This is a genomic window from Microcoleus sp. N3A4, from assembly GCF_036701805.1.
GTDB lineage: Bacteria > Cyanobacteriota > Cyanobacteriia > Cyanobacteriales > Microcoleaceae > Microcoleus.
In genome coordinates, this window is the sequence record NZ_JAUBRJ010000025.1 from 57,672 (window position 1) to 99,869 (window position 42,198).

Below are 42,198 nucleotides of genomic sequence, written 5' to 3' on the forward strand. Positions count from 1 at the left end.
AGGGTAGTGGGTGTGAATCCATTAGGAGAGTAGGCTCTCCTTACTAAACGACCAGTTCAGGTCGCGCCGGTCTGTCCTACCCGATTCAAGGGGATTCCGACTCTCGTCTGTCCTACTTAGGTTTTGACATTCCCTTGACCCTTGAACCGTTTTTCTTCGTTCCCTCGGTTAGATTGTTCGTTTCGTTAGGTGTAGCCAATTCGACCATTGGAATCCCTAGACTCTTGCCGCTATATGCAGGATATGCGGCGGGATTGTCTCCAATTAAGTCGGGTTTTTGCATTGTGTCCCGCTTCCTGGTAGGTCGCTTTTCTAGGCTCTGTTTCACCGTAGAAACCCCCCATTAGCGCCAGTGTCACCCCACAACGGATGTCTGATTGCGCCCTGTTCCCAGCTTCGCTCTCTAGAAATCGAGTCTAGTCGGCGTGGGCAGATAGGGAGTCATACCTGAGTCTGGTAGGCGAGACTTTCACCCGCATCAGACCGAGAGTTCAACCAAATCTATTTCTAGATTTGGTTGGCAGCGTTATGTACGGGTTGAGTACCGTGATTCACGCTACAACGAATCGCACCCTGCATCCATGTGAGCAATTTCTGCGACAGCCGCCTAGCTACACCGCCATCAGCATTTGATTCCCAGCCAGAAAAACCCTTGTCAAAATCGTCAAAAAACAGCACGCAGCCGCCCAAATTATCGGCTGTATCCAGCATTTTGTTGAGAGCGCGATCGGGATTAGAAGAACCTAGAATATTGCCCCAACTTGCTGCTAAAAGTGCATAACCTAGCTTCTTAGCAGCTAGCTTTGCACTCAAACTTTTGCCCGTCCCCGGCGGCCCCCACAGCAGCATTCCTTTGGGAGGTCTGAGGTGATATTTCTTGGCATCAGCTTCTGACAGCTTTACGACTTCGCTCAAATAAGCGTCTAATAAATCTAAACCGCCAGCATGAGGCACGTCTGGAGAAGCAATGAACTCCAACCCCTGGTCTCGAAGTTGCGATATTTTATGCTCTAATACCAACTGTGCGATATGGACAACTGAAGCGGTCACAGAGAGCGATCGATCTAACACTAATTCAATTTCAGCCTGTGGCAGCCCTAGACTAGAAACAGCCAGCCGTTTTTTAGCAGCTACCGCATCTGAACCAAAATCAAGGGAACAATTGCGATCGCAAAAATTATCCACAAGAACTTCGACTTCAAAGCGATCGGGTAACGGACATTTGAGTAGAGGAATTAATGGACTTAGCTTTGATGGCAGTTGGATGTACTCGCCCAAAAGTATCCAATATTGGTTGGCCCAACGCCCTTTCAGCTCGGCCCAACGCCCTTTCAGCTCAAAAAATGCGTTAGCTAATTGAGAATAACGGCGGACAAGAGGCTGTTCGCTACTGCCTGACTCCAAAATATCCTCTAACAAAAAGATACCGGGATAGTCATTTTCCAGCAGAAATTGCAGGACATCGCTTTCGACAGATAGCTCAGTTTTGCAGAGGACGCATTCACTATTATACATCTCTGAAAAAGCATCTGAAACGCTTGTCATGTTTGAGTGAAAACCTAAATTTGGGAGATGTTTATCGAAACACTGTACCTGTTGAAGAGTTGACTGCACCTGTTGAAGAGTTGACTGCACCTGTTGAAGAGTTGCATAGCCGGGATTCCAATAATAAACAGGTAAACAACACTCATTAGCGTACTGATGAAATGATGACAAGATTGTTTGGCGATCGGCACTGTAATATTCGAGGGCAATAATGGGAGTTTGAATAACTCTTAAGTTAGACCAGTTATTGAAAATGTTCATGCGTTATACACCACTACTTACAGGAGATTTAACATAAAATTTAACTAATGTAATTAAAATTTAACTTCCTGCTAATGAGCGAAATTCTCCCCCTCAACTGGAGGGGGTAATTGTGCCTAACGGCACTCATAAATTGATGTTATGTAAGTTAAATTGTCAATCATGGCCACAACTAAAAAACAAACAGCAGCCACTCCAAATCGCTCTCAGTCACCAGTGCCTGCTAAATCAAAACCGCCCGAAAAACAGAACAGTCAAACAGTCGGCAGTAACAATGGAGCCAAATCAAAACCTCAACCTAACCTCAGCTCCGAGCAACTTGCTGTCGAGCTAGTCAAACAGATTCGCAATACAATTCATAAGAAGTACGGTGTGACAATTCAGCGTCGCGATAGCCGTATTTCGACAAAGGTTGGCCACGCAATTCGCGAAAAACTGGGATTGGATATTCAAGCTCAGTTGAACAAGCGCAACGGCAATGGCAATGGTAAAAAGTTCGACTGGCAAGAGTGGAACAATACTGTGTTTCCCAAGCTAGTTGGCCGGCCCGATGAACTCAAGTATGATGTCGAAGTTGTTGCTTTAGCGATGAGCCAACTTTACGATACAATTGCTGACAATCCACAAGCTGCCATTGCCGATTTAATGGAGTTCAATGCTCAAAGCTTAAAGCGTCGCAACGAGTTAGCTAAATCCTCTGAAGAAGATACTGAAGAACTCGATGAGGATGACGATGATGACGATGAAGATGATGACATACTCGATGAAATTGATGAAGACGAGGAAGACGATGAAGATGAGGAAAGCGATGAGGATGACGATGAGGAGGATGATTTTAGTCTAGACGAAGACGAGGAATTTGAGGAAGACGACGAATAATCGCTAAAGTTTGATTAGAATGCTCTGCTGAAAAAGCAGAGCATTTTTTTGCCTCTATCGAGGCCTTTTCCACGAATTGCGATTCTGGGTAATGATTGTCGCCACCGTCCGAATTAGGGCGCTCTGGGAGGCATACCCAAAAAATTCACAATCAATGAAATCTTGGCATTGGTTGTGAATTTAATTTTACCCACCCACCAACCCCAGGAATTTTTTGAATTAATTCTAATTAGCGAACTGTCGTCGCTTTAGTTGTGAAAAAAAACACGATTGAGGGTTAATCATGGCTAATCGCAAATCCGCTCCAACTCCGATGCAAAAGCAATTTGCAGAAACTCTTGAAGAACAGCGCTTCGAGATGTTTTTGCACGTTGCCCGCGAGTTAACGGGACGTGCCAAACAGCGACAGTTGCAGAAAGGTAAAGCTCTTGACTGGGAAGCGTTCAATACTTGGTTTAACAAGCAATATGAAGGCTGCTCGGCTGACGAGATGCTTGAAGAAATCTTGAGCAACGTTTACTGGCTTTCATCTGAGCAAGCAGTGATTGACTTGCACTTCCGTTATATCGAATCGGCAGTCAAAGCTTCTCATAAGAAAAAGGCAACTGACGATAATGAAGAGATTGATGATTTTGTCAAGTAATCAATGACGACCCCCGATAAAGGGGATAAAATCCTGCTTGGAGCAGGATTTTATTTGCCCGCCCACCCACCGCACCAGTTCCCTTTGCGATATTTGCGATCGCATTCTCAGAAGACTTTAGTAAGGTTTTGATATTAAACGCGAGCGCGTTTTATAGATGTTCCACTTGCAATTTATAATCATGTATCAACCTATTCAGCATTCTCTCACCCTCGCAATTGAAACTGTGGTAATTTTTGGTTACGGTGGTTTAATTGTTCACTATATCGCTACGCTGTTAGCATCGAAGCGGATGAATGATTCTGAACAAATCACAGCAAAAATTGCCCAAAATTTGGTGCCTCTTCTCAATGAAATTGCTTCCTTTCCTGCTGTTGCTGAATGTGCAGCAACTCAAAAACCAACAGAAGAACAGCGCCTCACCTCTTCGCTACAATTTCAAGCAGAATTTGCGTCTAATATTCAACTCGATACCGACACATCAAATCTGCCCTTCATTCAAGTCGATAACCTCAGCCTTCGACAATGCCGCACCGTTATTCGAGCGCTCAATTCTACTCTGCCACGAAGTGAGAATATTCGCCTTAAAATCAACAAAAAAGATGTGCCAGTAGATTCGTTAAAATTTCAAATTAAGAAGCACTTTGAGCATCGACCGCAGCAATTTGTCTCCCTAATTAAGCAAATTTTGATAGCTAGTTAGAATGCTCGGAGAATCAACGACTAAATTAGTGTTCTTTTTCAAAAAAACTTCTGGTAACGAGTTGATAGAAAGTTTTCTTGATCTAACCCTCACTTTTCGTCCCAGAAACCCGGATACTTGTTCGTGCGGCCCTGTTGGTTCCATTTCGGTTAATTCACCATCAATGAGTTCGTAACAATCGCTGTCGCCGTAGTTGGTAATAAATTCATCAACAGTTATAAGTTTTGGAGGTGATTGAACCATTGTGTTTGTTCCTCATCCGACGGCAATGTACATTTTTATTCAAAGCCCCGCCATACCTGAAAGGTTGGCTATGGATTGTTTGCTGCTCTGTTCCTCGGCGTCAGTCAAAGTAATCTTTCGCCTACCAATCTGTTCGATCAACTCGCTCAAGCTCAATCCCCGCTCTCTGGCAATAGCGCGAAAACCTTCCCACCCCGCAGATGTTACCTGAATGTTCCTTTGCTTTTTTGGCTCCTCATATCGAGGTTCGCCTCCGCCTAACTTCAAATTAGCCAGAGAGTTGGGGTGGAGCTGCGTTCCTTTTCTTGGGGGCATTGGGCAACATTATCCTTTCTCTATTTTCTTTATTATCCCACATTGTTGGTTTATTTCCATATTAGTATATATAATATGGAATAAACCTATACCAGCAATTCTCTTCAAGCTGGTGTTTGGCTTTGTTGCTGGCAAGTTAAAGACTGACTTATTTAAGGAGGCACAAGGAAATGCACCCAACTCAGGAGACATCGGACAACGAGCAGCGTCAACCGTTCGTAGTTTTGCGAGGCTCAACTGGAAAGCGCCGCCACACTGTTGCGGATTCGCTGCGGATTGACCCAGAATTCAAAGCGCTTATCCCTCCTTTGAGTCCAAGCGAGTTCGCTAGCTTAGAAGCCAGTATTCTTGAGGAAGGATGTCGAGACGCTTTGGTGGTTTGGACTGAGGAAAAAATTCTAATCGACGGCTACAACCGATATGCTATTTGTGTGGCACACGGCATCCCCTACCAAATTGTAGAAATGTCTTTCAACAGCCGGAATGCAGTCAAAGTTTGGATGCTCCTCAATCAACTAGGTCGTCGCAATCTCACGCCTGAGTCAGTCAGCTATTTGCGCGGCACTTGGTACGAGCTCACCAAACACTCTCGCGGCGGAGACAGAAAATCAAGTGGTCATTTTGACCACTTGAAAACAGAGGAAAAGTTGGGGACACAGTTCAATGCTTCCCCAAAAACAATTCGCAGAGACGCTCAGTTTGCTAAAGCAGTAGACACTCTGAGTTCCATTGGAGGAGAGGATATGAAGTGGAGAATATTGAGTCGCTCTGCGGGGATGACCAAGAAGCAGGTCATCGCTTTGGCAAACGACACTCGCAGCAATCCGGCTCAGGTTGCCAAAACTTTACAGGGGCGCGACAAAAAAGTAAAGCCTGAAGGTGAACTTACCATCGCTCATCACCTGACGCTCAAAATTGGTTCCTTAGTAGAAGTATACGCGCCCGATCGCCAAGACGTTAACGGGCGGTTGGGGCGCATTCAGTCAGTGGGCGAGAAAACGGCTACCGTGTGGATGCGGCACATCCCTACTCTTGCCATGAATTTGCATACCTTCAAACACTCAGCTCTCACCGCCCGGCCGCTCGAAAATCAACCGGGACTTCAAGAAATTTGCGATCGCACTGGCCGACTTCACCAATTAGGAAATCTAGATCCCTTTGAAGTCGAAATTCTGAACTTGTTAGAAAGAGCAACGGTTCTTACTCCCACCGAATTGCAGTATTTAGAACAGATTGAGGATAGACACAAACTTGATTGAGTGCCTCATGGTGTTGCTGAATCAAATATTCCGGGAGATTTGCAGGCGGGGCTTCGTCGTAATAGTAGATAAATAGACAACCGATGATGCTGTCGCTGTGTTCTAATAACCAGCAGAAAGAAAGGGGTTTTTTGATTTAATTGATGACGTATTTTTCAAAGTCAAAGTTAGGTTTGACTAGCATTGAGGGGTCGATAGCTTCGCGTTCAGCAGCGAATGCTTGCCAGAGGAGGGCGAGATCCTTTGCGTCGGTTGCGGTGGCTAGACGGTGGCTGTAAGGGGCGATCGGGCGATCGGCATAGTTGTGGCTGTCATAGTTTTTGGGGAGTGAATTTGCTCCGAAGGTGAAAGCCTTCTATTGTGTATGGGGATTTTGCAGGGTATTTTTACGCAAAATCGGAGTTTTTGTAATAAAAGTTAATATATAGGACTCAAAGAGGAGGGCCCAGAAACCGGGGTTTTTACGAAAATACTGAATTACAGTGTTGAATCTGCTGAAAAACCCGGTTTCTTTAGTTGGCGAGTGCAGGAGTAGAAAGCAGGCTATCTCCTCAATCAAGGAGAGGATGGAGGAATAGAATCAATATTTGCCAAAGCAAAGTTGAGCATTTCTTCTGCCCGATCTATTGTTTGCACTGCGTCTGTTTGTGAGATTTGTATATCAGCGTTATAGTCAGCTTCTAATCGAGTTTTTTGGGCATCTATTAGGTAACGATGGAACTGCACCGGAACGCGGCCCGAACGAGCAAATTTTTGACCGAAACCGGCGATGACAGCGGAGTGGCGAGAATAAGATAATTTCTCTGACTCTAAAAATGCAGTGACTATGTAAAACATCACATAATAAGCGCGGGAAGCGGCAGAATCAAAAAAGCCTTGCTCACATAAAACCCGTGCAGCCTGCAAAGTTCTATCAGCTTTATCAAGTAACCTTTCTTGCTCTGGGTTCATATTGGGACTCCTTCGCGACGGATATTGCGAAAGAAACCGCTTTCATACTCTTGGTACTTCTGAAGTGTGGCAAACATACAGCTAATCACGACAGTATGCTCTAAGCATATATCGGCAATCAAAACAGAAATACGCTCGCTTTCTTGGGAGTTATTGAAGGGTTCTTTGAGAAGGATTAATATATCAATATCGGAGTCCGGTCTAGCATCGCCTCTGGCTTGGGAACCATAGAGAATGATTCGGATTAACTGTTCGCCATAAAGATTTTCTAATCCCTGGCGGGTTTGGGCAATAATTTCTTTGAGTTGAACATCGATCGTTGAAGTTGACATAGTTGTTTATAAGCCAATCGATGATTTTTTTAGCTAAGATGTTGGTAATATACCAATTATAGCTTGTAAAAGGTTAGAGTCGATAGGGGCATTTCTAGCCCTACCTCTCCTTCAGACCAGTAGTAGTCAAACTTACTGTCCAATCTTTTTCCCTAAAAGAAAAGATACGGGTATCGTAAGTGACGCTAGTAGGAGCAAAGCGGATGACTAGCTTCCCATCTTTTTTAGCTGTTTTTCTGTTGCCAGAAACCCGTCTAATAGCATGGATTGCCAACTGCGCCGAAAGTCCAAACATATCTCTGACATTGTGATATACCAAAGATTGCATCGCCAATTCATTCATCAGAGTTGGCGGTACAGTTTGGTTCACATATTCGCAAGCCTTAGCAAACGCCTGAAGAGTTGCATCAATTTTGATGGACTGTTCGGGCGATACTTCGAGCTTGCAAGATACTGTCAGGACTTGTTTCATGGGATAATTATATCATGTATTGAAGCGCGATACAGAACGAAGGGGAAGGGAGAGGGGGAAGGGGAAGGGAAGATAGATTTTTGCTTTTCTTTCTTTAATAAAAGCTAACAATAACCTGCGTTTTTCCTTCCCTTCCCCTTCATTAGGGAGCAAAAACTCGCTCTTTGGGATTTCTCGTCCACAAAGTACAGAAGCCATCTGTCGCCGCTTTACCTTCTACAGTTAGCGTCACTCCCAATCGATTCACCTCACTTTCACACAACATTTTTCCATTTTTTTCACTCAACAAAGCTTGATTCCAACTCATAAATTGTTGAGCATATTTTCCCTCACTACTCATAGCCCACTTTATAGCTTCTGCATTTTTCATTGCAAATTGTCCTTCAGCACTCAACCCCCAATTCATTGCCACAGCTTCTTTGAGAGTTAACTGGCGAGGCCCTTTTGGATCGAGGGGTGTTGCTGGAGTAAACTTGGGAATTGCCAACCCGATAAACACGCCGATGGCTATTGCCCCTAATACGGCTGTACTTCCAAAAATTACTGACCAAATATCGTGAGCAACTTTCTCTAAAGCAGCTTGCTGAACTAACGTTTTAACTGAACTAGCAATCTTTCGGTGCTGTACGTTGACTGCTGCTTTACCCTGTCGTTCTAAAAACTCCCGGCTATCCTGTTCCCAGTTATCAATTAGCTGCCGTACTTGCTCTAATTCTTGAGAGATAACAGCTTCAGAGTCTTTTAATTCCGCTTGCCATTTTGACTCCCAATTCCTGAAAAATGAATCAATTTCTTGAGGCTTTTTTTCGAGGAGCAATTCAAGCTGACCCGTTGCTAGAAGCACAATAAACAAAGGGTCATTTTTATCCAAACCGTAGCGGTAAGCATTGTTAATAACTTCGGAACGAAATTCAGCACTTTTGCCCTTGAGTGCCTGACTGATAAGAGACTCACGCTCATGCTCAAAAGCAGGCGGTGCAGCTAATTTGAATAAGTTATCTCCCACAGAAGTTTTAGCAGTAGTTAACTCCTGGTCTATTTGCTGCCACAAATATGAGTCACTATTTTCATCTTCCTCACCCTCCAAATTCTCATCATTTACTAAATGCTCTACAGTCTCCTCAGAAAAATCATGATCAAGCTCAACTTCTGACAAATTTTCAATCTTTCTATCGCTAACTCCGGTTGCATCATCTGACATAAGTTCCTCTCATAATCCCTGAAATTACAGTGACACTCCCACCCCTCTCGACTCCTGAAGGGGCGATGCGCTTACGGCGCGGTCAAACTCTGTCAATAGTTTCTCAGTTCAAGTGGTAGAATCTGGTACGGCTCCTGCCGACTGATGTTCCTCGGTATCTAACACAGCTTCATCTGATGGCTGTTTCTTAATATCTTGTACCACTACTGACCGTGAACGATTCTCACTTTTTAGATTAGGTCGATAGGGAGCTTGATTGAAAATTCTTGTTGCCTCAATTGCATCACAAGTATTTTCTAGAAAAGTGTACATTCGCTGTTGGTTGAGTAAATGAAAGCTGGGATGTGATAGCGCACCTGTTAGAGACAGGCTTTTATTAGTGTCGAGCAACCTTCGTTCTAAAGCACTGAGTTTAGGCAAGTCAACAACTAAAATGCTGTGTTCTTCAAGCAGCTTATTTAGGTTTTTATGGCTGCTGAGGTGAGACCAATCTTTGCACACCCCAAAATTGCGGACTAAAATGTGTTTCAGTCGGCCTTGAAAGCGGTTAACTGATTCCAAAAACATCTCGATACTATCAGCACGCCCACTGCACAAAAACCATTTGCAAACATCTATGCCTGACTTTTCTTTAAAAGAAGCAGTTAACAAACCCGCCGTCTCAATCCAGCCATCTATGATAGAAGAAACACGAGCCGGTAAATTGACAATGACAGGAGCCTGCAAAGCTGTCTCGAAAATGATGTCTGCCTCAAAGTTTTCTTCATCTTCCGCCAAAGTAATAATCTTAGCGGACTCTGGATAGCGCTGCTGCACGTTGGGATTGCCAGCATCACCATCGATTAGGGTATAAAGAAAGTCGTACTTGTTGTTGTACTCTACGAGAAGGCAACTCCACATAGACTTACCAACACCACCAATTTCTCCATCAACTAAATGAATCGTATTAGTCATAAAAAATCTCCACAATGTTGCTCGTAAATAGCAATCTTGGACAAGGTATAGCAACTGCCAAGGCCGTTAGGACTTTCTGATTTTCTGAAACCGTTCGGACTTCGGTGAGGTTCGGCGATGCTCAGTCGAGCCGCGAAGCCGCTTATTTTATTCCCTTCTTTCCCTAGTCCCTAGCCTCTAGTCCCTAGCCCCTAACTAAAGGTGGGCCCTAACATGGCTGGATCGAATCCTGCTAGATTTACTGTGTCACCCTCGCTGGGGTCGGCTTCTGAGTCTGTCACCTGTTCTAGCTCTAAAGTCGAACTGATAGCTTGTGGCGCTCTTGAAGATTGACGAGATGGTTTAGAGGGAACTGACTCGCTTGCTGTGGTGAAACCTGTACTTGGTACAAAACTAGGGAGGTAGCCGGGGAGGTGAGCGCACCCGCGAGAAACGAGTAAGGCTCCAAGTTGCGAACCGTCGAGTTCGAGGCGAGCACGAATGTAATCAACTTGATTGAGCAAAGAATTGATGCAATCCCAGCCTAGTATCCGCACTTCTTCTTCTGAACCTGCACTTTGCGCCTGATACGCCAAAGCTTTCCAAAATGCCTCAAATGCCTCAAATGCTGCTCGCTTTGAGTCGTAAACGGGATGGTGCAGGAGATAATTGAGTAAAATGCCGTCGGGGGAGTCAGCGTAGGGTTGACACCGCAGGTAATAGTTCGTTCGCTCTTTAGCCATGTCTCTCCTCCTCTACTGATGTGCTAGACTGTCCCACGATAGGCGATCGCACTGATGTTACTTCTCCCCAGTTACGCTCCTTGAACTTTGGCGATCGATAAGGGCCTGCCACTGCCGAAACTTCGGCTTCTGTTACGCTGTTAGCACTTAAAAGCGGTGAACTAGAGCGTTCATATTCGGTTGTAGGAGTATCTCCAAATGCGCGATCGCTAGAACAGTCGGTATCAGCAACCTCTAAGTAGGAATTGTCTTGCTTGCTTCCAGATTGAACGCTGCTAGCAGCATCCAACGCTAATTCCACTTTCGGCTTCCCAGAGTCCGAAGTTGCAGCGAATTGAGAACTGAAATAGCTCCATAGCCCCCATAAGTCCGCTAAGCGGTATCCCAAGCCCTGCGGATCTAGCTTGGGTGGTACTGTAATCCCGGCGTGCCAAGAGTAGGCAACCCTGGCATATGCTCTCAATTCCGGCTCTAGATAACCGCAAGTACCGCCACAGAACACTATTTCATCTAGATCGGGTGGTAGCACTTCATCTAGCCAACTGGTCAGGATTCGAGCGTAGTCTCTCCTTGCCAGCTTCACCGCTTCAATCAAACGGTCAACTTCAGTGTCCCGCGCTCCTGCGTCATGGTTGCGAGCAATGCGGTAGAAGGGAGGGCGGTTAAAGCGATCGCCTGATGTAGCTATGGCTGCTGCCAAACGAGATAAATCATAGCCAGAGGTGCGCTCTTGCACTAGGTCGCAGCACCGCACCATGCCTAAATCGGAGGTTTTGCCTTTGCCTACGGCTCCCCGTGCTGAAACAATGACGGAGGCATTGCGGAAACCTACCATTACAAAAGCTGTTACTTGGTGCTTGAAAGCTGCTCCCAGTTTGCTGTTGTAAGCAATACAAATACCGCCCCCTTCTTGAAGTGCCTGGGTTTTGTCTAGCGTTACCTGCATCGTACCGGAAGGCGTTTCAAAGGCGTTAGCTGCTTGCCTGAGTAGTGTAAAAAACTGCTGGGAGTCGTTGAACTCGCCTGGAGGTAAGAAGACGGAGAGCGCAGCGCTGAATTGATTGCCCAAATCTAGTTTGCAAGAGGCTACCCACAAAGCTGCTAGTGCTTTGTACAAGGCTGTACTGTACTTGAGTCCGGCTAAGCCGATGTGAGCGTTGAATTGGGAAGCCGCTAGGTAGCCTACAGCGCGGCATTCCTCACCGATGGCAACCCAGGCAATATTTTCGGGGGCTGCCGATGTTAAATTAGGTTTCGTGAAGGCATTGGCTGTGTCTTGGCTGATAGTGCCAACTTGGGATTCCATTACTAATGAATGAGCCTGCATCTCTGAACCCTTACGGTAAAAGGCGCGAGTTGATAAACCGCCAAAATCTATGCTCAGGATGACATTCGGATTTGATATTTTCTTGACTCTTGGCATTATATTCTGTGCCTATCGTGTGCTTTACACGCCATATTAGGGACTATCCTTTTTATTTGACATCACCACAATCAGTGGTTTTTATTAGCCCGTTTGGAGCGATCCTTTGGGATGGTTAGCCAATTTTTGATTTGAGATTGAGCAGCGCAAAAGTTGAGGTAGAGCCACTCAACCATTCTTAGCCCGCTTTTTGACAATTTTTTCAACTTTCAGCCTTGTCAAATTAAGGAAGGTATTTATTACGTTCAAATAAATTTAATTCAATCCTTAAATAAATCTGAAGTGTACCGAATTAGAAAAGAAAGCAAAATTTAACAATTCTTAACTTTAAAAGTATGAGTTTTTCTGAGTTATTTTGCTATCGGTACTTATAGCTGTGAGCTTCCTTGCTATTTCTTGCACACAGTGTTAAGCAACCTAGAGTGTTGTTGATACTGTTTTTGTGCATAAAACCTCACATTTACATGAAAAATAAAGGTACAATCTCACATTTACGGAAAAATAGACGTACTTGAAAAAAGTAGGAATGGGCAGTAGCAATAGCAATGTTCAGAGATATATTTATACTGCTAGAGAAATTAATAGCCGAGTTTATGAAGTGGATGGTGCGATCGCACTGCTAACCTATTTCTCCTCAACCCGAACGGTATTATTTTTGGCCACAACGCCAGCTTAAATATTGGTGGCTCCTTTTTGGCGAGTACAGCGAGTGCTGTCAAGTTGGCAGATGGGAAAGAATTTAGCGCGATCGCTCCTAATCCTCCCTCCTCTTTACTCAGAGTAAACGTACCCATTGGCTTGCAATATGGTTCAAATCCCGGCAGCATCGTCAATCAATCTAGGGCGATCGATAGCAAGGGTCAAATTTTCGGACTCCAAGTGCTAAGGGGACAAACCATAGCCCTTGTAGGCGATGAAATTCAGCTACAGAGGGGTCAAATAACTGCCCCCCAAGGACGCATAGAACTTGGCAGTATTGCCAATAATAATAATTTAGTCAGCTACAGCCAATAGAAACAGGTTTTGCTTTAGGATATAGGGGTGGGCAAAATTTTCAAAATATTCAATTTTCCCAACAAGCTGCTATCCCTACCACAACTTTAAGGTACTGCCAACCGACCCACATAAATATGAATCGAGATGCGCTGGTAGTAGGGATTAACCAGTATCCTTTCCTGAAAGATACTTTAACCAGTAAGGCAAAACATCTGAAGACTCCTGCTAACGATGCCGAAGCGATCGCGCAACGCTTAGAAGAGTATGGCGGATTTCGAGTCCGGCGACTGCCGGAAACGATTCAAGAGGGGCAGCGTCAGGTTGCTGGTGCAGGAGCATTAGTACGGGCAGATTTAGAAAATGCCATTATCCAGTTATTTAAACCAGTAGGAGAGAGCGTTCCCCAGACAGCTTTACTGTACTTTATCGGTCATGGGTTGCGAAAAAATCTAGGTGGAGTTACTGAAGGTTTTTTGGCGACCAGCGATACAGATCCCAGGAAGAACCAGTGGGGAGTTTCTCTGCGATGGTTGCGGGAACTGTTGCAAAAGAGTCCAGTACAGCAGCAAATTGTGTGGCTGGACTGTTGCTACAGTGGAGAATTGCTTAATTTCGCGGAGGCGGATCTAGGGACAGCAGAGCGGGATCGGACGAGGTTTTTTATGGCCGCAGCGAGGGAGTTTGAACCAGCCGAAGAGGATATCGAAGGGCAGCATGGGGTGTTTTCTCTGGCACTGTGGGAGGGACTTGACCCCAGACGACACCCAGAGGGTATGGTCAACAATGATCGGTTGATCAAGTATATTGACCAAACACTCAAGGATGTTCCCCAGCAGCCAATCTGGGACAACCCCTACCGTGAAATTATTCTGACGGGCGAACGGGAGCAGATTTCCATTCCTACCCCAGATGGGGACTGTCCCTACAAAGGGTTGCGCTTCTTTGATGTTGAAGATGCGGACTATTTTTATGGACGAGAAGCATTGACCCAAAAGCTGATTGAGCGAGTTCCGGTGGGCAAGGGGAATTTTCTAGCGGTGTTGGGGGTTTCTGGGAGCGGCAAGTCTTCGTTACTGCGGGCAGGGTTGATATATCAGTTGAAGTACGAGCGCAGGCTACCAGGAACGGAGCAATGGAAAATTCGGATTTTCACGCCGGGGGAGCAGCCGTTGGTGAGTTTAGCAACGGTATTTCTGGATGAGGAAGTAACGGATATTGAGCGTGCAGGGCAGCTAAAAGAGGCTGAGGATGCGATCGCCGCAGGAGCAACGGGTTTAGCACGTTTGATTAGAGCCTCTAAATCGCCCCGTACCGTGCTGATTGTGGATCAATTTGAAGAGGTTTTTACCCTTTGTCAAAGCCAAATTGACCGACAGCAGTTCATTTTCTGTCTACTGGGAGCGCTAAAACAAACGAGGGATAAGCTCTGTCTTATCTTTGCAATGCGGGACGATTTCTTGGGTAAGTGTGCTGCTTACCGAGAATTAGCTGAGTTGATTCAAGTCAATCTGGTAATGGTGATACCAATGAACGCTCAGGAGTTGAGGCAGGCGATTGTTGAACCTGCGAAAAAACTAGGGCGGAAGGTCGAAGAAAATTTAATCGATGTCATTCTTAAGGATTTGGGAGTTGAAGTAGAGCAGCAGAGACGCGAGCCTGAACCGGGAATGCTGCCCTTATTGTCTTACACGCTAGAGCAATTATGGCAACGGCAAACGCTGAATTGGTTGAAGTTAGACAGTTATAACAGATTGGGTGGAGTACAAAAAACTCTAGAAAATTTGGCAGAACAAACTTACAAGCAGCTTTCAGGTGAGGAACAACGAGTAGCTGACCAGATTTTTATCAAGTTGACTCAGTTAGGAGAAGGAACACCGGATACTCGCAAGCAAGTTCCTCAACAGGATTTAATCACTCAATCACAATCAGCAAATTTGGTAGAGCGAGTAATTCAAAAGTTGGCTCAAGCAAAGTTAATTGTCACCAGTGAGCAAAGGAAGGGGCAAGAGAAGGTGGCGGTGGTGGATGTGGCGCATGAGGCGTTGATTCGCTATTGGCCACGGTTACGGGAATTGTTGGATAATAACCGAGACTCGATTAGGACTGAGCGGAAGATACAGACGGCGGCTGAGGAGTGGCGAGAAAAGGGAAAGTCTAAGGATTATTTGTTGACAGGGTTGAGGTTGGGGGAAGCTGAGAAGTTTCTTCATGAGGAGGCGGATATTGTACCTTTGTCAAGTTTAGCGAAAGAGTTTATTCAAGACAGTCAAGAGTATCACATTCAGCAAGAACAACGTTGGAAAAAGCTATATGAAGAGGCAGAAGAACAGCGTCAAATTGCTCTTGCACGCCAATTAGCAGCACAGTCAGAACTACTACGAAATCAACAACCTCATTTGCTAGAACGTAGTGTTTTACTAGCTGTAGAATCTGTAAAACGTTATCACTCTGTAGAAACAGATCAGGTTCTAAGGCAAGGATTAAGCCTACTAGCTCGTCCTCTAGTAACTTTCAGCCATGAAGATAAAACTATGGGAACAGCTAGAGCATTCAGTCCAGACGGCAATCTTTTAGCTGTTCATCAAGGGGAAGATACTGTTCAAATATGGCAATGGAATGCAGGTGAACCTATAATCATTAAATCTCTAAAGCATAGAAAGCAAGTTTCCCCACCGTCTAACTCTCACCACTATCAGTTTTCTATATCTTCATCTTTTTTTATAGAGCAGAATTATTTAGTTACTATTAGTGACGAATCTTTTATTAACAATGGATATAGATATGATTATTGTACTATATGGGTTTGGGAATTATTGACTCTTCAACCGATAAGTAGTGAAACTTTACCAACAAAAATAATAGATATTGATTTCTGTAGTTCCAGAAATTACATTACGACAGTTTTGCCCTTGTCCTATTTTGAGCCTCAAGCTAAGGCTATAGTTCATAAAAGCCAAGTAGTATATTGGCAATGGATAGACAGAAAATTAAGCCCAGTAGCAAACCTTGTTTATGAAAATGAGATTAGGGCTGCTGCTTTGCATCCTTATTTGGAATGTTTAACAGTATCAGATAACAATAAAGTGATTTTTGTGATGCAGGGTAGTCAACCAAAATTCAAAGATATTGAGCAGCAGGGAGTTTCTATTATTGCTTTTAGTCCTGATGGAAGTTATCTAGCAACAGCAGTTGATGACTTATCTAACCAAAAATATACGGTAAGCGTATGGGATGTTGTTAACGGAAAAGAAATTATTCGTGTACCTCACGAGGATACTTTATATTCTCTTGCTTTCAGTCCTGATGGAAAATACCTAGCAACAGCAGGCCGCTCTAGAATCACTCATGTGTGGGAAATTGAGACGGGACAAGAGTTTGCGCGAATAAATCATAATGGTTTTGTTCATAATGTGGTTTTCAGTCCTGTTTATGACGAAGGCTATTTACTCACTAATTCTGCTCAAATATGGAAATTAGATCGTATACCGGAAGTCGCTTGTATTGATTACAACAGCAAAGAGAGCAAGTCTACTAACAATAAAATTTTAAGGGATGCTGTTTTTAGCCCAGATTGTAAGCGTCTAGCTATCGTAGATGCAGAAAACACTGTCCAAATATGGAACTTAATTAATGAAAAACAAATTTTAGCTCATTTATCATATCCTCAGCCTGTAAAGGTATTCTGTTTTAGTACAGATGGAGAATATATTGTTACTGTAAGTAAAGATAATGTCTTGTGCATCAGAAATTGTAAAGATTGTACTAGCGAACCACTGATGTCGATACAGTACAACGACTTAGCAAACCCTATACGGAGTGCGATTTTTAGTCCAAGTGGTACCTATTTAGCTATCGCAATTGAAGTTAGTAATAGGAGGACTTGGGAAATCCGTGTATTGTCTCTAGAAGATAGAATGGCTCTCTCGCAAGCAAGTCAAAATAAAGCTAATCAAGTCTGGGAAGTGCTAAGTCAAGAACCACCCAGGTATATTCCTTATGAAGAAACGGAAGTGGGAGTAGTTAAACAGAATAACGAAAAACCAATTACAGTTAACACTGTTAATCTTAGTTGGGATGGACAAAATTTATACCTGGCTACAGCAACCTCTGATGGTACTGCCCGAATTTGGAATGTAGTTACTGGAGATAAAATTGCACAAGTAGCTCACGAAAATATTGATTAGAAGTCTGATTCCTTTATTATCCAAATCCCAAATTGTAAAATTTATGTGGAAACTTTATTTTCCTACAAACGATTTATACGCTGTTGCCTTCAGTCCAAATCACCATTATTTTGCAACTGCAAGTGCAGACAAAACAGCAAGACTATGGCAAGTTACTAATAGTAAACAAATAGCTTGTCTGAGACATGAAGGCTATGTATATTCTGTTGCCTTTAGTCCAGATAGTAAATACTTAGCAACAGCAAGTGCAGATAAAACTGCCCGTATATGGGAAGTTTCTAGCGGTCGGGAGATTTCACGTATCACTCATAATAATGATGTTAGAACAGTAGTCTTTAGCTCAGATGGAAAATACTTAGCTACAACCAGTAATGACGGCACAGTAAAAGTATGGCTCTGGCGGTCAGAAGACTTAATTAATGAAGCCTGTAACCGTCTAACACGGAATCTGACACTAGAGGAATGGCAACAGTATTTAGACCGTGAACCATATCATAAAACTTGCTCGAATCTTGATTAAGCGTACTTTACTCCTTTGTTCCTTGTTTTTCCTCTCCTGTCAAATTACTCAAACTGCGACTGGCAATATCTGCACTCAATCCCCAAAGCACCAATCCCCAATAATCCGAAAATGGATCGGCACCGAACGTTGCTCCCTTCTCCACATAAAGAGCGCGAATTCCCACCACTGAAAACCCAATCAATAATGCCAAAGAAAACAACGGTCGCGCAAACCAATAAGTTGCTTCTGTCCGAAACTCACTCCCTGATAGGAAGATGAGCGATCGCTGCAATCCAGATTTTTTAACTCCAGATTGAACAGCATTGCTAACAGCTACAGCCGCGTCCGTTACTCCCTTAACAACTTCTGATATTTTGATATCAGGTGTTTGACCTGGCCCCATCATCGTCGAAGAACTTTTCAATTTAGCTATATCTGCCTGCACCTCTTCCAATAATGTTTTTGCCTGCTCATCCTGCTCTAACTCAATTTTTGTTCGCACGTCACTAATCTTTTTGAGAATACCAGTATCTCCTTTAACTTGGGGATGAGTCTTGAATGGTTCTAACTTCTGCTCTAGAGTGCGTAGCTTTTCTAAACAGTCTAAACGAGCCGAAATTTTTTCTACTTCTGCTGTTGCTGCTTCCAATTTCATTTGCTGTACTAACTGTTTAGCTTTTCCTACCATTGAAGTGAGAATATCTCGATCACGCTCATTAGCCTTATCAATTTGCTGCTCTAGTTCCTTTACCTTACCTAGCGCCTCAGTTTGGGGAATCCCCTTTTCTTGCATATACTTAACCAACCTGCCTAGAACAATGCCGAGAAATAAAACTAAAAGTGGCATCAAGGGAGCAATCCGTATCGTCAAATTGACCGGAAGAATTAAACGCTCATTGGCATCTTCTAAAGTCAGGTAAACTGCTCCCATATAGCGGTCTGGGGGAATCTGCGATCTCTCCCATGTTAAGAGCAAATGAACAATTTGATCAGCTGCTAAACTTTGAGGAATATTAGGTAGTTGAATTTGAGTTTTAGTTAACTGATAGCCAGTCTGTTCTCCTTTCAACACCACTTCAGCACCAGTCACTTTTACAGGTGCATCTACTGAGTTATCAAAAGCTAAATCCCACTGTTGCAAAAATGCACTCGCTGGAAGCAGTAAACGTGCCAACCCACAATCTAGCCACCAACTACATTGGGTTAATTTAAGCTGTATCTGCTCATTCCCCGACAATGGCTTCAGATTAGGTCTAGCTTTAACCAATACGGTGAGCGGAATTGTTTTTCGTTGTTGACCGGGAAGTAGCACTTGAATTTGTCCTTGATAAATCCCCGGTAACTCTGCGTTAGAAACCTTTACCTGAAAATCCTTGGGAATACCTGCTTTTAGTTTGGGTTCTCCGATAAACTGGATTTGCTGGCGTGCGATCGCGCCATCCCCTTCTTGGCGCTTCAAATCGGAAGCCAGAAATGTCAATTGTTCTACCGCCGTCGGAGCGGTTAAGCGTATGCTACCCAGAAGGGAATCTTTCTCATTCAACCAACCCCTAATCTGCAAAGGGTTGTCTTTAGCATCTACTTCAATAGTGCTTTGAGCTAAAGCCGATCCAGGGAAGATTATCAACAGGCATAAAACAGTAAAAATCCAACGTTTCATATTAAGCACGCGATACCGGACAGGCTAAGGCAATTTCATGGGCAGCATATAAAGAGTAAACCAAACCGAGGGGATTGGAGTATCGTTGCAACAATTCCCGGCGCACGGTGAGCATCGCTTGTCCCATAGGTTCTCCCACAAACAGGCGCTTCAATACTTCCGTAGCATAGTGTTCAGCAAACGGTTCGGATACAGGACATTCCGTACCAACCACGCCACTTGCACCTGCATTCAAAAAATCATCAATCAGACTGACATAGCTTTCGGGGCCATAGTCTCCCGTGGCACAGCCGTTTAGAAAAACGAGCGGGTGGTGCTTCCAGGTTGATTCGTAACACTCTAAAAAATTACTGTAAATTCGGTCATCGCTTAGCTCTAAATAGGGTCGCTTCGGCATTTCTTCTACTCCACCGTGGCAGTAAAAATAGACTAAATCTAACTGATTACCATGCGATTCCCAAGTCATTTCTAGCTGCGGTATTTCTTCACAGGTTAGTAGTTCTAATGAGCCAGTAGCTTTTAGTTTTTTTTGATGTTCTTCCCATAAATTAAACTCCCGCCAGACATTGAAGCTCAAGTATAATGGCAGGTCATTTTGAATCTGTCGGACTAATGCTGAAAGACTAGGGTGTTTATTACTAACCCAACAGGGCAGTTGTTCGATGGAGTAGCGATAACCCCAAAAACCATGCGGACAAACAAAATTTGGATTATCTTTATTGGGACAATTTGTACAATCTAGATCGCGGTTGGTAAAGCGATCGCACACACTTGTCCGTTTACTGGGTTTGACTTTTCGCTCGTACAGCAACCCCCACGGAATTGTTACTTTTCCTAAAACTGGGTTGACTTGAATAACGGTGCCAGGTTTGAGAGCAGCTTGCAGGAGTTCCCCCTGTTCGTCTCCTAATAAACCTTGGTTTTGGGGTAAGATTTGTCGGTAAAGTTCGCGTCCGGCATCTGCTAGTTTGGGGAGCCAAGTATTGAGTTGTTCTAAACTTCCTTCGACTAAGCCATAATACCCGTCAACTAAGGTTGAGCAGAGTTGTTGGCGAATTCCTGCGATCGCATTTCCCAGTGCCGCAGGCTGCAAGGTGGTATCGTAGAAGGCTAGTTCTCGATTTCCTTGAGTGCGATCGAGGAAGCGAAAATCAATGCTGCCATCCCGTGTATCAAGCTCTACATTTACCACCAAAACTCGTTCTGGCAGTAGCGCTAACTGCTCATTGGAAAGTAAGTTGGTAGTAGTAAAAGTAATGCGAGCAGTTTGAGGTGGGCGTAGAGATTCTGGAATTTCAGATCCAGCAGTGGGGACAACTAGGACAGCGATCTGCTTAGATTGGAGAAGGTAGCCACGATAGAACAACTCCACTCGAATGTAGCCTCGACCCTCAAATCGATTAGGCTTAACAGTAAATTGGATGCGATCGGAAGCCCCACTGCGGGGTAAGGTTAGCTGTTTCACTTGTGCATTAATGCTGAAATCTTCATTTTTTGAGGTAACGATCGCATCTAGAGTTAGGGTTTCTTGCTCATTCCAAACTTGAGCTAAAGCTTCATCTGGGAACGGCGTTGGCTCTGCATCTATGCCTTTTCTTTCTGGACTGATGTCTATAAATAATATATAAACCTGCCCGTGAATTAGAGGTTCGCTAGATGGAACGGTTGTTTGATTTTTAGGATCGCAAAAGTAGGTGTTAAAAAAACGGTAAGTTTTTACATAGTCTGAGACTTGTTCTAGAAAACTTACCTGCTTGGCGGTTTGGTCTTGGTTTTCAGTTTTCAGGATAACGCTGGTCAGAGCGATCGCCTCGTCAGGCTGAGTAGCAGTGGAGTCCTTGGGCTGACCGTCAAAAGTGGTAACTTCTTTCACCTCTGGAAACAGTTCTCGCTCCAAGTCCCCTAAGCTAGGCAACAATTCGCGAGGAATTTGACCGTCTAAGGTATCTAATTTGGCCTTGTTATACTGATATAAGTGATTTAAGGCAGAATTGGCTTCAATCACTGCCATTAGCTGTTCTTCTATAAAATCCCAATAATCGGGGTCGATCTCTAATTGCTGTCCTACATCTTGCAAAACTGATTGTTCATCGCTGCTGAGAGGGGTTTCTAGCTCTCTGAGAGCCAGTAGAAGAGCCAGCAAAGTCTTGGTGACGGCGGAATTCATCAAGGTAAGGTGTTTCGGTAACGGGATAAAGCGGTAAATTCAGGCAAACTTGGTTTTTATGGTACGAGAAGCACTTGTAGTTGGTATAAATCAGTATCCTTTCTTAAAAGATACACCGACCAGTAAAGCCAAGCACCTGACAACTCCGGCTAGTGATGCGGAGGCGATCGCGCAATTGCTGGAAAAATACGGGGACTTCCAGGTGCGGAGACTGCCTGGAAACAATCAGGATGGCAAGTTGCGAGTCGATTTAAAGAAGCCAGTAAAACTAAAAGAGCTACAAGATGCAATTTCTGAACTCTTCCAGCCCAAGGGTCATCGAATTCCTGAAACAGCGGTTCTTTTTTTTGCTGGACACGGTTTCCGCAGAGCGTGGGAAGGTGGAACAGAAGGCTATTTGGTAACGAGCGATGCAGGTTCGAGCAAAGTGGAATATGGTTTATCCCTGCAATGGTTGCGTCAATTCTTGAATGAAAGTCCGGTGCGACAGCAAGTTATTTGGTTGGACTGCTGTAACAGCGGTGAGTTACTTAATTTTTTAGCGACAGATTTAGGCGAGTATGAGAAGGGGCGTGATCGCTGTTTTATTGTTGCCTCGCGAAACTTTCAGGTTGCTTATGAAGCGGCGGAAGGGAATCACGGCGTTCTCAGCGGCGCTTTGCTACAAGGGTTAGACCCAACTCTGCAAGCAGAAAAATGGGTAACAAATTACAGCTTAGTTGATTTTGTCAAGCAAGCTCTAAAAGATGCTCCCCAACACCCAATCTGCACGAATTCTGGTGGTCAAATTATCCTGACGGGCGAACAGTCAGTCATTTCTAGTACCTGTCCTTACAAAGGGTTAGCTTACTTTGACTTTAACGAGGAAGACCCTAAATATTTCTATGGACGTACAGCGCTGACCAACCAGCTATTAGAGAAGGTACGTCAGAGTAATTTCCTGGCTGTGTTGGGAGCTTCGGGGAGTGGGAAGTCTTCAGTTGTCCGGGCTGGATTATTGTATCAGCTCAAACTGGGTGAGGTAATACTAGGAAGCGATCGCTGGAAAATTTATGAGCCGTTCAGCCCTAGTGAGCATCCTCTAAAAATGATAGAGCAGGTCGTGGGGGTAAGCGCGAATCAGTTAAAGGCGATTATCAAAGCGGCTGCAGCTGAGCGTGTGGTGTTGGTAGTAGATCAGTTTGAGGAAGTTTTTACCCAGTGTCGGGATGATGCGGAACGGCAGCAGTTTTTTAAGTGCTTGATAAGTGTGGTGGAGCAGTTAGGGAATAAACTCTGCCTGGTGTTGGTGATGCGAGATGATTTCCAACACAAGTGTGCTCAACAGGACTATGCGGGACTCGCCACCAAGATTGACCAGAATTTGCTGAGAGCCAAGCAGATGAGTCAGGAGGAGTTAAGGGAAGCAATTACCAAACCAGCTGAACAAGTGGAACTGGAAATTGATCGCGAACTGGTCAACCAGATAATTGCTGATGTGTCAGACTCGCCATGTGATTTACCTCTGTTGCAGTATACACTTACCCAATTGTGGGAAAAATACCGCTTCAAGCGGCTGACGTTATCGGAATATAACCACCCTGACTTTGGTGGAGTTAAGAAGGCACTGGAAAACCACGCCAATCAAGTATATAAATCCCTTTCGATTGAGGAACAGAAAGCAGCTAAGGGAATTTTTTTGGGACTGACTCGTTTGGGTGAGGATGAGCAAACTCCAAATACACGTCAGCAGGTTCGTCAACAGGATTTAGTCAACTCACAACAATCAGAAGTATTAGTGAATCAGCTTGTGCAACGTTTGGCAACCGAAAAGTTAGTTGTCACCAGCGAGCAAGAGCTTGAGGGGAAGCGAGTTGCAGTAGTAAATATCGCCCACGAAGCGCTAATTCGTCATTGGAATTTATTAGGCGAGTGGCTGAAGGAAAATCAAGAAGCACTGCGAACTAAGCAGGATATTGAAGATGCTGCTAAGGAGTGGCGAGACAACAGAAAGCGGGGAGAGGAAGCGTATCTATTGCAAGGGATAAGGCTAGCTGCTGCTGAGGATTATCTTCAGCGTTTTGCTGACAAAGTACCTCTGTCCAATTTAGCTCAAGAATTTGTCCAAAGAAGCAGAAGCCACTGCCGATGGAGAATTGGAATTAGGACAGGTTTTGTTTTGGCAGCGATTGCAGCCTTCAGTGTTGCTCTGTATCAGGGCAAACAGGTTCAAATTAAGAATCAAACTACCTTTGCCCGCCAATTAGTAGACAGAGCCGTATCAATCCAGAACGAGCAAGCAAATTTGCTACCGCGTGGTATTCTTTTGGCTGTTGAATCTCTAAAGCGGTTTCATTCTCTAAAACTTAATTCTTTAGAAGCCAATCAAGTTCTACGTCAAGGATTAGATTTGCTGCCTCGCTCGCTCCCTGGTGTAACTTATGAGGAGAAGCAGGTATATGATTTTGTCTTTAGCCCAGATAGCAAGCACTTAGCCATTGCAAATGATAATTTACTTTTAATGAATATTCATGATGGCAAAGAAGTTGCACTTATACAGCAGACAAAAGGCTTCAAGACCGCTACTTTTAGCCAAAATAGGAAATACATTGCCATAGTTAAGTGGGACAACGCCGTACAGGTGTGGGATTTAACAAGTGGTAGAAAGCTCACTCAGATGACTCCAGATGGTGATGTCAAATCAATGACTTTCAGTCCAAATGCGAGGTACTTAGCTATCAACCCTAACGAAAAGTATTCACCAACAACTGAGAAAAAAAATATACAAGTATTGGATATCCATAGCAATAGAGAAGTAATTGCTATCAAAAAAAAACAAATATCAGCAGCCTCTATTGCTTTTAGTCCAGATGGCAGGTATTTAGCTACAGGTAGTGACCAATCTACTTCTAATAAAAAGACGACTCTTGTACAAGTTTGGGAGATTAATAGCGGAGAAGAAGTAGCCCGTATGCTTGAACAGGATAATTCCGTTAGTGCTTCAATAGAAAAAATAACTTTTAGCCCTAATGGGAAATATTTAGCTACAGCTGAATGGAGAACTCTAGCTACAGATAGGCTCTCTGGCGTGGCAAGGATTTGGGAAGTGAGCAATGGTCAAGAAGTTAGCCGTATGGCTCATGAGCATATCGTTAGTTCCGTTGCCTTCAGCTCAGATGGCAAGTACATTGCCACAGCAAGTAGGGATCACACTGCAAGAGTTTGGGAAGCAATCAGCGGCAAAGAAGTTGCACAAATGAAACATGACGGGCGGGTATGGAACGTTGTCTTCAGTCCAAATGGCAAGTATGTAGCCACTGTTAGTGTTGGTAACACAGCAAGAGTATACGAAACGACTAGCGGGAAAGAAGTTGCCCGTATGATCCATGAAGGTGAAGTAGAAATAGATACCGTTTCCTTTAGTCCAAATAGTAAATACTTAGCTACAAAAAGTGTAAGTTATAATGACCAGCGATCAAATCCGGATGGCACGCCAAAGGTTGAAAGTACTACAGTCAAGGTTTGGGAACTAATTAGCAGTACTGAAGTTGCCCGTATGCAACCTGAAGAACCTGTGTATCAAGTTTTCTCTACACTGGATAGAAAATATTTGGTTACGCAAAGCGAACAATCTATAGGTGGTAGCGTTACTTTACGGGTCTGGGATATAAATAACAATCGAGAAATTACACAGGTCAAAAATATTAGACAAGAACCGATTGCCCTCAGCTCAGATGGACGATATTTGGCAGCCTTAATTGATAACAAAACTGTAGGCATTTGGGAACTAAGCAGTGGTGATCAAGTAAACCATATTTCTCAGCATCATAGTATATTGGCTATTACATTTAGCGTAGATGGAAAGTACCTATTAATAGTAGATAAGCAGAATGTAAAAGTTTTACAATTGTCCAATAGTTATGAAGTTTTTGTTAAAAAAGGTATAAATGTTCTAGGAACCGCTTTAAGTCCAAATGCAGATTTTTTAGCTACAGCAAATCGTCAAAATATCAAGCTTTTAGAAATATCCACAGGTCAAGAATTTGTCCTCATGCCCGACAAAAATTATGTTCAACTTGTCTTTAGTCCCAACGGGAAGTACCTGGCTGCGGTAAGTGATAACGGTACTGGAAGGATTTGGGATATCACTACCCGTAAAGAAGTTAGCTTTTTAAAATATAAAAAGGGTTCATTAAACTCTATCGCTTTCAGCCCGAATAGCAGGTATTTAGCTATTGGTGGTGGACAATTCATGGCTAATGGAGCGAAGAGTAGCACAAATGGTACTATACAGATTTGGGAGTTGCCTAGTGGCAAAGAAGTTTCACGCATGAACAGTGAAACTGGTATTTTAAATATTAGCTTTAGCCCAGATGAAAAATTTATTGCTACTACCGATGGAGAAAAAATTGTACGATTTTGGGATATCAATAGTCGCCAAGAAGCTGCACGCATTAACTCTATTAACTCACAAGCTGTTACCTTCAGCCCTAATGGTAAATATTTAATTACTGCTGGTGGTGTGTATAACCCCGTAACAACAGGAATTTTACAAAAATGGCTTTGGTGGTCAGAAGATTTGATTGATGAAGCTTGTACCCGTTTGAATCGCAATTTGACTCAAGAGGAATGGCATCAATATATGGGTGATGAACCTTACCACAAGACCTGCGCGAATTTACCTTAAAATCCCTTTTTTGCAGTTTCGGTTCTTACAAGCTTATTTCTTTATTTTTATTAGCTTGAGCTAATCATTAGCCTTCAACATTATTTAAATATCGAATAAACTTTCCCCAGCTACAGTTAGCAAAGTCTGACCTGTCATAAAACTGGGAATACCCTTTAAACGGCGAGTAAATCGACAGCCCTTTAACACGAGAGAATCTAAGTCCTAAAGTTACATTTGCCACAACTAACTTAGGCTCAATCTCAAGAGTCATTAAATCAATTACTTCATCTAAAACAGTAGTTAATTGAGTACTCTCGCCAGTATACTCATCCCGTACAATCTTCAAAAAATCATACAAATCCACACAGTCCATATCTTTAAAACGTACTACCTTACGCTTAGCGTAGGATAGTGCATTCTCAACATCAAAATCTTTTTCAACCAACAATTGGCGTAAAACTGAAGCTAATCGACCCACCGCCTCTGCCAGTTTCTCAACCACTGTCAAATTAGTCGCTGATTGGGTAATCTGAGGTAAACTTCCCCGTGAATCTTCCTCATAGTAGCGCCCGTACTCCTGCACGATTAACGTTGCCAGCGCTTCAGGTGTCATCCTCGAATCGCTCGTTAAACTGCCCAAAATCGCTGTATAGGGCCAACCCGACAGGGGTTCTACCTCTTGGGAACCCACCATGTAATTGGCATTTGCCCGCAACTGGTACGCGACTTCCACCATGCTCATCAGACAGGCATCCATGCCAATCAAGCTCACCTTTTGCCCCGTCTGCTCCTGGGCTTCCCGAAACGCCTGCTGAAGTTTAGCATTGTCGAGGAAGTCTAGTGATGAATCATCAAATGCGATCGCACGAGACTCCCCATCCTCTAGTTGCACCACTTCCACGATTGAGGAGAGGAAAAAGGCAGAAGACAAGCGGGTATTGCGACTGAGGGAGCGCACCTCATCGTCACTTGCCTTGAGCTCAACGCCACGATTTCGCGCAAAGGCATAAATATCATTTTCTTTCCAACCCGTGCCGTGATTCCAGAGGATGAGGGCGTAGTGTTGTGCTGGGTAATTCTCGATTCCCCAAACGATGAAATCCCGTAACGAGCGAGGATCGCCCGTGTTCTGTTCGGGGATGTTTTCGATAACTCGTTCTTCGCTCTGAGGACGGATATAGATGCGATAGGTGTGTTCGCGATCGCTGAGGGTATCAAACTGTACCAGGATGGCTACCTCATCGGTGGAGCCAACTGCCTCCATTTCCTGAATATCTTGATAGCCTTGCTCCTCCATCGGAGCCATCAGCCGTTGTTTTCCCTTAAGTTGCTCGAAAACCTTACCGTTGTCCCCCGCCATGTAAACCATCCAAGTCCAGCGGCGATTCGTTTGGGTCATAGTTTGCTCTTCAGCTCGGCAAGCAGTTCCTCTGCTTGGGTGACATTCCGATCTTGGATGCTCAATTCCAGGTTGTCCAGGCTTTCCAGCAGCAGAGTGTCAGATGTCTTTTCTTTGTTGATGACACGCCGCAGTCGGGTGAGTTCCTCCTCTAACTGGAACAGACGACTGGTGATAGTGTCTTCATCTCGATGCACCTCCGCTTCTTTAAGCTTCTGTTCTACTTCTTGCGGAGTTAGGCGGTAAAAGCGATCGAACGTCTTCTCCACAGGTTCGCCCTCGGTGCTGCCATCTTCTGCTAAAACGTGGAGGATGCCATCGTGGTCAACCTTAAACATGCAGTTAACCCGAACCTCCCCAGCAGGACGAGCAGTGGCTAAGTTGAGAACGACTTCGCCGACAAATTCATTATCCGCCGCGATCGGTCGCTCACCTTGATAGATGCGGAAGCGGATGCTCTCTTGTCCGTCACGCTGGGTGGTAAACGCTTGCGGTCCTTTGCGCCATTTGGTCACTGGAATCTGTTCGTTGGCACGAATGATGGCATCCATCTTGCCATTGGCTAACTCAATTCCCAAGGACAAAGGCGTAACATCCCACAGTTTCACTTCTTCCTTGAGATAGCCGCACAGCCTTGCCCCCAGAACCGCCGCCCCCCTAGCAACTGCCTCATCTGGGTTAACGGAGTCATTGATTGTCCAACCGTAGCGATCGCGCAATGCTGCCTTGACTGCTGGGAGTCGGGTTTGCCCGCCAACTAGCAAAACTTGGTCAATGTCTGTTGGCTTCAGACCTGCCTTTTCCAGGGTGGCATCGCAGATAGCTAAGGTGCGATCGATTAAAGGCTGCACCAGCGTTTCTAGCTCTATGCGGGTGAGAGTCGCTTCCAGCCCCAAAGCTCGATTATCCATCGTGAAGAAGTTCGGGGTACGAATGACGTATTCTGTGACTTGGGTGAGTTCAATCTTGGCGGTTTCTGCTGTTGTGCGGAGGAGCGATCGCAAACTATTGTCTTGTGCAAGGGATAAGTCTACACCATGCTGCTGCTGGAATGCTGCCTTCATCCAGCCCACAATTGCCAAATCGAAATCATCGCCCCCTAAGTGAGTATCGCCACTCGTCGCCTTGACGCGAAACAAACCCCGTTCAATCCGCAGAATCGAGATATCGAACGTGCCGCCACCTAAGTCGTACACGGCTACTGTTTGCGGTTGGGCACCCAAGCCAAATGCCAAAGCAGCAGCAGTTGGCTCGTTAATAATCCGGGGAACCCGCAAACCCGCCAGTTCTCCCGCTTCCTTGGTTGCCTGACGCTGGGATTCGCTGAAATAAGCAGGGACAGTGATGACGGCTTGGGAGATTGTCTTACCCAAGGCTGCCTCGGCATCTTCCTTGAGCTTACGCAGAACTTGAGCGGAAATCTGGGGTGGGGTGAGGAGTTGCTCCCCGACTCGGACAGCGACTTTGCTCTGCTGAACTTCTTCAATGCTGTAGGTAACTTGCGACTCATCCGCCCCCCCAGCCGACTGACAGGTATTGAGAAAAACCAACGGCTGACAGAGAAATTGCCCCTGCCGCAGCAAAAACTTGTAAGTCTCCAACTCCAGCACCAAAGCATTCTCTTCAATCTCCTCATCCTTATTCAATAAAGCCAAACAAACTGAACTGCAATTCTTGCTATAAAAACGCTACCGCTATTGTTCCGATACATTAATATGCAATAGCTGAATGGCTAATAACGAGGCCGCTAATTTTTAGGCAGTCTTAACAGCTTTTCAATTAGTTTTGCTTGCTCAATTGTGAAAATACAGCTTGCTATAAATGCTACCACTTTTGAGCCTCTGCTACAATTCATGGAATTAGGAGTGTAGAGTTTGCTGTTAAATTGTTAAATTGATATTAAGTGTACCGGGACAGGAAAAAACCTCAAAATTAACTTTTTGAGACTGATTTTTCGTGAGTTTTTAGCTGTTTTTTGCTGTTTTTTATGAGAATGTGCGAGTAAACTTGTGCAAGCTCAGCTTAATTGTTAGCTGAATTTGGGGGCTTGTTAGCAACAAAAACCGCATGAGAACTCAAACTTATGCAGATAGGAAGCTTGCACAAAAAGCAAAGCTCACTGATAGCAATAGCAATGTTCAGAGATATATTTATACCAAAATATAAAAAACTTCTCAAATAAAGAGGAGCGTTTGTATGGTAGAGCCACAACACGCTCAGTATTGAACAAAAATTCAATTAGACGAACGATCGCCCTCGCAGTTTTAGCAGAATTAGCCGGCTCAACAAATACTTTTCGATGCAGTATTCCAACGGATAACCTGAATATTGACTCTTAGTGGTTGGGTTGAGCCTGTTTGTTCATGCAAGTTCAGCTATAGTTGCTGCTAGAACTACTATCGGGTAAGCTTTGATTCCAATTCCTGCGCTCGCTTCAGTTGGTGCGATCGCCAATGATTACCCGCAAATGCGGGGGAGCGAATAGGGAAAACAATTAGGTCAAATTGACCGATAATCAATGCCAATCGCGAGCGATCGCACCAACTGAAGCGATCGCCAATGACTACAGGTTTTTGCAAACAGCAGCTCTATTATTTATGAGCTTGCTGTTTTGATACTGAACTATAACGAAATCGCGCTAACCCGTGTTTCCCATGCCACTTTCCAGAAAAATCTGCAACGTGCAAACAAGCGATCGCGCTCCCTCAAGAAATAACGAGAATTAAGAAGCGAGCGAGACAGCGCTCTAAACCAAGCGATCAAAGAAAACGGTTTTGAAGCAACTGCCGATTCGCGATCGCGGAGCCAACCGAAGGCATTGCCATAGATCAAACTCAGCCTTAAGGTGAACCCTCCAAAAGGAGCGATCCAAGTTAGCTAATAAAAACTGCCAGTTGTGGTGAAGTCAAATAATAAACCCAACAAATACCATATAGTTAACCAACACTTATAACCCGTGTAAACAGCATGGAATCAAATTTTGATTTTCTCAAATATCCGAGTTCTTTCCTATTGCCTGTTCGCTACTATGATTTGTTTAAGAACTCCCAATTTAGGAATACCATTGAAATCAGACTAAAAGACGCATTTGTCAGTAACTTAATGCTCCCTGTTGAGCAAAAAATAACTCATTGGCTCAAAAGAAAAAGCACAGCCACATTAACTTTAGAAGTGGCTCAATCTCTGCAAATTGAACCAGCTTCAGTCCCACTTGATACCCCTCCCTCTCTCGTGCTAGCTACAGCCTATCCAAGCTTAATTCACATTTATCCTATTCATAGCTATTTAGAAAAAAGTATAGCTTGGGTACATTGGAAACTAGGTCTCGACCTAGCAAAATGGGTTAACCCCGAAACTCAAGCAACTCTCGAACAAGCACTGAATCTTTGGAACGACCCAACTATCAACCTAAGTGTTTTTGCCGACAAAAAATGGATTTTAAAAGATATCCCGGAAGGCACTATCGTAACACCACTCAACCCTGACGGCCTTGAGTTCATGCTAGAAAATGGCACAGTAAGTTTGGGAGAAAATTGGAGCAACTTCAAATCAGGATTCAATAAATTCAGTTGCCAAACTTGGGAATTCAGAGGTAAACTGGCAGCAGGAGGCTATACAAATGCCAAAAATTTGTCACTAGAATCCCTCTTCAATCCGCTCGAAGAATATCCAGAACTGTTTACTACCGATCGAGACGGCAAAGTTTGGATTAAAGCAGAAGTTTTCTCCCTAGTGCTAGCAACTTTTACCCAGATCGCTCCCGACTCCTACTCTGAACAGCTAGAAAGCTTTATTGAACTTTGGCAGAACTCTTTCACATCTGCCCTACAACCACTCGCAGATGCTTGTTGGTTTGTCCAAAAAAAGTTGGCGGTACTTGAGGTACTTTTCCAAAATTTCAGTTATATTTCGCCCCACCAAGAGCAATTGTACCGAACATTGACAACCTTAGAACAAGAGTTGACACCTAATCCGATCTTACTTGCTGATATAAGTGCAATCGCTTCTAAAATGCCCGACACAGTGCAACTCCAAACATCCCTGTATCCAGAGAATAGTAAGGATACCAGCAGCGAAGATATTTTAGCCTCAACTGACTACAAAGCATTGAGGAAAATAGTCGAATTTGCAGGATTTAATTTAGAACTGTTCCAGATTTCTTCAGGAGATTACTATGCCAGCCTCAGTAGTGCTGCCACGCCAATGGAAAAAGAGGCTCAGTCTCTGAACAATTTTGTAGAATCAAAGATAATTAAATCCTTACTCAGTGAGCGTTGTGGGTTAGCAAAAGTTGTTAAAATAACAGCACCCGGCTCAAAGGAATCAATCAGAGCAGTGCCTTTAGAAATAGTCAGCTTGTACTGGTTACGACAGTACGAACTTGGCAATCCGCTTGCCAAAACCCTAGTCACAGAAATTTGCCTTGAATTGCTAACTCAAGTTGCAAACCAAGCCTTTATAGTCAAACTATCAGAACAAGAACAACAGCAAAATTTACGGAAGCAGCTAGAGAACTATAGCTCTATTGTTGAGGTTAACAAACACTCTGAACTAGAATCAACCTTCTGCAAAGCAATTAATTACTTGCTACAGCAACTCAACCGACTTGAAAGAACAACCCCAGAATATTTTAGCTCCAATGGTCAATCCAACGGTCCAAGTAGCATCAAATCAGAAAGCGATCGCACTTTGCCACAAACACACCCAAACGGATCGATCCATTGAAGCGGATCAAAAGCAGCTCCAACTTATAACTGAGGAGGACACAGTTAAACCATGCCACGCCAACTCCACCGAACAGAAACTTACTTACTACGGCTAACGCCTCAAGAAAAAGAAACCTGGACATCTATGGCGATATCCGCCCGATTAACTATTGCAGAACTCATCAGGAAGCGCATGGCAGGATGTCACATCAAGACCATTACACGCATCAACTTTCAAGTTCACTTATTACTAGGAGAAATCACCCAAAACCTCTTACAAATCAGCCAGAACTTAGACCAGATTGACTATCAAAATGCTAGTCAAATCGACAGTATTGTTAAAACAATTGACAAAATTCGCTTGCAATTACTCTCAACTGACACCACAGATTAACTCAAGAACCGAAAACGAACGCACAAACCATGATTGGCAAAATTACGAAAGGTTCTGACTTTGCAGGTTTGACTAATTACATCTTAAGCAAAGAAAAATCCCAACTACTTTGCACAAATCTAGCTGGGTCAACACCGCAGGAATTCTGGCAGCAGTTAGAAGCAACCACTCTGCTAAATCCTAACGTTTCATATCCCGTTTGCCATACAAGCATTAGTTTTGCCATTGAAGATACTCCCAAACTTTCCAGCAACACCCTGTTAACAGTCGTGGACGCGACACGCAAAGGGATAGGTCTTGATTCCTGCCTCTACTTTGCCGCCACTCACGGCGATCGCAAACACTTTCACCTACACCTTGCCGCATCCCGCATTGACGTTGAAGGTAATTGTGTTTCAGACTGGCACAACTTTTACCGCCTAGAGAAAACACTCCGCTCCTTAGAGGAAGAACTCGACCTCAAAAAAATTAAATGTAGTAGGTACGTAGAACACACTGCACCTAGTACGGGACAAGAGCGAAGGAAAAGGAGAGAAAAGGAGGAATTCTCTCAAGGCTTGAGACAAACACCCCCCACTCCGAGTGCTGTAGAGAAAATCCAAGCCACAATTGCGATTAGCATTGAACCTGGAAAAAATCTGAACCAGCTTTTTGCTGACTTGAAGAACGAAAACATTTTCCCCCGCCTTAAAGTTAATTCAGACGGTCAAATTTTAGGAATATCTTACTTAGCAGATGGGGTAGCAATCAAAGGAAGCAAATTAGGAAGGGGCAAAGGAGCTTGTACTCTGGCAGGGCTGGCTTACCGGGGGATAATCCTAGATTTAGAACTCGGCAACAAATCAATCACTACTCAATCGCTTCCATCGCCCCTAGAAATATCAGCGGATACCCAAGAACAGCCCATTATTAGAGAAGCTTTTAAAAAGCGTTGGGAGCAAACTCGCACCAATCGCCAAGCACGACCTAAGCAAGAACAAATGTCTCAGAAACAGCAGAAGCAAGAACAACAGGAACGCCACCAGTTGTGGGGAAATGAAATTGCCCCAATTGTACTCACTCTCCTTGATTCTTATCAAGCAGATAGTCTTGAAAGTAACAACAAACGCTATCAAATCGATCGGCTTCCCGAAAGTTGCGATGTTGTAGTTCAGCGTGTAGATACTCTTGAACCCGTACCGCATCATACACAGGTACTAGGTTTTAATTACTCCAAAAAAGGACTAAAAGTTTGGCACAACCTGCTAACTCAAGAGGATGTAGAACACTTTCAGGCCGTTGACCAGCAGTTGTCGGATAAGCAGCAACAACTACAACAGCAACAAACACCGCAACAGCAAATTTGGGAAACTCAACAAGAAAACCTACAAAACCGCATCATAGCTGAAGAGATCGTTCCCATTGCAGGAGCAGCATTAGAGCACACACTACTTACTACTAAAACACCAGCACCATCAATAGATTGGAACCAGTATCGCATCTCCTGGAATCGCCAAGAGCTAGAACTTGCCATAACCGTTTCTGACGGTAGAGGCGAGATTCTTCGAGCCAGTTTTGAAGACGACGGAACCTATCACTTACCAGCTTGCTCCGTTACACCAGAAGATGTGAAAAACTTTCAAACTTTGCGCCAAGAATTGCAGGAGCAATTGCCATACAAAGTACCCCAACCACAAAAAAGTTTATCCAACCAGCTACAGCGACAACCGCCTAGCCGCAAACAAATTGAACTCGACTGAACTTATCCCCCCAATTGGAGCGCTCCGATTTTACTGTTAAGATTCACTCTATTAGCCGTAGGCAAAATCCCCTTTAATATTTTACGATCGTCGAAAGTTACCAACCATTATTCCACTTTACGCTGCAAAATCTTACCATGAAACCATCAGAAATTTTACCAATCATTACCCCCTACCGCTTCCTCCAAATTGGCGAATCTTTAATCGAAATCCTCAAACTAGAAGACGAATATTGCCTATCTCAGACTCAAGCAGAACGAGCTATTGGTAAACAAGATAACTCTACTTTAAGATACCAACTCGAACGAGCGCAACTGTGGAAATCACCTTGGAATAGCTCCCTCAAAGTTAAAAAGCAAGCCCCCAACGGCAAACTCGATCAAATCCGTACCATTCATCCCATCCCTCTCGAAATGGTCTATTTATATTGGCAGCTTCAAGCCCAAACCCGACCCCAAGCTAAAGCCCTAATTGAAACACTCGGAGAAAATGGTCTTGAACAGTTTAAACAAATTGTTGATAGTGTTTTCAGTAGTTCTGAGCAATCACAACCTCCTATTTCCTACCAAAGTAATCCGCCATTGAAGCCAGAAAATATCGCGCCAACACACTCGCAAACGGAAACCAAAATTAAAACACAGCAACCAGTGGCTTTCACAAATATAGACTATACGGAGGAAATTCCTTGTGGTAAATTACTCAAGTTCAACAACTTTGAGATAGAAATCTTCAAGTTCCATAACATCTACTGCCTTTCTCAAAAAGAAGTTTTCAAGACCATCGACAAATCACCTGCGGGAGCCGACATAGAATATTGCCTCCGACGATTTAAACTTTGGCACTCAACCTTACCAGAATTCATTATTATCAAAAAACTCTGTTGTCCGCCTCCTAAATATCTTTTAATCAATTTCCGCCTAGAAGCTGAACGAAACAATCGCATAAAACCTGTTCCTTTAGACATGGCTTACCTTTACTGGAAGGTTCAAGCTATTAACGGTCAGCTTCCAGCTATCGAACTAATGGAAGCTTTAGGAGAAAATGGTTTAGAACGACTCATGGAATTAGCTAACGATACTTTTAAGGCAACTCTTGAAACCGAAATAAAGAACGCATTAAATCCCCAATCTAGCTATTCAGAAATAGTCACATTATCAGCCATTGACAAACCTGAATCTCTTCCAGTTCAACAAACAAGCCAAACTCAGAACTTTCATGAATGGCAGCAATTCAACTTTGAAGGAAAACAAGTGCGGATGGTAGGAACGCCCGATACCCCTTCATGGATAGCTCAAGATGTTTGCGATGTCTTAGGGATTGCTGAAGCCAGATCCTCAATGCGGGATTTTGATGAAGATGAGAGAGGCGTGCATACTATGCACATCACCGAAATCACTGGAAAACAACGGTTACAGCCAATGCTAACTGTTACCGAACCTGGAATGTACAGACTGCTCTTAAAATCTCGCAAGCCAATAGCAAAGCGGTTTAAAAGGTGGGTTTTCCACGAAGTGCTACCAGCTATTCGCAAAACAGGCTACTATAGTACCGATCGCTCTCACGACAATTCTGAATTATCTGAACTAGAACAATCTTTAGAGACAGCAAAGCATGAAATCAAACAATATCAAGCAGAAAGCTACAAATTGAGACGATCAATCGAGCGAACCAAATTTTCTTTTAACCATTGAGTTCAAGAAACAACCCACGTTTTCTCTCTCTTAAATAGCCTATGAGATATTGAGGGTAATTGTAAAAACCGCTGTCCATGTCGGTGAGGGAGCCGCTGAAAGCGGCTTAGTAGAGCTCACTCAATCCATCAGGAAATGAACCTAGCTCTCACCCTAAAACACCTTCCCGGTCTTAGTCCCACTGAAGTTAAAAAACTGAGCCAAATTGGAATTCGCACCATTACCGAATTACTCTACTATTTTCCCACAAAGCATCTCACCTATAAACGCACTCGCATTACTGAAGCAGTGGCGGGAAGTTATGTAACAATTGCAGGTAAAATTGTCAGTCACAGCATCTTCAACTGCCGAAACAACCCCAAACTCACCTTACAAAAGTGGATGATCCGCGATAAAACGGGTCGAATCACCTGCACTCAATTCTACCACCATAGCTATTACCAATCCCTTGCATGGCGTTCCGAGCAAATCGAACTTTATACCTCTGGTGCAATTGTAGTAGTGACTGGCCTCATTAAAGAAGACAGCTATGGCAAAAACATCAACAATCCTACTGTTCAAGTATTAAGTCTGAGTGATGCCAAAGCCAGCGCAACTTCCATTGTACCTATCTACAAACAATGCAAAGGCATCGCGTCAGAAACAATCGGAAAATGTACCCGCATAGCAATTAACTGCGTTGGTGAAATTACCGATCCGCTACCCAAAAAACTTCGGGATCGCTTACAACTTACCCATTTGAAGGAAGCGATCGCGTACATCCACTTCCCCCCTGACAATGAGGCGTTAGAAAGTGCGATGCGGCGCTTAGCCTTTGACGAATTTTTCTACTTGCAACTAGGACTGTTGCAGCGCCGATATGCCTTGCAGCAACAGCCGGGATGCCCCTTGGCTGCAACGCTCGAATTGCTAGGCAATTTCTACAAAACCTTACCTTTTGCCCTCACCAAAGCGCAGGAACGAGCCATTCTTGAGATTTTAACAGACATGAAACGCCCTGTACCCATGAATCGCCTGCTGCAAGGGGATGTGGGTGCTGGCAAAACTGTAGTAGCCGCAGTTGCTATGCTGGCTGCAGTTGAATCCGGCTATCAAGCAGCACTCATGGCACCAACAGAAGTTTTAGCCCAGCAGCACTACCGCAAAATTAGCCAGTGGTTAGAACCATTGGGGGTAGAAGTCGCCCTACTCACTGGTTCCACTCGGACTCAACAACGCCAATACCAACTGAGGCAATTAGAATTAGGGCAAATTTCCTTACTAATTGGTACTCATGCACTGATTCAAGACACTGTGAACTTTAAGAAACTGGGAATGGTTGCAATCGATGAACAGCACCGATTTGGAGTTCAACAGCGGCTCAAATTGCAGCAAAAAGGCGTTAGTCCTCACATCCTGACAATGACAGCTACACCCATTCCCAGAACTTTAGCACTGACACTACACGGCGATTTAGACATCAGCTTGCTCAATGAACTACCACCGGGAAGACACCCAATTCAAACCCAGCTATTTACAAGTAGAACTCGCCGTCAAGCATATCAAATCATTCGGCAACAACTCCAACTCGGCCATCAAGCTTACATCATTCTCCCTCTTGTCGAAGAATCTCAAAAGCTTGACCTCAAAGCAGTTATTGAAGAACACCGACAATTGAGTAACAATGTCTTTCCTGATGTTAATATCGGGCTACTGCACGGCCGCATGAGTTCAGCAGAGAAAGAAACAGCGATCGCCAATTTTAACACCAATCACACTCAAATTCTAGTATCCACCACCGTCGTTGAAGTAGGAGTTGATGTCCCCAACGCCACCGTCATCTTAATTGAACACGCGGAACGATTTGGTCTGTCACAATTGCATCAACTCAGAGGTCGAGTAGGACGAGATACTGCACAATCTTACTGCTTACTGGTGAGTGATTCCAAGTCTAGCAATTCCAGAGAGCGACTCACGGTGATGGAGACTTCGCAAGACGGCTTTTTCCTAGCTGAAATGGATTTGAGATTGCGAGGCCCTGGTCAAATTCTGGGTACTCAACAAACCGGTCTTCCTAAATTTGCTACTTTGGATTTAGTCAACGACCAAGCCATACTAGAACAAGCTAGGAAAGCAGCACAATTAGTTACCCAAAAAGACCCTACTTTGAAACGGTGGCCTGAACTCTCGAAAGAATTGTTCCGGCGACAATAGGTTATTGACACTCTCAGCGCTGAAGCGACTGAGATTCTTAAGAAATTGCGTTCTTAATATCCCTATTGCTAGGGTTCCCAAACTCACCACGTTTGCTCGACGAGCGTGGTGATATCTTTTGGGCGTTTAGGTTCGTTACACCAAGTTTCGCGGAGTCCCCACGTACTATTTTCAAAGCTCTATCTCTGATGGTTTTGGCAGCGCCGATATCAACGTGTTCGTGATAGCCACATTCAACACAAATGAACTTTTCTCCATCTCTGTTGGATTTATCAATGTACCCACAACTTCTGCCTTCTTGGCTGGAGTGCTTGGGATTAACTTTAATTACGATTTTTCCTTGCTTCGCAGCCAGATACTCAATCTTCAATCCCAAATCACCCCAACTAGCATCAGAGATAGCACGATTCAATCCCTTCTTTCTTGATTGCCCATTCTTGAGGAATATCCCGGTTTTTCCATCACTTTTTGCCTGGCACCGACGCATCATGCCAGAGATGTTTAAGTCCTCTATAGCAATTACATCAACATTGCGAGACACGATCTTATTGGCAGTTTTCCACTGATATGCTTGACGCTTATCACTAACTTTCTGATAAAAACGTCCAACTCTGATGGCAGCTTTCTTTCGCTTCTTACTACCTTTAACTTTACAGCTCACCCGTCTTTGTCTAATCTTCAAAGTGCGTTTAGCTTTTTTGTTGGTTAAAAACTTAGGATTTTCAATTTGGTAGCCATCGGAAAGATGAACCAACTTAGTAATTCCTAAATCACAACCTATTACCTTGGGATTACTACCAAGACTTTTGGGGCTGTAATCAGGAACAGATGTATTTTCAATTCTGACAGAAACATACCAACTATTTTGACGTTTTCTAACCGTGCAAGCCTTGATGGTAAACCCATCTGGGATTGAGCGAGAGTTATAAAACCGCATCCATCCCAGTTTTGGTAGATAAATTTTATTACCCTTAATTTTTACCCCCATCGCATAAGTAAAGGGTAAGGATTCAGGTCTTTGATTGGGGAATAAGAGAAGGCATAAATAAGTCACAAGAATGGGCAGATATAGCATCACGGAAAAAAGTCATTGCGCTTTTACCTTGAAACCGACAAGTCTGAATCACAGATAACAAATCAGCAGTTTGTTCAAACCGAGACATTGACCGGGAACCGCCAGATACCTTACGTTTAGTCACAGCTAGTCGCAAAGAACGTTCTGCCAAATTATTATCAGGAGGAATGGAAGGATGGTCTAAAAAATACCACCATTGATCTGCTTTCTCACGCAACGAGCGCAATAACAGTCCAGCAGCATGACCAACACGACCTTGCCAAGTATTTAACAATTCTGCCAGAGAGACCTTAAAGTTCCTCGCCCAAGTATAATAATCGAGTTCTTCAGGGTATTCACGCCCGGAGTCGATGTTGTCGAAATGCCTCATCAATTAATTCTAAGAACGCAGAGGCGACGACAGTATTGTTACCGTGACTAAGAAGAAGAACTTTCTTAAAATGTCGCCGTAGATGGGCTAAACATTTCTGCTGTGCTCCAACCAGCACACCGTTGTATACGCTAAAATCATCAGAACTCAACACTCCAGCAAACTCCGAACCCAGCATTGTTTCTAATTCGGCTCGACTACGAGTATCTGCCGCATGGAATAGACAAAAATTTTTACCTGTCGCTGTCCATAACCATTCTTTGACTCCCTTGACACACCACGGAGTTTCATCCACATGGACATTAGCTTGTAACGGTGCCCATTTCCATAAGTCTTCAACGGCGGGCTTTATAGAATCGGCTACCCGCGCATTTGTCGCTTGTAATGTCCCTATGCCAATTTCAATTCCACCTAATTCTCGAAGAAATTCTTGTTGCTTGGAATAGGATATGTGCCCATAATTACCTAGCCATACCAATAATGCTTGTAGAGCGATACTCAAATCTTGTCCTGGCACTATATCCGCTGAGGCGAGTCCAATCACTATGGCTCCACATTCATTACACTGACATTTGGCTCGTTGATATTCCACTACTTCAATTGGTCTATCTACTAAGCACGCTACCTGCTGCTTACTATAACCAATAAGGTCACTTAATTCTCTGCTACCACAATGCTCACAAGACTCAGGAGTGCTGATTTCATATCTATCTATTCGCCCAAACCCTTTTCGGGTTTTGCCGATATGTCCAGGCTGTCCTCCTGGTTTACGCTTTGGTTGGGACTCTGACTCTTTTGAGTTATCAACTTTGGCTGTCTCTGATTTCTGTATGAGATCGCTCGATGGTGGTTTCGATGATGTTTTACTATTGCTGGGCTGTCTCTCTTTGAGCTTTTCGACCTCTTCTTGTAGTTTTTCAATCAGCTTCTGTTGAGTCAGCACAATTTTGATCAGTTCCTCACGGCTCAACTGGTCAACTCTTTCCATTTTCAGTGCTAGTAACTCTGATTTTTTGCTCATTTGACTACACTACCATATTTCTTCGCTCTGAATGAACTATTTTTCACCTGAATCCTTACAGTAAAGGATGTGAAATTACTGCGATTTTTAAACTTGGGGAATCCTCGACCATCAAAGAAATTTTTGTAGGCTGTGTCCAATCTTTTAACATTTTGTTGCAGAACTGTTGCATCTATTTGGGCATACCAAGGTCTAGCTATTTTTAATTCAGGCAACGCTGTAATCTGAATGTCCGCCGCACTTCGACGAGGATTTCTAGCTTTACCTTCTTTATCAAACTTGGAATCTTTCCAAGGATTTCCAGTTGCACCACTTTTGCTTACAAAGCAAGTTAATGGCGAGGCTTCCGCCTTGGTTTTAATGCAGCAGTAATCGCCTTGGATAAATTGTTGATTGTACTGGGTAATCCTGTCGTTCAAATTCCAGTTATACTGACTTCGCAGCATATCTATCCAAGCCGACATTTTTGATGATTCTGTTTGATTAGGGCGTAGCTTATAAACATAGTTTGTTAACAATTTTACTCACCTCCTTAGTTTATATTTTAATACCTTTTGTACTTTTCAAATATTAAGAATTAAGAAAGATTCACGGCGGTTTTAACCGCCCGTGCCGCTTTCATCTCAGGTCTAAGTGCGATTCGTTTAACCTAAAATAAGCCGAAAGGCTTATGGGACGGCTAGCCTAACTGCTAAAACAGTTAGTGACAACTGGTTACATTTGTAGGTGAATCGCCGTGCGGTAAGTCCTACCCTCCAAGTGCAGGAGTGAAAGCATAACCCCTAGTTTAATGAGTAGCAACCAATAGGCTAAAGCGGGGTTAAAAGGCAGAACTACTAGGAGCCAAACCCGGTAACTGTTGAGCAAGAGTCCATGCGTAACGAAAGTGAAGATGTGTTTGAACCATCGTGATGAGAAATGGTGTAATGGCTTAATCAAGGATAAAACCGATGAAAAATACGGTAAAGACTGATTAACACCAAGCCAAAAGGCAAGGATAGGGCATAAGCGATTTTAGAACCGACTTATAAGCACCGCCCAATAAACCCGGTGGATAGCATCACAGCTAAAGACTCAAAACAAATGTGTAATCGGAACGAAGTAACTCTCTTAAATCTCTGAATAGGTCGATATTCAGTAAAGTAGCTAACGAATGGTTTAAGAGAGAAGGATTGTATCAAAAGCGAATGCCTCACTGTAATGGTGTGGATATGCTGACAGATACACGGTAATTCTAACGGAATAGAACAAGTAGCAATGAATATATCTAAAACGCTGAACAATCAGACGGTGGAGTGGAAAGACATCAACTGGCGAAAGCTAGAACGGGTGACTTTTAAATTGCAAAAGCGAATATTCCAAGCGAGTGAACGTGGTGATGTTAAAGCAGTTCGCAAACTTCAGAAGACCCTGATTAGGTCTTGGTCTGCAAAATGTATTGCGGTACGTAGGGTGACACAAGATAATACTGGCGTGCGACGTGAAGTCGTACATTAGGCGCATCTGCGCTGAATAACTGGAGAGCCGCCTCTCCCGGAGAACTCTCTCTC

At 43.9% G+C, this 42,198-nt stretch carries 31 protein-coding genes and 2 pseudogenes; 15 read left to right on the forward strand and 18 right to left on the reverse strand.

Translation table 11 applies throughout. From position 1 onward, the window contains the following. Positions 1 to 507 precede the first annotated feature (507 nt). Positions 508 to 1,806 (reverse strand): ATP-binding protein, encoded by a 1,299-nt coding sequence (locus QUA56_RS16340; RefSeq protein WP_333359358.1) that lies wholly within the window; start codon positions 1,804 to 1,806, stop codon positions 508 to 510. 162 nt (positions 1,807 to 1,968) lie between these two features. On the opposite strand from QUA56_RS16340, the gene QUA56_RS16345 reads away from it, so the two are divergent. The 3 genes from QUA56_RS16345 (at position 1,969) to QUA56_RS16355 (ending at position 4,031) form a co-directional block, all read left to right on the forward strand. After that, the gene (locus QUA56_RS16345; protein ID WP_333359360.1) at positions 1,969 to 2,685 is read left to right on the forward strand and encodes a hypothetical protein; all 717 of its coding nucleotides are present in this window, start codon (positions 1,969 to 1,971) and stop codon (positions 2,683 to 2,685) included. A gap of 283 nt (positions 2,686 to 2,968) precedes the next feature. Continuing rightward, the gene (locus QUA56_RS16350) at positions 2,969 to 3,328 is read left to right on the forward strand and encodes a hypothetical protein (RefSeq protein ID WP_333359362.1); all 360 of its coding nucleotides are present in this window, start codon (positions 2,969 to 2,971) and stop codon (positions 3,326 to 3,328) included. 181 nt (positions 3,329 to 3,509) lie between these two features. Beyond that, complete coding sequence (locus QUA56_RS16355; RefSeq protein WP_333359364.1) at positions 3,510 to 4,031, forward strand: hypothetical protein; 522 nt, start codon at positions 3,510 to 3,512, stop codon at positions 4,029 to 4,031. Here the strand turns inward: QUA56_RS16355 and QUA56_RS16360 are convergent. Both QUA56_RS16360 and QUA56_RS16365 read right to left on the reverse strand, forming a co-directional pair. Then, complete coding sequence (locus QUA56_RS16360) at positions 4,002 to 4,274, reverse strand: hypothetical protein (protein ID WP_333359366.1); 273 nt, start codon at positions 4,272 to 4,274, stop codon at positions 4,002 to 4,004. The genes QUA56_RS16355 and QUA56_RS16360 overlap by 30 nt on opposite strands. Before the next feature lie 39 nt (positions 4,275 to 4,313). Continuing rightward, on the reverse strand, positions 4,314 to 4,589 hold the full coding sequence (locus tag QUA56_RS16365; protein WP_333359368.1) for a hypothetical protein: 276 nt from the start codon (positions 4,587 to 4,589) through the stop codon (positions 4,314 to 4,316). Between the two features lie 170 nt (positions 4,590 to 4,759). Here QUA56_RS16365 and QUA56_RS16370 point away from each other — a divergent pair, with 170 nt between their 5' ends. Beyond that, the gene (locus tag QUA56_RS16370) at positions 4,760 to 5,848 is read left to right on the forward strand and encodes a hypothetical protein (protein WP_333359370.1); all 1,089 of its coding nucleotides are present in this window, start codon (positions 4,760 to 4,762) and stop codon (positions 5,846 to 5,848) included. A gap of 555 nt (positions 5,849 to 6,403) precedes the next feature. On the opposite strand, the gene QUA56_RS16375 is transcribed toward QUA56_RS16370, so the two are convergent. The 7 genes from QUA56_RS16375 to QUA56_RS16405 form a co-directional block, all read right to left on the reverse strand. Beyond that, a complete protein-coding gene (locus tag QUA56_RS16375) occupies positions 6,404 to 6,799 on the reverse strand; it encodes a HEPN domain-containing protein (protein WP_333148099.1) in 396 nt (131 codons plus the stop codon). After that, positions 6,796 to 7,131, reverse strand: coding sequence for a nucleotidyltransferase domain-containing protein (locus QUA56_RS16380; protein WP_333359371.1), 336 nt, complete (start codon positions 7,129 to 7,131; stop codon positions 6,796 to 6,798). The genes QUA56_RS16375 and QUA56_RS16380 overlap by 4 nt, the downstream gene beginning before the upstream one ends. A 100-nt stretch (positions 7,132 to 7,231) precedes the next feature. Further along, positions 7,232 to 7,603: a hypothetical protein gene (locus tag QUA56_RS16385; RefSeq protein ID WP_333359373.1), complete on the reverse strand. Its 372-nt coding sequence runs from the start codon at positions 7,601 to 7,603 to the stop codon at positions 7,232 to 7,234. A gap of 142 nt (positions 7,604 to 7,745) precedes the next feature. Beyond that, on the reverse strand, positions 7,746 to 8,804 hold the full coding sequence (locus tag QUA56_RS16390) for a DUF6753 family protein (RefSeq protein WP_333359375.1): 1,059 nt from the start codon (positions 8,802 to 8,804) through the stop codon (positions 7,746 to 7,748). 108 nt (positions 8,805 to 8,912) lie between these two features. After that, complete coding sequence (locus QUA56_RS16395; protein ID WP_333304923.1) at positions 8,913 to 9,758, reverse strand: mobilization protein MobD-like protein; 846 nt, start codon at positions 9,756 to 9,758, stop codon at positions 8,913 to 8,915. Positions 9,759 to 9,949: 191 nt separating this feature from the next. Then, positions 9,950 to 10,480 carry a hypothetical protein gene (locus QUA56_RS16400; RefSeq protein WP_333359377.1) on the reverse strand — a complete coding sequence of 177 codons (531 nt, stop codon included), beginning with the start codon at positions 10,478 to 10,480 and terminating at the stop codon, positions 9,950 to 9,952. Next, positions 10,473 to 11,903: a ParM/StbA family protein gene (locus tag QUA56_RS16405; RefSeq protein WP_333359378.1), complete on the reverse strand. Its 1,431-nt coding sequence runs from the start codon at positions 11,901 to 11,903 to the stop codon at positions 10,473 to 10,475. Before QUA56_RS16405 ends, QUA56_RS16400 begins: the two co-directional genes overlap by 8 nt. 526 nt (positions 11,904 to 12,429) lie before the next feature. Here QUA56_RS16405 and QUA56_RS16410 point away from each other — a divergent pair. The 4 genes from QUA56_RS16410 to QUA56_RS16425 all read left to right on the forward strand — a co-directional run bounded on the left by QUA56_RS16410 (position 12,430) and on the right by QUA56_RS16425 (position 17,603). After that, positions 12,430 to 12,579: a hypothetical protein gene (locus tag QUA56_RS16410; RefSeq protein ID WP_333359380.1), complete on the forward strand. Its 150-nt coding sequence runs from the start codon at positions 12,430 to 12,432 to the stop codon at positions 12,577 to 12,579. Beyond that, entirely contained in the window at positions 12,555 to 12,917 is a 363-nt protein-coding gene (locus QUA56_RS16415) for a two-partner secretion domain-containing protein (protein ID WP_333359410.1), read from the forward strand. Before QUA56_RS16410 ends, QUA56_RS16415 begins: the two co-directional genes overlap by 25 nt. Positions 12,918 to 13,033: 116 nt before the next feature. Next, a complete protein-coding gene (locus tag QUA56_RS16420) occupies positions 13,034 to 17,083 on the forward strand; it encodes an nSTAND1 domain-containing NTPase (RefSeq protein ID WP_333359382.1) in 4,050 nt (1,349 codons plus the stop codon). A 43-nt stretch (positions 17,084 to 17,126) separates the two neighbouring features. Further along, positions 17,127 to 17,603 carry a WD40 domain-containing protein gene (locus QUA56_RS16425; protein WP_333359384.1) on the forward strand — a complete coding sequence of 159 codons (477 nt, stop codon included), beginning with the start codon at positions 17,127 to 17,129 and terminating at the stop codon, positions 17,601 to 17,603. Positions 17,604 to 17,610: 7 nt separating this feature from the next. On the opposite strand, the gene QUA56_RS16430 is transcribed toward QUA56_RS16425, so the two are convergent. Further along, on the reverse strand, positions 17,611 to 19,245 hold the full coding sequence (locus QUA56_RS16430) for a hypothetical protein (RefSeq protein WP_333359386.1): 1,635 nt from the start codon (positions 19,243 to 19,245) through the stop codon (positions 17,611 to 17,613). Position 19,246: 1 nt separating this feature from the next. Beyond that, positions 19,247 to 21,412: a CHAT domain-containing protein gene (locus tag QUA56_RS16435; RefSeq protein ID WP_333359389.1), complete on the reverse strand. Its 2,166-nt coding sequence runs from the start codon at positions 21,410 to 21,412 to the stop codon at positions 19,247 to 19,249. Positions 21,413 to 21,470: 58 nt separating this feature from the next. On the opposite strand from QUA56_RS16435, the gene QUA56_RS16440 reads away from it, so the two are divergent. After that, complete coding sequence (locus QUA56_RS16440) at positions 21,471 to 26,078, forward strand: nSTAND1 domain-containing NTPase (protein WP_333359390.1); 4,608 nt, start codon at positions 21,471 to 21,473, stop codon at positions 26,076 to 26,078. 67 nt (positions 26,079 to 26,145) lie between these two features. On the opposite strand, the gene QUA56_RS16445 is transcribed toward QUA56_RS16440, so the two are convergent. From QUA56_RS16445 to QUA56_RS16455, 3 genes are all read right to left on the reverse strand, one after another. Continuing rightward, complete coding sequence (locus QUA56_RS16445) at positions 26,146 to 27,459, reverse strand: clostripain-related cysteine peptidase (RefSeq protein ID WP_333359392.1); 1,314 nt, start codon at positions 27,457 to 27,459, stop codon at positions 26,146 to 26,148. After that, positions 27,456 to 29,114, reverse strand: coding sequence for an Hsp70 family protein (locus tag QUA56_RS16450; protein WP_333359394.1), 1,659 nt, complete (start codon positions 29,112 to 29,114; stop codon positions 27,456 to 27,458). The genes QUA56_RS16445 and QUA56_RS16450 overlap by 4 nt, the downstream gene beginning before the upstream one ends. A gap of 741 nt (positions 29,115 to 29,855) precedes the next feature. Continuing rightward, on the reverse strand, positions 29,856 to 30,038 hold the full coding sequence (locus tag QUA56_RS16455; protein ID WP_333359396.1) for a hypothetical protein: 183 nt from the start codon (positions 30,036 to 30,038) through the stop codon (positions 29,856 to 29,858). Between the two features lie 388 nt (positions 30,039 to 30,426). Between QUA56_RS16455 and QUA56_RS16460 the strand changes: the two genes are divergently transcribed. The 5 genes from QUA56_RS16460 (at position 30,427) to recG (ending at position 38,182) form a co-directional block, all read left to right on the forward strand. Beyond that, the gene (locus QUA56_RS16460) at positions 30,427 to 32,184 is read left to right on the forward strand and encodes a hypothetical protein (protein WP_333359398.1); all 1,758 of its coding nucleotides are present in this window, start codon (positions 30,427 to 30,429) and stop codon (positions 32,182 to 32,184) included. Between the two features lie 51 nt (positions 32,185 to 32,235). After that, the gene (locus QUA56_RS16465) at positions 32,236 to 32,559 is read left to right on the forward strand and encodes a plasmid mobilization protein (protein WP_333314128.1); all 324 of its coding nucleotides are present in this window, start codon (positions 32,236 to 32,238) and stop codon (positions 32,557 to 32,559) included. A gap of 29 nt (positions 32,560 to 32,588) precedes the next feature. Further along, on the forward strand, positions 32,589 to 34,298 hold the full coding sequence (locus QUA56_RS16470; protein WP_333359400.1) for a relaxase/mobilization nuclease domain-containing protein: 1,710 nt from the start codon (positions 32,589 to 32,591) through the stop codon (positions 34,296 to 34,298). Positions 34,299 to 34,435: 137 nt separating this feature from the next. Continuing rightward, positions 34,436 to 35,989, forward strand: a complete 1,554-nt coding sequence (locus QUA56_RS16475) for a BRO family protein (protein WP_333359402.1) — start codon at positions 34,436 to 34,438, stop codon at positions 35,987 to 35,989. A gap of 123 nt (positions 35,990 to 36,112) precedes the next feature. Further along, positions 36,113 to 38,182, forward strand: coding sequence for an ATP-dependent DNA helicase RecG (recG, locus tag QUA56_RS16480; protein ID WP_333359412.1), 2,070 nt, complete (start codon positions 36,113 to 36,115; stop codon positions 38,180 to 38,182). Between the two features lie 37 nt (positions 38,183 to 38,219). Here the strand turns inward: recG and QUA56_RS16485 are convergent, their stop codons facing one another. The 3 genes and pseudogenes from QUA56_RS16485 to QUA56_RS16495 all read right to left on the reverse strand — a co-directional run bounded on the left by QUA56_RS16485 (position 38,220) and on the right by QUA56_RS16495 (position 41,166). Continuing rightward, positions 38,220 to 39,170, reverse strand: coding sequence for a transposase (locus QUA56_RS16485; RefSeq protein ID WP_333359404.1), 951 nt, complete (start codon positions 39,168 to 39,170; stop codon positions 38,220 to 38,222). Positions 39,171 to 39,192: 22 nt separating this feature from the next. Then, positions 39,193 to 40,648, reverse strand: a pseudogene (gene tnpC, locus QUA56_RS16490) (IS66 family transposase). Next, on the reverse strand, positions 40,645 to 41,166 hold the full coding sequence (locus tag QUA56_RS16495; RefSeq protein WP_333359406.1) for a helix-turn-helix domain-containing protein: 522 nt from the start codon (positions 41,164 to 41,166) through the stop codon (positions 40,645 to 40,647). The pseudogene tnpC and the gene QUA56_RS16495 overlap by 4 nt, the downstream one beginning before the upstream one ends. Positions 41,167 to 41,905: 739 nt before the next feature. On the opposite strand from QUA56_RS16495, the pseudogene QUA56_RS16500 reads away from it, so the two are divergent. Continuing rightward, positions 41,906 to 42,121, forward strand: a pseudogene (locus tag QUA56_RS16500) (reverse transcriptase N-terminal domain-containing protein); the annotation flags it as partial. Positions 42,122 to 42,198: the final 77 nt, after the last annotated feature.

Coding starts and splice junctions, on each gene's coding strand:
- QUA56_RS16340 (WP_333359358.1), bottom strand. CDS start 1,806: ATGAACATTTTCAATAACTGGTCTAACTTAAGAGTTATTCAAACTCCC.
- QUA56_RS16345 (WP_333359360.1), top strand. CDS start 1,969: ATGGCCACAACTAAAAAACAAACAGCAGCCACTCCAAATCGCTCTCAG.
- QUA56_RS16350 (WP_333359362.1), top strand. CDS start 2,969: ATGGCTAATCGCAAATCCGCTCCAACTCCGATGCAAAAGCAATTTGCA.
- QUA56_RS16355 (WP_333359364.1), top strand. CDS start 3,510: ATGTATCAACCTATTCAGCATTCTCTCACCCTCGCAATTGAAACTGTG.
- QUA56_RS16360 (WP_333359366.1), bottom strand. CDS start 4,274: ATGGTTCAATCACCTCCAAAACTTATAACTGTTGATGAATTTATTACC.
- QUA56_RS16365 (WP_333359368.1), bottom strand. CDS start 4,589: ATGCCCCCAAGAAAAGGAACGCAGCTCCACCCCAACTCTCTGGCTAAT.
- QUA56_RS16370 (WP_333359370.1), top strand. CDS start 4,760: ATGCACCCAACTCAGGAGACATCGGACAACGAGCAGCGTCAACCGTTC.
- QUA56_RS16375 (WP_333148099.1), bottom strand. CDS start 6,799: ATGAACCCAGAGCAAGAAAGGTTACTTGATAAAGCTGATAGAACTTTG.
- QUA56_RS16380 (WP_333359371.1), bottom strand. CDS start 7,131: ATGTCAACTTCAACGATCGATGTTCAACTCAAAGAAATTATTGCCCAA.
- QUA56_RS16385 (WP_333359373.1), bottom strand. CDS start 7,603: ATGAAACAAGTCCTGACAGTATCTTGCAAGCTCGAAGTATCGCCCGAA.
- QUA56_RS16390 (WP_333359375.1), bottom strand. CDS start 8,804: ATGTCAGATGATGCAACCGGAGTTAGCGATAGAAAGATTGAAAATTTG.
- QUA56_RS16395 (WP_333304923.1), bottom strand. CDS start 9,758: ATGACTAATACGATTCATTTAGTTGATGGAGAAATTGGTGGTGTTGGT.
- QUA56_RS16400 (WP_333359377.1), bottom strand. CDS start 10,480: ATGGCTAAAGAGCGAACGAACTATTACCTGCGGTGTCAACCCTACGCT.
- QUA56_RS16405 (WP_333359378.1), bottom strand. CDS start 11,903: ATGCCAAGAGTCAAGAAAATATCAAATCCGAATGTCATCCTGAGCATA.
- QUA56_RS16410 (WP_333359380.1), top strand. CDS start 12,430: ATGGGCAGTAGCAATAGCAATGTTCAGAGATATATTTATACTGCTAGA.
- QUA56_RS16420 (WP_333359382.1), top strand. CDS start 13,034: ATGAATCGAGATGCGCTGGTAGTAGGGATTAACCAGTATCCTTTCCTG.
- QUA56_RS16425 (WP_333359384.1), top strand. CDS start 17,127: ATGTGGAAACTTTATTTTCCTACAAACGATTTATACGCTGTTGCCTTC.
- QUA56_RS16430 (WP_333359386.1), bottom strand. CDS start 19,245: ATGAAACGTTGGATTTTTACTGTTTTATGCCTGTTGATAATCTTCCCT.
- QUA56_RS16435 (WP_333359389.1), bottom strand. CDS start 21,412: ATGAATTCCGCCGTCACCAAGACTTTGCTGGCTCTTCTACTGGCTCTC.
- QUA56_RS16440 (WP_333359390.1), top strand. CDS start 21,471: ATGGTACGAGAAGCACTTGTAGTTGGTATAAATCAGTATCCTTTCTTA.
- QUA56_RS16445 (WP_333359392.1), bottom strand. CDS start 27,459: ATGACCCAAACGAATCGCCGCTGGACTTGGATGGTTTACATGGCGGGG.
- QUA56_RS16460 (WP_333359398.1), top strand. CDS start 30,427: ATGGAATCAAATTTTGATTTTCTCAAATATCCGAGTTCTTTCCTATTG.
- QUA56_RS16465 (WP_333314128.1), top strand. CDS start 32,236: ATGCCACGCCAACTCCACCGAACAGAAACTTACTTACTACGGCTAACG.
- QUA56_RS16470 (WP_333359400.1), top strand. CDS start 32,589: ATGATTGGCAAAATTACGAAAGGTTCTGACTTTGCAGGTTTGACTAAT.
- QUA56_RS16475 (WP_333359402.1), top strand. CDS start 34,436: ATGAAACCATCAGAAATTTTACCAATCATTACCCCCTACCGCTTCCTC.
- QUA56_RS16485 (WP_333359404.1), bottom strand. CDS start 39,170: ATGGGGGTAAAAATTAAGGGTAATAAAATTTATCTACCAAAACTGGGA.